This window comes from Hydrogenophaga sp. 5NK40-0174, assembly GCF_040372165.1.
Taxonomy (GTDB): Bacteria; Pseudomonadota; Gammaproteobacteria; order Burkholderiales; family Burkholderiaceae_C; genus Hydrogenophaga.
Genome location: NZ_BAABWG010000002.1, coordinates 235,516 through 293,186 on the forward strand (window position 1 = coordinate 235,516; position 57,671 = coordinate 293,186).

At 61.8% G+C, this 57,671-nt stretch carries 48 protein-coding genes and 1 tRNA gene (2 of these 49 only partly in view); 22 read left to right on the forward strand and 27 right to left on the reverse strand.

Annotated elements, in window-relative coordinates:
* Positions 1-147 carry the 5' end (the start) of a hypothetical protein gene (locus ABWV89_RS06735; protein WP_353395436.1) on the reverse strand. The gene continues 1,341 nt to the left of window position 1, outside the view, so only the first 147 of its 1,488 coding nucleotides appear in the window; its start codon is at positions 145-147; the stop codon falls past the left edge of the window.
* 80 nt (positions 148-227) lie between these two features.
* Entirely contained in the window at positions 228-1,022 is a 795-nt protein-coding gene (locus ABWV89_RS06740; RefSeq protein ID WP_353395437.1) for an enoyl-CoA hydratase, read from the reverse strand.
* Positions 1,023-1,218: 196 nt separating this feature from the next.
* Between ABWV89_RS06740 and ABWV89_RS06745 the strand changes: the two genes are divergently transcribed.
* Positions 1,219-2,052, forward strand: a complete 834-nt coding sequence (locus tag ABWV89_RS06745; RefSeq protein WP_353395438.1) for an enoyl-CoA hydratase-related protein — start codon at positions 1,219-1,221, stop codon at positions 2,050-2,052.
* Between the two features lie 29 nt (positions 2,053-2,081).
* Here the strand turns inward: ABWV89_RS06745 and ABWV89_RS06750 are convergent, their stop codons facing one another.
* From ABWV89_RS06750 to ABWV89_RS06760, 3 genes are all read right to left on the reverse strand, one after another.
* Positions 2,082-3,929 carry a M61 family metallopeptidase gene (locus tag ABWV89_RS06750; RefSeq protein ID WP_353395439.1) on the reverse strand — a complete coding sequence of 616 codons (1,848 nt, stop codon included), beginning with the start codon at positions 3,927-3,929 and terminating at the stop codon, positions 2,082-2,084.
* Positions 3,930-4,001: 72 nt separating this feature from the next.
* Positions 4,002-4,724, reverse strand: a complete 723-nt coding sequence (locus ABWV89_RS06755) for a DsbC family protein (protein ID WP_353395440.1) — start codon at positions 4,722-4,724, stop codon at positions 4,002-4,004.
* 61 nt (positions 4,725-4,785) lie between these two features.
* Positions 4,786-5,949, reverse strand: coding sequence for an FAD-dependent monooxygenase (locus tag ABWV89_RS06760; RefSeq protein ID WP_353395442.1), 1,164 nt, complete (start codon positions 5,947-5,949; stop codon positions 4,786-4,788).
* 77 nt (positions 5,950-6,026) lie between these two features.
* On the opposite strand from ABWV89_RS06760, the gene ABWV89_RS06765 reads away from it, so the two are divergent.
* Positions 6,027-6,947: an MOSC domain-containing protein gene (locus ABWV89_RS06765; protein WP_353395443.1), complete on the forward strand. Its 921-nt coding sequence runs from the start codon at positions 6,027-6,029 to the stop codon at positions 6,945-6,947.
* Between the two features lie 23 nt (positions 6,948-6,970).
* Here ABWV89_RS06765 and ABWV89_RS06770 read toward each other — a convergent pair whose 3' ends face one another.
* The 11 genes from ABWV89_RS06770 to ABWV89_RS06820 form a co-directional block, all read right to left on the reverse strand.
* Positions 6,971-7,972, reverse strand: a complete 1,002-nt coding sequence (locus ABWV89_RS06770) for an XdhC family protein (protein ID WP_353395444.1) — start codon at positions 7,970-7,972, stop codon at positions 6,971-6,973.
* Positions 7,969-8,889, reverse strand: a complete 921-nt coding sequence (locus ABWV89_RS06775; protein WP_353395445.1) for a hypothetical protein — start codon at positions 8,887-8,889, stop codon at positions 7,969-7,971. Before ABWV89_RS06775 ends, ABWV89_RS06770 begins: the two co-directional genes overlap by 4 nt.
* Positions 8,890-8,918: 29 nt before the next feature.
* Positions 8,919-9,602 (reverse strand): nucleotidyltransferase family protein, encoded by a 684-nt coding sequence (locus ABWV89_RS06780; protein ID WP_353395446.1) that lies wholly within the window; start codon positions 9,600-9,602, stop codon positions 8,919-8,921.
* 6 nt (positions 9,603-9,608) lie between these two features.
* On the reverse strand, positions 9,609-10,583 hold the full coding sequence (locus ABWV89_RS06785) for an XdhC family protein (RefSeq protein WP_353395447.1): 975 nt from the start codon (positions 10,581-10,583) through the stop codon (positions 9,609-9,611).
* 64 nt (positions 10,584-10,647) lie between these two features.
* Positions 10,648-11,856 carry a vWA domain-containing protein gene (locus ABWV89_RS06790; protein ID WP_353395448.1) on the reverse strand — a complete coding sequence of 403 codons (1,209 nt, stop codon included), beginning with the start codon at positions 11,854-11,856 and terminating at the stop codon, positions 10,648-10,650.
* Positions 11,853-12,800 (reverse strand): AAA family ATPase, encoded by a 948-nt coding sequence (locus ABWV89_RS06795; RefSeq protein WP_353395449.1) that lies wholly within the window; start codon positions 12,798-12,800, stop codon positions 11,853-11,855. The genes ABWV89_RS06790 and ABWV89_RS06795 overlap by 4 nt, the downstream gene beginning before the upstream one ends.
* A gap of 155 nt (positions 12,801-12,955) precedes the next feature.
* Positions 12,956-13,588 (reverse strand): SRPBCC family protein, encoded by a 633-nt coding sequence (locus ABWV89_RS06800; RefSeq protein ID WP_353395450.1) that lies wholly within the window; start codon positions 13,586-13,588, stop codon positions 12,956-12,958.
* 16 nt (positions 13,589-13,604) lie between these two features.
* Positions 13,605-16,016, reverse strand: a complete 2,412-nt coding sequence (locus ABWV89_RS06805) for an aerobic carbon-monoxide dehydrogenase large subunit (protein ID WP_353395451.1) — start codon at positions 16,014-16,016, stop codon at positions 13,605-13,607.
* 29 nt (positions 16,017-16,045) lie between these two features.
* Positions 16,046-16,537, reverse strand: a complete 492-nt coding sequence (locus ABWV89_RS06810; RefSeq protein ID WP_353395452.1) for a (2Fe-2S)-binding protein — start codon at positions 16,535-16,537, stop codon at positions 16,046-16,048.
* A 17-nt stretch (positions 16,538-16,554) separates the two neighbouring features.
* Positions 16,555-17,418, reverse strand: coding sequence for an FAD binding domain-containing protein (locus tag ABWV89_RS06815; RefSeq protein ID WP_353395453.1), 864 nt, complete (start codon positions 17,416-17,418; stop codon positions 16,555-16,557).
* A gap of 241 nt (positions 17,419-17,659) precedes the next feature.
* Complete coding sequence (locus ABWV89_RS06820; RefSeq protein WP_353395454.1) at positions 17,660-18,427, reverse strand: LytTR family transcriptional regulator; 768 nt, start codon at positions 18,425-18,427, stop codon at positions 17,660-17,662.
* 331 nt (positions 18,428-18,758) lie between these two features.
* Here ABWV89_RS06820 and ychF point away from each other — a divergent pair, with 331 nt between their 5' ends.
* On the forward strand, positions 18,759-19,853 hold the full coding sequence (gene ychF, locus ABWV89_RS06825; RefSeq protein ID WP_353395455.1) for a redox-regulated ATPase YchF: 1,095 nt from the start codon (positions 18,759-18,761) through the stop codon (positions 19,851-19,853).
* Between the two features lie 38 nt (positions 19,854-19,891).
* On the opposite strand, the gene ABWV89_RS06830 is transcribed toward ychF, so the two are convergent.
* Both ABWV89_RS06830 and ABWV89_RS06835 read right to left on the reverse strand, forming a co-directional pair.
* A complete protein-coding gene (locus ABWV89_RS06830; RefSeq protein ID WP_353395456.1) occupies positions 19,892-21,103 on the reverse strand; it encodes an MFS transporter in 1,212 nt (403 codons plus the stop codon).
* 78 nt (positions 21,104-21,181) lie between these two features.
* Entirely contained in the window at positions 21,182-21,664 is a 483-nt protein-coding gene (locus tag ABWV89_RS06835) for a YqaA family protein (protein WP_353395457.1), read from the reverse strand.
* Positions 21,665-21,838: 174 nt separating this feature from the next.
* On the opposite strand from ABWV89_RS06835, the gene dusB reads away from it, so the two are divergent.
* The 3 genes from dusB to purH all read left to right on the forward strand — a co-directional run bounded on the left by dusB (position 21,839) and on the right by purH (position 25,192).
* Entirely contained in the window at positions 21,839-22,897 is a 1,059-nt protein-coding gene (dusB, locus tag ABWV89_RS06840) for a tRNA dihydrouridine synthase DusB (protein WP_353395458.1), read from the forward strand.
* Complete coding sequence (locus ABWV89_RS06845) at positions 22,894-23,160, forward strand: helix-turn-helix domain-containing protein (protein WP_353395459.1); 267 nt, start codon at positions 22,894-22,896, stop codon at positions 23,158-23,160. The genes dusB and ABWV89_RS06845 overlap by 4 nt, the downstream gene beginning before the upstream one ends.
* A 433-nt stretch (positions 23,161-23,593) precedes the next feature.
* Entirely contained in the window at positions 23,594-25,192 is a 1,599-nt protein-coding gene (gene purH / locus ABWV89_RS06850) for a bifunctional phosphoribosylaminoimidazolecarboxamide formyltransferase/IMP cyclohydrolase (protein WP_353395460.1), read from the forward strand.
* Positions 25,193-25,387: 195 nt separating this feature from the next.
* Here the strand turns inward: purH and hemL are convergent, their stop codons facing one another.
* Both hemL and thiD read right to left on the reverse strand, forming a co-directional pair.
* Positions 25,388-26,686, reverse strand: a complete 1,299-nt coding sequence (hemL, locus tag ABWV89_RS06855; protein WP_353395461.1) for a glutamate-1-semialdehyde 2,1-aminomutase — start codon at positions 26,684-26,686, stop codon at positions 25,388-25,390.
* A 52-nt stretch (positions 26,687-26,738) separates the two neighbouring features.
* Positions 26,739-27,707 carry a bifunctional hydroxymethylpyrimidine kinase/phosphomethylpyrimidine kinase gene (gene thiD / locus ABWV89_RS06860; RefSeq protein WP_353395462.1) on the reverse strand — a complete coding sequence of 323 codons (969 nt, stop codon included), beginning with the start codon at positions 27,705-27,707 and terminating at the stop codon, positions 26,739-26,741.
* A gap of 151 nt (positions 27,708-27,858) precedes the next feature.
* Here thiD and ABWV89_RS06865 point away from each other — a divergent pair, with 151 nt between their 5' ends.
* From ABWV89_RS06865 to ABWV89_RS06890, 6 genes are all read left to right on the forward strand, one after another.
* Positions 27,859-28,032 carry a rubredoxin gene (locus tag ABWV89_RS06865; RefSeq protein WP_353395463.1) on the forward strand — a complete coding sequence of 58 codons (174 nt, stop codon included), beginning with the start codon at positions 27,859-27,861 and terminating at the stop codon, positions 28,030-28,032.
* 109 nt (positions 28,033-28,141) lie between these two features.
* The gene (locus tag ABWV89_RS06870; RefSeq protein ID WP_353395464.1) at positions 28,142-28,537 is read left to right on the forward strand and encodes a response regulator; all 396 of its coding nucleotides are present in this window, start codon (positions 28,142-28,144) and stop codon (positions 28,535-28,537) included.
* Positions 28,537-28,902: a response regulator transcription factor gene (locus ABWV89_RS06875; protein WP_353396053.1), complete on the forward strand. Its 366-nt coding sequence runs from the start codon at positions 28,537-28,539 to the stop codon at positions 28,900-28,902. The genes ABWV89_RS06870 and ABWV89_RS06875 overlap by 1 nt, the downstream gene beginning before the upstream one ends.
* Before the next feature lie 40 nt (positions 28,903-28,942).
* On the forward strand, positions 28,943-29,467 hold the full coding sequence (locus tag ABWV89_RS06880; protein WP_353395465.1) for a chemotaxis protein CheW: 525 nt from the start codon (positions 28,943-28,945) through the stop codon (positions 29,465-29,467).
* Between the two features lie 116 nt (positions 29,468-29,583).
* Complete coding sequence (locus ABWV89_RS06885) at positions 29,584-31,845, forward strand: methyl-accepting chemotaxis protein (protein WP_502903165.1); 2,262 nt, start codon at positions 29,584-29,586, stop codon at positions 31,843-31,845.
* Positions 31,846-31,886: 41 nt separating this feature from the next.
* Positions 31,887-38,189, forward strand: a complete 6,303-nt coding sequence (locus tag ABWV89_RS06890) for a hybrid sensor histidine kinase/response regulator (RefSeq protein ID WP_353395466.1) — start codon at positions 31,887-31,889, stop codon at positions 38,187-38,189.
* Positions 38,190-38,256: 67 nt separating this feature from the next.
* Here the strand turns inward: ABWV89_RS06890 and ABWV89_RS06895 are convergent, their stop codons facing one another.
* Positions 38,257-39,786 (reverse strand): cryptochrome/photolyase family protein, encoded by a 1,530-nt coding sequence (locus ABWV89_RS06895; RefSeq protein WP_353395467.1) that lies wholly within the window; start codon positions 39,784-39,786, stop codon positions 38,257-38,259.
* Positions 39,787-39,846: 60 nt separating this feature from the next.
* Here ABWV89_RS06895 and ABWV89_RS06900 point away from each other — a divergent pair, with 60 nt between their 5' ends.
* The 9 genes from ABWV89_RS06900 (at position 39,847) to ABWV89_RS06940 (ending at position 46,884) form a co-directional block, all read left to right on the forward strand.
* The gene (locus ABWV89_RS06900) at positions 39,847-40,449 is read left to right on the forward strand and encodes a YqgE/AlgH family protein (protein ID WP_353395468.1); all 603 of its coding nucleotides are present in this window, start codon (positions 39,847-39,849) and stop codon (positions 40,447-40,449) included.
* Positions 40,450-40,507: 58 nt separating this feature from the next.
* Positions 40,508-40,915, forward strand: a complete 408-nt coding sequence (gene ruvX, locus ABWV89_RS06905; RefSeq protein WP_353395469.1) for a Holliday junction resolvase RuvX — start codon at positions 40,508-40,510, stop codon at positions 40,913-40,915.
* Positions 40,912-41,430, forward strand: coding sequence for a bifunctional pyr operon transcriptional regulator/uracil phosphoribosyltransferase PyrR (pyrR, locus tag ABWV89_RS06910; RefSeq protein ID WP_353395470.1), 519 nt, complete (start codon positions 40,912-40,914; stop codon positions 41,428-41,430). The genes ruvX and pyrR overlap by 4 nt, the downstream gene beginning before the upstream one ends.
* On the forward strand, positions 41,427-42,389 hold the full coding sequence (locus ABWV89_RS06915; RefSeq protein WP_353396055.1) for an aspartate carbamoyltransferase catalytic subunit: 963 nt from the start codon (positions 41,427-41,429) through the stop codon (positions 42,387-42,389). Before pyrR ends, ABWV89_RS06915 begins: the two co-directional genes overlap by 4 nt.
* Positions 42,386-43,501, forward strand: a complete 1,116-nt coding sequence (gene hisC, locus ABWV89_RS06920) for a histidinol-phosphate transaminase (RefSeq protein WP_353395471.1) — start codon at positions 42,386-42,388, stop codon at positions 43,499-43,501. Before ABWV89_RS06915 ends, hisC begins: the two co-directional genes overlap by 4 nt.
* 7 nt (positions 43,502-43,508) lie before the next feature.
* Positions 43,509-44,837 carry a dihydroorotase gene (locus tag ABWV89_RS06925; RefSeq protein WP_353395472.1) on the forward strand — a complete coding sequence of 443 codons (1,329 nt, stop codon included), beginning with the start codon at positions 43,509-43,511 and terminating at the stop codon, positions 44,835-44,837.
* Positions 44,838-44,846: 9 nt separating this feature from the next.
* Entirely contained in the window at positions 44,847-45,608 is a 762-nt protein-coding gene (locus ABWV89_RS06930) for a lysophospholipid acyltransferase family protein (RefSeq protein ID WP_353395473.1), read from the forward strand.
* A gap of 37 nt (positions 45,609-45,645) precedes the next feature.
* Complete coding sequence (locus ABWV89_RS06935; protein WP_353395474.1) at positions 45,646-46,065, forward strand: DUF2946 family protein; 420 nt, start codon at positions 45,646-45,648, stop codon at positions 46,063-46,065.
* A 306-nt stretch (positions 46,066-46,371) separates the two neighbouring features.
* On the forward strand, positions 46,372-46,884 hold the full coding sequence (locus ABWV89_RS06940) for a copper chaperone PCu(A)C (protein ID WP_353395475.1): 513 nt from the start codon (positions 46,372-46,374) through the stop codon (positions 46,882-46,884).
* 111 nt (positions 46,885-46,995) lie between these two features.
* Here the strand turns inward: ABWV89_RS06940 and ABWV89_RS06945 are convergent, their stop codons facing one another.
* Complete coding sequence (locus ABWV89_RS06945) at positions 46,996-48,120, reverse strand: ABC transporter ATP-binding protein (RefSeq protein WP_353395476.1); 1,125 nt, start codon at positions 48,118-48,120, stop codon at positions 46,996-46,998.
* Between the two features lie 141 nt (positions 48,121-48,261).
* On the opposite strand from ABWV89_RS06945, the gene ABWV89_RS06950 reads away from it, so the two are divergent.
* Entirely contained in the window at positions 48,262-49,866 is a 1,605-nt protein-coding gene (locus ABWV89_RS06950) for an ABC transporter permease (RefSeq protein ID WP_353395477.1), read from the forward strand.
* A 9-nt stretch (positions 49,867-49,875) separates the two neighbouring features.
* Here the strand turns inward: ABWV89_RS06950 and ABWV89_RS06955 are convergent.
* From ABWV89_RS06955 to ABWV89_RS06975, 5 genes are all read right to left on the reverse strand, one after another.
* A tRNA-Arg gene (locus ABWV89_RS06955) sits at positions 49,876-49,950 on the reverse strand.
* 41 nt (positions 49,951-49,991) lie between these two features.
* Complete coding sequence (locus ABWV89_RS06960) at positions 49,992-54,005, reverse strand: translocation/assembly module TamB domain-containing protein (RefSeq protein WP_353395478.1); 4,014 nt, start codon at positions 54,003-54,005, stop codon at positions 49,992-49,994.
* 59 nt (positions 54,006-54,064) lie between these two features.
* Positions 54,065-56,074, reverse strand: coding sequence for an autotransporter assembly complex protein TamA (locus ABWV89_RS06965; RefSeq protein ID WP_353395480.1), 2,010 nt, complete (start codon positions 56,072-56,074; stop codon positions 54,065-54,067).
* A gap of 7 nt (positions 56,075-56,081) precedes the next feature.
* The gene (locus ABWV89_RS06970; RefSeq protein ID WP_353395481.1) at positions 56,082-57,269 is read right to left on the reverse strand and encodes a vWA domain-containing protein; all 1,188 of its coding nucleotides are present in this window, start codon (positions 57,267-57,269) and stop codon (positions 56,082-56,084) included.
* Between the two features lie 24 nt (positions 57,270-57,293).
* Positions 57,294-57,671: the 3' portion of a GNAT family N-acetyltransferase gene (locus ABWV89_RS06975; RefSeq protein WP_353395482.1), read on the reverse strand. The gene runs 261 nt beyond the window's last position; 378 of the gene's 639 nt are visible here — the last part of the coding sequence; its start codon lies off the right edge, out of view — the gene reads right to left on this strand; it ends in the stop codon at positions 57,294-57,296.

Consider the following 57,671-nt stretch of genomic DNA (forward strand, 5'->3'; position numbering starts at 1 on the left):
TTCGGGGGTGGCGATGAAATACAGGCGCTGCACGACCCATAGGCCGAAAACCAGCAAGACGGCCAGCACACTGTTGCGAATCCAGCGCAGCACGCGGCGCCAGCCTGAGCGTGGTGCAGGCAAGGTGGTGTCGATAGGGCTTGTCATTGTTGTGTGCTTCCTCCCGGTGGCGCGCAAAAAAAGCTGGCAGGCAACACCTGGCCTGCCAGCCCCCGTTTCCCCGTACTTTACGCGTTCTTGAATGTTGGCTTGCGCTTGTTCACGAATGCGTCCATGCCTTCTTTCTGGTCTTCGGTGGCGAACAGCGCGTGGAACAGGCGGCGCTCGAACATCATGCCATCGGACAACGGGCCCTCGAAGGCGCGGTTGACGCATTCCTTGGCGGCCATGACGCTGGGCAGGGAGAACTCGCAAATCATCAGCGCGGCGCCCAGGGTTTCTTCCATGAGCTTGTCCAGCGGCACCACGCGGCTGACCAGGCCGGCGCGTTCGGCTTCTTCGGCATCCATCATGCGGCCGGTGAGGGCCATGTCCATGGCTTTGGCCTTGCCCACAGCGCGCGGCAGGCGTTGCGTGCCACCGGCGCCGGGAATGATGCCCAGCTTGATTTCGGGCTGGCCGAACTTGGCATTGTCGGCGGCGATGATGAAGTCGCACATCATGGCCAGCTCGCAGCCACCGCCCAGAGCGAAGCCGCTCACCGCAGCGATCACGGGCTTGCGGATGCTGCGCAGGGTTTCCCAGTTGCGGGTGATGTAGTCGCCCTTGTAGACGTCAGTGAAACTGTACTTGGCCATGGCGCCAATGTCGGCGCCGGCGGCAAAGGCTTTCTCGCTGCCGGTGACGACCATGCAGCCGATGGCTTCGTCGTTGTCGAAGGTCTTGAGGGCGGTGCCCAGTTCGTCCATCAGCTGGTCGTTCAGGGCGTTGAGCTGTTTGGGCCGGTTGAGCGTGACGATGCCGACGCGGCCTTCGGTGCGCACGGTGATCAGCTCGGGGGTGGACGCGGTGGTGTCGCTCATGGTGTGGGTTTCCTCGGGTGGGTTTGAGGCGCGGTTTGGCGCATCATTGCTAATTGACGTAAACGTCAACTATAGCGGCTGGATATGACAAGTCCATGGGAAATTCCTTTTTTTCGACCGATCGGTCGGTCAATGCTAGAGTTGGCGCTTTCTTGGCCAAACATTGAGACGACTCGCCCACCGGAGACAAACTGACATGAGCCCAGCCGAAGCCACCATCGCTGCCGCAACGGACACCGTGCTGTACGAAGAGCGGGGCGACGTTGCCCTGATCACCCTGAATCGGCCGGAGGCGCTGAACAGCTTCACCCGCCAGATGCATGCTGACCTGTGGGCAGCGCTGGACAAGGCCGAAGCCAATCCGGTGATTCGTGCGGCTGTCATCACTGGCGCGGGCCGCGGCTTTTGCGCCGGTGCCGATTTGTCAGAGTTCGACTTCACGCCGGGCCCCAACCAGGTGGAGCGGGCCGACCCGGGGCCTGTGATCGAGCAAGCCTTCAACCCCACGGCGCGCAAGCTGCAGGCGTTGCAGATGCCTGTGATTGCAGCGGTCAACGGCGTGGCCGCCGGTGCAGGCGCGTCGCTGGCCATGTGCTGCGACATTGCGCTGGCCACGCCCAAGGCGAGTTTCATCCAGGCCTTCAGCAAGATCGGCCTGATTCCCGACGCGGGCGGGAGCTGGCTGCTGGTGGAGCGTCTGGGTCTGGCCCGCGCCATGGCGCTGGCCATGACAGGCGACAAACTCGGCGCTGCCCAGGCCAAGGAGTGGGGAATGATCTGGGACGTGGTGGAGGGCGAGCCGTCCGACTGTGTGGAAGCCGCACTGGCCATGGCCGGCAAGCTCGCCAAGATGCCCACCAAGGCACTGGTGAGCACCCGTCACCTGCTCAGGGCCGCAGGCACCCGCAGCTTTGATGCGCAGCTGGACGCGGAACGCGATGCTCAATCCGCACTGGGCAAGACGCACGACTACTTTGAGGGCGTGATGGCGTTTCTGGAGAAGCGGCCACCTGCTTTCAAAGGCGAATGATGTACTCGCCCTGAGACATCTTCAGGGCGTCAGCCGTTCAGCCAGGCTCTGACGGTGGCTTCCTGGTCCACTGCCAGGCGAACCACCTTGGCGGGTGCTGGCCATGACATGGGCAGGCGCAACAGCTGTTTGTCGCGGGAGACAAGCGCCGTCAATGAACTGCGCCCATGGAGGTACAGCTCCAGATCCTTGAGTTCATTCACCCGCCAGGCTTCAGAGGCTTGCCCACGCTTGGCCGGCGGCAATTCAACGCCCAGCCATTCGTCGCCAGCGGCCAGGCCGGCCTCGTCGGCCGCGCCACCGCGCAGTACGGTCTTCACCGTGACGATGCCGTTCTGTTCCTGAACGCGCAGACCCAGACGTTGAGCCAAGGGCGCTGGCGCAGTGCTGACCTTGACGCCCGATCCCTTCAGAAGCTCGTCGACGGGCAAGTCGTTGCGACCATGGATCCATTGGTCGAGCAGAGGGTTGAACGCCTTGCCGCCGCTGAGTTGCTGCAGGACAGCGCGAACGTCACTTTCCTTGAGGGGCCCATCGCCGCAACGAGCCCACAGTGCGCGCATGACTTCGTCCAGTGTGCTGCCGTGCTTTTGCCGCAAGGTCTGGTCAATGCACAAGGCCAGCAATGCGCCCTTGGTGTAGTAGCTGACGGTGGCATTGGGCGTGTTCTCGCCCACGCGGTAGTACTTCACCCAAGCATCGTAGCTCGCCTGCGCCAGACTCTGGATGTGCCGCCCCGGAGTCTGCAGTACCTGATTGAGCGATTTGGCGAAGAGCTTGAGGTAGGTGGCGTCGTCCACCAGGCCGGCGCGGCGCAGAAACAAATCGTCGTAGTAGCTGGTGAAGCCTTCAAAGAACCACAACAGCTCGGTGTAGTTCTCCCGTCCGTAGTCATAGCGGGCGAACTCGGCCGGCCGCAGGCGCTTGACGTTCCAGGTGTGGAAGTACTCATGGCTGATCAGGCCCAGCAGCGTGGTGTAGCCATCACCCACCTTGGGCTCTTTGGGCAGGGAAGGTTCGCCAGATGTCGGCTTGCGAGGCAGGTCGTTGCGCTGGCAGATGAGGGCGGTGCTGTAGCGGTGTTCGAGTCCGCCGTAGCCGGTGCCGCTGGCAAACAGCATGAACAGGTAGCGGTCAAACGGAGGCTTTCCGTCCGGGCCGTGCCAGAACGCCATCTGTGTTTCGACGATCTTCCGTGTGTCGGCCAGCAGGCGGTCGCCATCGAACCAGGCACCGGTGCCGCTGACGACGAAGCGATGGGGCACGCCGCGAACGGTAAATTCCCCGCTCCAGAAAACACCCAGCTCCACCGGAGAGTCGGCCAGTTCGTCATAGTGGCTGGCCAGGTAGCGGCCAAAGCCGTCCGCATCGCAGCGCTGGGGCTTGAGGGCTGTGGCGGCCTGCCAGCCATCGGGCGATGTGCCTCGCTCCAGCGTGAGTGTGCATGGCTCGTCTTCACGGCCATGCACTCGCAGACAGGTGGCGGTGGGGTTGAAGAATCCCCGCGTGACATCGAGATAGGCGGTGCGCACCGAGGCGTCAAACGCATAGACCTCGCAGCTCACCTTCAATGGCTTGCCGGGCTGGACGCCTTCTGCCATCCAGGTGTGCTTGTCCAACTGCTTGAGCCGTACCGCCTCGCGCCCCTGTGTCGCTCGAAGGTTCTGCAGGTGCTGCGAGAACTCGCGCACCAGGTAGCTGCCGGGAATCCAGACCGGCAGGCTCAGCTTCTGACGGGTGGCCGGCGCATCGACAACCAGCACCACCTCGAACAGGTGCGATGCTGGCCGTTTGACGCTGACCGTGTAGTGAATGCCCGCCTTGGGCCTTTTGCCGCGAGGGGTTGAGGCGGAGGGTTTGGTGGAAGCAGCAGGCATTGGCACGGTCATATGGGGCGCGAAGGCGCTGATGAAAGAAGTGGCCGGTGACGGAGCGTGCCGGCCAGGGGGTTACTGGCCGGGATGCTGCTTCTTGAGTTCTGCTTCGACCTTCTCCGCAGCGACGGCGCCCGGCACGCGCGTGCCGTCGGCAAAGAACAGGGTCGGCGTGCCGGTGACGCGAAGCTTGCGGCCCATTGCCACGTTGCGCGCAAGCGCATCGGCATCACAACTCGCTTCGGCGGGCGTCTTGTTGTTCAGCATCCAGTCATTCCAGGTCTGGCCCTTGTCTGCCGCGCACCAGATGTTGCGCGACTTGATGGCGGAGTCCTTGCCCAGGATCGGGTAGAGGAAGACGTGAACCGTGATGTTGTCGATCGTGCTCATGTCACGCTCGAAACGCTTGCAGTAGCCACAGTTCGGATCTTCAAAGATGGCCAGCTGGCGTTTGCCATTGCCGCGCACCAGCGTGAAGGCATCCTTGAAAGGCAAATCCTTGAAGTCAATGGCGGTGAGCTTGGCGATGCGCTCGTCGGTGAGGTCAACGCGCTTTTGCGTATCCACCAGCGAACCTTGAATCACGAAATCGCCTTTTGCGTCGGTGTAGAGGATTTCGCTGTCATTGATGCGCACCTCGTACAGACCCTTCATGGGTGTCTCACGAACCTCGTCGATCTTGGGCAGGTTGGGCAGGCGGGCGGGCAGGTTCTTGCGGATCAGTGCTTCCTGCGCCAGAGCGTTCATGGACAACGCGCCGAGCAGGCCCAGCAGCAAGGTGGATTTGAGGAGTTTCATGTCTTCCCGGTGAATTGGTATGGATAAACGTTGTCTTGGCTCAAGCGAAGGGCAGTTCGCGCTACAGGCCCATGGCCTGACGTGTCAGCCATTGCTTGACGGGCCCCAGGCGGTTCACACCGCTCAGCCCCCGGTTTCGCAGGGTCTGAAACGCTTCATGGCGATGCTCGAACAAGCCAAAGAGACCATCGGTCAGCAGGCTCATTGCACTCACATCGGCTTGCCGTGACCGCTCATAGCGGCGCAGCAGTTTGGGGTCGCCCACACTGCGCCAGTACTCGCGCTCACGCATGACCTTGGCCAAAGCCGCAACGTCACCGAGCCCGACATTGAGCCCCTGGCCAGCCAAGGGGTGCATGGCATGGGCGGCATCGCCAGCCAGTGCCACACCGCCCGTGGCAGTGCTCAGGGTCCATTGGCGTGCGCGTGACCGTTCCAGCGGCCAGGCCTGTGGCGCGTGTTCCAGCGTCATGTCGCCCAGCGCATGGTCGCAGCGCTCGCCAATGGCTTGTGTCAGGTCAGCAGCGTCTTTGCTCAGCCACTCGTCTGCTTCAGCCTTGTTCAGAGACCACACCAGCGCCACAGAGTTCCCCTCCGCGCCGCCAAGTGGCAGCAAAGCCATGATCTGGCCGTCGCGAAACCATTGTCGGGCGATGCCGCCGTGCTGTTTCTCACATTGCAAGCGAGCGGCGATGGCCTTGTGGGGGTAGGGGCGGGTGTCGAACTCAATACCCAATGCCTCGCGTGTCCGGGAGCGTTTGCCTTCGCAGATGACGGTCAGGGGCGCCGCAGCAGGTGCCTCTGAGAGGCAATCGATGCTGCCCTGGAATTCCACTGCATTGGCCAAACGTGCTTCCAGACCGGGCACATCCACAATCCAGGCCAGTGCGTCCACCTGCGCGTCGCCGGCCAGAAAATCGAGTTCGCCACCGGCGTCGCCGTGAACCTCCATCGCCATCACGGGGGTAGTTGCCGCGGGCTGCTGGCCATCGGATGGCCAGGCTCGCACCGACTCCAGCAAGGCTTTTGAGGCGGCATTGATGGCATAGGCCCGAACGTCCGGACGCTGCGCATGATCTGCAGGTCTGGCTGGCTCCACCAGGGCCACCTTCAGGCGTTCCTGGGCAAACAGCAAGGCAAGTGTGCGGCCGACGATGCCTGCGCCGCGCACGACGACGTCGTAGCGCTTGGCTGGCTGGGTCTTGGGAGAGCTGGGGTTGACCATGGGGACATTGTAGGAGGAGGGCAGAATGGGCGCTTGTCCCGGCTTTTTCGGGAAGTTTGAAGAGATTTGTGGGGTCCATGGCTATTTCCGACAGCAGCTCAGCCTTTTCGCCTGTTTCCGGGTGGGATGACCGGCCCAGAGGCCGTGTCTCCGGTTTGTGGATCTATCCGGTCAAATCGTGCGCGGGCGTGTCGATGGAGGCCGCACTGCTGACGCTGACGGGCCTGGCGCATGACCGCGAATGGATGGTGGTGGACGCCCAAGGTCGGTTTGTGACGCAGCGGGAACTGGCCGCCATGGCGCTCATCCGCCCCAGCCTCAATGAGGTGGCGCTGGTGCTCACCGATGCGGCAGGCCGGCAGGCGCCGCTGCACATCAGCCTGTCTCCAGATGGCGAGCGTCTGTGCCGGCGGGTTCAGGTCTGGCATGACCATTGCGACGCCTGGGACGAGGGCGAGGACGCCGCTCACTGGCTGCAAGGCGTGCTGGGGCAGGCCGGATTGCGGCTGGTGCGCTTTCCCGCTGGTCAGCGCCGTGTCTGCGGTATGGAATGGACTGCGGGAGTTGAGTACCCGGTGATGTTTGCCGATGGCTTTGGCATTCTGGTGGTGGGCCAGGCGTCAGTGGATCATCTTAATGAGCACCTGGAGCGGCAAGGGCAATCAGCTGTCTCCATTCGACGTTTCAGGCCCAACGTGGTGTTGTCCGGCATGGAAGCCCATGATGAAGATCGCATGGGTAACTGGCGGGTGATGCTGGGAGGCGGCGACGAGGCCGCGTTCGCTTGCGTCAAACCGTGTGCGCGCTGCCCGATTCCGGATGTGGATCCCGATACCGGTGAGCGCGGACACCATGTGGGCGATGCGATCCGCCGGTACAGGGCTGATCGCCGCCTGAATGGGGCCATCACCTTCGGCATGAATGTGGTGGTGAACAGCGGTGCAGGCCAGACACTGCGGGTGGGCGACGCCTTTGAAGGTGATTGGGTTTTTGACTGATCTTTTGCAGCGGTCCAGAGGACCTAGCAGGTGGTGCACACGGTCTTTGAGCCTGCCCAGTTGCTCAGCGGTCCGCTCAGATCCATGCCGCGTCGCTTGGCGGTCATCTCCGCCACGATGCTCATGGCGATCTCTGGCGGTGTGAGTGCGCCCAGGTTCAGCCCAACGGGGCCGTGCAAGGCTGAAGCTTCTGCTTCGCTGACGTCGAACTCCAGCAGGCGCTGACGTCGCTTGGCGTTGTTCTGCAATGAGCCGAGTGCGCCCACGTAGAAAGCGGGCGTTCGCAGGGCTTCCATGAGTGCCAGGTCGTCGAGCTTGGGGTCGTGTGTGAGGGCGACCACAGCGCTGTGGGCATCGAGATTCATGGCCAGCACCAGGTCGTCCGGCATTTCACGCGACAAGGTGACACTTTCCAGTCGCTCCCATCCCTCGTGGTATTCCTCGCGCGGCTCACACACCGTGACCTGGTAATCCAGCATCGTGGCCATGCTGGCCAGATAGCGCGAGAGCTGACCACCGCCGATGATGAGCAGGCGCAATCGCGGGCCGTGCACGGTCGCAAGCGTCTGGCCGTCGAACTGTACCCGGTCGCCATCGTCGGTCATTGTCAGTTGGGCCACGCCAGTGGTCATGTCCATGCGGCGCAGCACACGTTGGTGGTTTTCGATGGCGGCCAGGAGTTCGCGCAATCGGGAGGCTGGCGTCAGGGGCTCCAGCACCAGTTGCACAGTGCCGCCACAAGGCAGGCCGAAGCGCCGGGACTCTTCCGCCGATTCGCCGTAAGTGGTCGTCTCAGGCTTGCGCAGCGCGAGTTCGCCTTTTGCTACACGCGAAATCAAATCGTCTTCAATGCAGCCACCGGAGACAGAGCCGGCCACCTGCCCGTCGTCGCGGATCACCATCAGTGAGCCAGGCGGGCGAGGGGCTGAGCCCCAGGTGCGCACGACGGTGCCCATGACCACGCGGTGGCCGCGCGACTGCCAGTCGAGAGCGGTTCGGATAACGTCGATGTCCAGGCTGTTCATGAAGCGTCTCTCCAATGGGCGGCTCCGGCTGGCCGTGTGGGATGTTGGGGGTGTGTGGGATGTGAGGTGCTCATGGATGGGGTGCGTTGGAGCAGCGGAATCAGGCTGAACAGGGCCAGCGCGCACCATGCGGCCTGCAGCGCTTGCGGCCCCAGCGTGGGCGACCACCAGCCCACTGCGAGCAACAGCAGAGGGCCCGCCCAGAGCCGACCGGGAAACACGTGGACGGTGCCCGATGACGGTGCGACGGCCCAGGCTGCGACGACCAGAAAGGTTCCGCCCAAGTGCCACACAGGCTGGCTCGACCAGGCGAGCAAGGTGCATCCGGTTAACAGCACGAGGATCGATGCCATGGACAGCTGTTTCGGGTGAACGCGCGCATGTGCTCGGCCATGCCAGAACGCCAACAGCGGCGTCACGATCAGCGGCATGCCGGCCATCAGGGCCAGGTGCCACGCCACGATTTCCGTCAGTTGCCAGTTCGAGCCGCCAGCCGCACACCACTGGCCAGCCAGCCACATGCTTCCCATCATCAGGCCCATGGCTTGCCCGGACAAGGTCGGCAGCGGGCTTTCCTCTGGAGGGCGCAGGCTTGCGCTCCAGACGCCCCAACTGACAGCGCCCAGCATCAGGCAAGCGAGGGCGTGGCCGCTCGGACCCCGCCATGCCAAAGCCACAAGGATCAGCGTGGTGCAGGCCACCGCCATAGGCCGCAGGGGGTGCGCTTGGAGGCGGCCAGGCAGCGCCGTTGTCGGCACAACACTTCTGGTGGCCCACCACAGCACCACAGGCCACACGCCGCTGGCGAAGGACCAGCTCACCTCCTGCCCGAGCCATCCCAGCAGCAGCCAGGCCAGCCAGGCGTCTGCCTGGCGCCACGCCGCCACGGAAAGAAAAGCTTGTCGTTGCTGGGCCATGGATGGGCTTTTGTCGGACTCGAGCTTGCTCAGGCTTTGGCGGGTGTCAGTGCTGCAGGCCAGGTCAGCCGGTGACCGGTTCGCTCAGCGAGCGCATCGATGTCTTCAGGGGTGTCGACATCGATGCGGTAGCGTGTATTGGCTGTCTCCCACTGATGGACAGACTCGGGGTGGGCTTTTTGCCATTGCCTGCAACCCACGTCCGCGTCGCCCGCCAGAATCTGCTCGCGCACGTTCTGGCTGAACACCACAGGATTGCCACGCTGCCCCTCCACTGAGGGTTGCACCACCTCTGAGCCTTCGGGGCGCTTTTTGTAGGCGCCGATCACATCGTTGATGTCCTGTGCATTGATGAGCGGCTGATCGGCCAGCGCCACGAGTACGGCGTCGATCTTGCCGGTGAAGGCTTGCAGACCCACACGCAATGAAGACACCTGGCCAGCATCGGGGTCGGGGTTGTGCACGACGGTGACAGGGAAGTCCCGCACCACGGGTTCGATGAGGTCTGCGTGATGACCGAGCACCACCACCAATTCGTCAACCCCCGCGCCAGACAGCGCAATCAGCTGGCGCCGAATCAGGGGCACGCCACCCAGCTCCAGCAGGCATTTCGGACGGTTGCCCATGCGCGAAGCGGAACCGGCCGCCAGCAGGACCGAGCCCATCACCAGACGGCTGTACAGACCGCCGCCACCTTTGAGAATGCAGCCCATGTTTGTTCAAGCTCCCCCACAGCAGGATTTCACGGCAGTTGCGCCAACAGCCTTTGCTTCGGGCATTTCGGCTGGTGCCACTTCACGGGTTTTGCCCCCACAGCATCCCGATGCCTTGGGTGGCTGGCCAGCCAGCTTAGCGTCACTTTGTGATGACTCTGTCGCAGAGGTGCATGGGGTTTGCACTGAGTGTTTGCCCCGTCGGGCGGCGATCACCGTCGCCATGACCGCCAGTGCGATTTCTTCTGGCGTTTGTGCGCCGATTGGTTCGCCAGCGGGTGCCACGATGGCGGCCACCTGGTCAGCGTCTACACCAGCGGCGACAAGGCTCTGCTTCAAAACAGACGCCTTGCGTTCACTGGCCACCAGCCACATCACGCCGGGCTGTAGGGCGAGTGCAGTGCGAAGGGCCTGCAGGTCGCGCCGCCCCTGGGTGGCAACCACCACCATTGCACCCGCAGGGACAGCCTGGCTCACCTCACTGGCCTCGTCGGTGCCAAGGACTTTGGCGGCGTCGGGGTAGTCTTCTGCCGTGGCGCCGTCGGCCACCACCACAGACTGCATCCCCACGCGCGGGGCCAGCCCGCTCAGGGCCCGTGCCACCGGCGAAGACCCGAAGACAACCAATTGTGGTGCGGGCAGCACCGGGTCAATGAACAGCTCCAGCGTGCCACCCGAATGGCAGGCCATGCCGAACTCCAGCACGTCGCCCAGGGTCCGCTGTGCTGTCTCGTCCGTCGGGGCGATGCGGATGTTCTGTGGCTGCCCGGTTTCCAGCGCCATTCTCACGGTCTTGATGACGGCTGGTTGGGCGCAACCGCCGCCTATCCATCCGTGAATCTGTCCGTCTGCCGTGACCAGGGCTTTGTCGCCCGCTTTGGCCGATGTGGGGGCCTGCGCGCGGAGCACAGTGACCAGAGCGAAGGGCAGTTCCTGCTCCTGCAGACGAGCGGCTTGGGTGATCCATTGGTTGCGGTTCATGCGGCACTCCTTCGAGTGAGAGTGAGTTTGGCGGTGTCGAGAGATGAGAAGAGGAGGCGGCTTGTCATGACCACTTCCCGGTTGCTGAAGCAAGCCGTCGCAAATCGCTCAGGCTGGCCAGCGGATTGAACTGGCGAATGCAATGGCGTGCATTGGCGATGGCCGCAGAAGCAGGGGGCTGGTGGGTCGGGTGAAACCAGCTCACCCTCGCACCCCTGCCGCGCAGATGCGTCAGTGCTTGCGCCAGTTCTTCCGGCGCGTCGGTGTCGAAGCCATCGGACATGACCCAGACGTGAGCACCCCGGCGCAGTTGGGCACGAGCGTGCGAATGCGAGAACGTTTGCAGGCTTTGTGCGATGCGTGTGCCGGTGCCAAAGCCGGCGGTGACGGCATTGATCTTCTCTTGCACGGTGGCTGAGTCGCGCTGCATGAGTGCGGTGACTTCAGCCACCCGGGTATGAAAGACGAACACGCGTGCTTGCGACTCGGTGGCAAACGCGCGCGCCACCCGAAGAAACAGAGCCGCATGTGATTCCATGGACCGGCTCACGTCGACCAGAATGAACAGCCGTGGTGGCACCTCGCGACGCGACTGCCACAGCGGCTGCAAAGGCTCGCCTCCCCAGGCCACACTTTTGCGCAAGGTCTGCCGGAGGTTGAGTCGATGCCCCGTTGGCGAAGCCTGCCAGCGGCGGGTGGGCAAGGGCCTGAGCTTTGCCGTGATCTGCCGGGCAAGGCGCTGCAGTTCACCCAGCTCCTGGGGCAGCCACATCTGTCCATCTCTTTGCTGCATGGCTTCGGTGCGGCTCGCGCCGCCCAGGGCTTTGTGTGATGCATCACTTTCGTTGGCGTCCCCGGCACTGGGCGCGTTCGCAGCACTGTTCGGCGCGGTGCTGGAGCCTGGTATTGACTGCGTTTGGCCAGCCATCTGCTCTTGCATTTGCTGCACCACCTGCCGAAGGTCGCGCGATGGGCGCTTCTGCCCGCTCACCCGCACCTGAGCGCGTGTGCGCTCAGGACGCCAGTAGCGGTCGAACAGGTCGGGCCATTGGCGCCAGTCGCGCGCCGATTGGCAGGCAATGGCACGCCAGGCGCTGCTCAGCCGCTCTCCGTTCAAGGCGCCCAGGCCCACAGCCGCCTGCAGCATGTCGCGCTGCTCGGCCACACCGACCTTGAGTCCGTGATCGCGCAGCAACGCCGCGAAACCGGCGAGCGTTTCGCTGGGTACGCGTGCCGGCGCCAGGCTTGTGGCTGGTGATGTGGCGTCGCTCATGACGATGTGGCCTGCGTCTGGTTTTTCTCCGCCACACCCACCGTGCGACGGCCTTCCATCAACTGTCTTGCTCGGTCGGGCCCAATGGCGAAGCGGTCCTCACGCGTCTTCAGCAAACAACCGAGGGTGGTCAGCAGCACGGTCATGTCTTCGGGCAGCGTGTGGTGGTTCATGCGGTGCAAGGCCTTCACCCAGTCCAGGGTTTCGGCAATGCCTGGCACCTTGGACATGTCTTCCTTGCGCAGGCGTTGCACGAACTGCACCGACGCTTCCACCAGCTGCGAGTCAGCTTCGGGCAGCGTTGCCTTGACGATGGCGATCTCCCGGGCCAGGGAGGGGTAGTCGAGGTAGTGATACAGGCAGCGCCGACGCAACGCATCCGATAGTTCGCGCGTGCCGTTGCTGGTGAGAATCACGCGGGGCACCTGGCGGGCTCTCAACGTACCAATCTCGGGCACGGTGATCTGATAGTCGGCCAGCACTTCCAGCAGGAAGGCCTCGAAGGCTTCGTCGGCCCGATCAATCTCGTCAATGAGCAGCACGCCAGGTTTGTCCAGGCTGATGGCCTTGAGGAGGGGCCTCTCCAGCAGATACGCACGGCTGAACAGGTCCGACTCTTTCACAGCGCCGTCAGCCGATTCGCCGAGCCGAATCGCCATCAGCTGGCGACCGTAATTCCATTCATAGGCCGCTTGCGCGAGGTCCAGGCCTTCAAAGCACTGCAGCCGCACCAGCTCCGCCCCCTGTACCTGCGCCAAAGCCGCGGCCAGCGCCGTCTTGCCCACGCCCGCATCACCTTCGATCAGCAGGGGGCGCTCCAGTTCGCCCGCCAGCCACAAGGTCGTGGCCAAATCCTCATCGACCAGATAGCCCGAGCGATGCAATGCCTCGCGCAACTGCAGGTCGCTGTGACCGGATTGGGAGGTAGGTTTGGAAGTGTTCATACCGGAGACGTCCCATCAGCCTCAACACGCGCCGCGAGCACAAACCCGCCAACCCCCAGGGCACCGAAAATCCGGCTTGGCCGGTCCAACGGTGCCGCCCCCCTCCCGCCGAAGGCGAGAGAGGGGGAGAGACGCGAAGCGGAGCGGGGGGTGGTTCATGTCTTCCCGAACAGACCACGCCACCAGTTCTTGATCAAAGCCCAGGCGATGGCCAGGCCGTTGATCTCCTTGGGCACCGGTGGGGCAGACGAGGCTGCAGGTGCACTACCCGTGGATGCGGTGGTGTCGGCGGTCGCTCCTGCGGCCGTTCCCTGGCCTTCAGGCGCTGGCAGGGCGGCGGCGGCCTGACGAAAGTTCTCGACGAACTGCGCCAGGATCATGTCGGAGACCTGCACCATCATCCGTCCGCCGAACTGAGCGAACTTGCCATTGACGATGACCGCAGCGTCACCATGAAGCACGCTGGCCGCCGGGTTGGCCGGGTCGGCGTCGATGGTGGCGGCCAAGTCCATCGAGGCGGTCGAGCCGCCCTTGTCGGCACCTTTGCCCCGCAGCACCATTTTCCGAGCTGCGTCATCTTTTTCCAGCACGTCTACCTGGCCGCCGAACTGCGCCACAGCAGGTCCGACCTTGACTTTCACGCCACCCTTGTAAGAGGTGTCAGAGAGTTGTTCGGTGAGTTCGGCGCCGGGCATGCAGCCAGCGACGGCCTTGAGGTCGCTGAGGATGGCCCAGGCGCGGCCCGGGTCCACATCCAGCGGATAGTTTTTATCGAGTTTGACTTCCATCTTGCTTCTCTGGCCTTCAGAGGGCCAGCTTGTGTTCCTTCAGTGATTTCCAGATGCGGTACGAGGTGTGGGGCATGTCCAGGTGTGTCACGCCTACGTGCGAGAACGCATCCACCACGGCAGAAGTGAAGGTCGGGATGGAACCCACGTGCGGTGACTCGGCCACGCCCTTGGCGCCGATCGGGTGGTGCGGTGAAGGCGTCACGGTGTGGTCGGTCTCCCACTTCGGTGTTTCCACGGCCGTGGGCAGGAAGTAGTCCATCAACGTGTTGCCCAGCAGGTTGCCCTGCGCATCGAAGGGCATCTGCTGGCCCATGGCCACGGCAAAGCCTTCGGTCAGGCCGCCATGGATCTGGCCTTCGATGATCATCGGGTTGATGCGCGTTCCGCAGTCGTCCAGCGCATAGAAGCGGCGCACCTTGGATTCACCCGTGGCGCGGTCGATGTCGACCACGCACAGGTAAATGCCAAAGGGGAAAGTGAAGTTCGGCGGGTCGTAGTAATGCACTGCTTCCAGTCCCGGCTCCAGACCGGCCGGCGGCTGGTGGTAGGCCTGCCAGGCCACATCGGCCATGGTCTTGAATTTGCTGTCGTCGCCCTTGACCTTGAATCGGTCGATTTCCCAGTCGAGGTCGTTCTCATTGACTTCGAGCATGTGGGCTGCAATCTTGCGGGCCTTGGCGTGGATCTTCCGGGCGGCCAGCGCGATGGCCGCGCCCGCCACCGGTGTGGAGCGTGAACCGTAGGTGCCCAGGCCATAGGGGGCCGTCGACGTGTCGCCTTCTTCCACCTGAATCACTTCCGATGGAATGCCCAGTTCGGTCGCAATGATCTGCGCGTAGGTGGTCTGGTGTCCTTGGCCCTGCGTGATCGTGCCCATGCGGGCAATCGCACTGCCGGTGGGGTGGATGCGGATCTCGCACGAATCGAACATGCCCACGCCGAGGATGTCGCACATCTTGCTCGGGCCGGCGCCCACGATTTCGGTGAAGGTCACCAGGCCGATGCCCATCAGCGTCGGGCTGTTCGGGTCGGCCCGCTTGGCCGCCTGCTCGGCGCGCAGGGCCGGGTAGTCCACGGCATCCAGCACCTTCTTGAGGGCCGTGTGGTAGTCGCCCGAGTCGTACTCGAAGCCGAAGGCACTGGTGTACGGGAACTGTTCCTTCTTGATGAAGTTCTTCTCCCGGATTTCGGCCTTGTCCATGCCCAGCTTTTGCGCCAGTACATCCACCATGCGTTCGATCAGGTAGACGGCCTCGGTCACGCGGAAGCTGCAGCGGTAGGCCACGCCGCCCGGCGCCTTGTTGGTGTAGACCCCTTTGACCGAGCAGTGTGCGGCCGCAATGTCATACGAGCCCGAGCAGATGTGGAACAGGCCGGCCGGGAATTTGGTCGGGTCGGCGCAGGCGTCGAACGCACCATGGTCGGCCACCACGTCCACGCGCAGGCCCAGGATCTTTCCGTCAGCGGTGGCGGCCAGTTCGCCGTCCATGTGGTAGTCGCGGGCAAAGGCTGTGGTCGAGATGTTCTCGACCCGATCTTCCACCCATTTCACCGGGCGGCCCAGCACGATGGACGCCACGATGGCGCACACGTAACCCGGGTACACACCCACCTTGTTGCCAAAGCCGCCGCCAATGTCCGGGCTGACGATGCGCACCTTGGATTCCGGAATGCCCGACAGCATCGACACCACGGTCCGCACCACGTGCGGTGCCTGGCTGGTGATGTAGGTGGTGAGGTCGCCTTTGACCGGATCAAAGCTGGCCACGCAACCGCAAGTCTCCAGCGGGCAGGGGTGCACCCGCGGGTAGTACATGTGCTGGCTCACCTTCACCGGCGCGGCATCAAAGGCTGCGTCCGCTGCGGCCTTGTCACCAGCCGTCCAGGTGAAAATGTGGTTGTGGTGCTCGCGCGCGCCATGGGCGCCTTCGGTCTTGCCCGCCAGGTCTTCGCGCAGCACCGGCGCATCCGGCTTGAGCGCATCGATCGGGTCGATCACCACTGGCAGCTCTTCGTACTCCACTTCCACGGCTTCCACCGCATCGGCGGCGATGTAGCGGTCGTCGGCAATCACGATCGCCACTTCCTGCATCTGGAAGTGCACCTTCTCGTCGGCCAGCACAGCGGCGACGTCGCCGGCCAGTGTCGGCATCCAGTGCAGCTTGAGCGGCTTGAGGTCGTCGGCCGTCAGCACAGCGTGCACGCCAGGAATGGCGAGAGCGGCTTCCTTGTTGATTTTGACGATGCGGGCGTGGGCCAGGGGGCTGCGCACGATGTCCATGTGCAGCATGCCGGGCATCTTGATGTCGTCGACATAGTTGCCCTTGCCTTGAATGAAGCGGGCGTCTTCCTTGCGCAGGCGCGAGACGCCCATGCCGGCCAGTGCCAGTTCGCGGGCTTCGTTGTCTTGAAGCGGTGCATTCATGTTTGTGTCTCCGGTGTTGGTCTTCGCGTTCAGGCGGTGGCGGTGGCTTGTTCTTTGAGCAGCCGCGCGGCGTGTTGAACGGCCTTGACGATGTTCTGGTAGCCGGTGCAGCGGCACAGGTTGCCGCTCATGCCCATGCGGATCTCGGCTTCCGTCGGGTCGGGGTTCTCCTGCAGGAAGCGATACGCCCGCATCAGCATGCCGGGGGTGCAGAAGCCGCATTGCAGGCCATGCTCCTGGTAGAAGCCTTGTTGCACGGCGTGGAGCACGCCCTTGTCGGCCAGGCCCTCTACGGTGAGCACCTCAGAACCCTCACACTGCACAGCCAGGTGTGTGCAGCTCTTGACTGAGCGACCGTCGATGTCGACGGTGCAGGCGCCGCAGTGGCTGGTTTCGCAGCCAATGTGGGCGCCGGTGAGGTTCAGTTCTTCGCGCAGGAAGTGAATCAGCAGGGTGCGAGGTTCGACGGCGCGTTCTTCCGACTTGCCGTTCACGGAGACTTGGATCAGTTTCTTGCCCATGTGGGGACTCCTTGGCTTCAGGCGCAACGCGCCCAGGCAGCATTGAGGGCGCGCTTGACCATCTGGGCGGCCATGGCGGTTTTGTATTCGGCGTCGCCGCGCAAGTCTTCTGCAGGCTCGCAGATGGCGGCAGCGGCGTCAGCAGCGCCCTGCACGGTGGCAGGTGTGAAGCCGCCGTCGAGCAGCGCTTGTTCGGCGGCTTCTGCGCGCAGCGCCGTCGGGCCGACGTTCGTCAAGGCAATTCGAACATGGCCCACGCCGCTGCCGCCTTTGCGGATCACCACCGCGCAGCCGGCCGTGGCCCAGTCCCCCGTTTTGCGCTTGAGCTTTTCATAGGCCCAACCGGTGCCTTGCGCAAAAGCGGGCACGCGAATCTCGACCATGACCTCGTTCTCTTCGAGCAAGGTCATGTAGGTGCCCAGGAAGAAGCCATCCGCCGCCACCGTGCGCTGGCCATTCGGGCCTTCCAGCACAAACGATGCGTCCACTGCCAGTGAGATGGCCGGGTGGTCGTTGCCGGGGTCGCCGTGGGCAATGTCGCCGCCAATGGTGCCGCGGTTTCGAACCTGAGGGTCAGCAATCAGCTTGGCCGCTTCTGCCAGCAGCGGGACCTTCTGTTGCAGCACGGGCGAAGCAATCAGGTCGTTCTCCACCGTCATGGCGCCGATGACCACCGTGCTGCCGTCTTCGCGGATGCCGCGCAGCTCGGGAATCCGGTTGATGTCGATCAGGTGTTCGGGCTGCGCAAAGCGAAGCTTCATCATCGGCAGCAGGCTGTGGCCACCGGCCAGCAGCTTGGCATCCGAGCCGTACTGACCCAGCAGGGCCACGGCCTCTCCGACCGAGCGGGGGGCGTGATATTCGAACCGCGGAGGAATCATGGGGGCGTCTCCAGATTGAGTTTTGTCAATGACAAACCCAGTGTAGGAACGCCTCCAACCCGACGCGAATGTCGGGATTTAGAGCGGAGAAGGCATCAGATGCAGGATTTTCTGCACGAAATGTACGCCTGACTGCACGAAGTGCTCAGATCGTGCGGGCAGCGGCAAACAATCAGGGAAAGTCCCCATCCGCGTTACAGCTGGTAATTTCCCTTGGTTTGGCCACATACAGGCCACAGGATCAATGTCGGCTGAGTAGTCCCAGTGCCTCGCGAAGCCGCGTCACCTCACCTCGAGAAACCGGAATCAGATCCCGCTTGCCGCCCTTGAGCGCGATCAGCGTCTTGCTGCCCTCTCTCTCCAGGCTGGCCACAGCATGCAGGTTGACGATGTGACAGCGATGCACCCGCATGAACTGCTCCGGGTCCAGCCGCAGCTCCAGGTCCCCGATGCTCAGGTTGCAGAAATGAAAACCTTCGCGCGTGAGGATGCGGGTGTAGTGCGCCTGAGACTCCAGGCTGAGCACGTCTTTGGCATCCACAAACGCCACGCGATGGTTGGCCACCATGGGAATGCGCAGCAACCTGCGGTTGGGCGTGGCCGGCGCTTCATCGGCGTGGTCATCCTGAGAAACAACCTGGGTGACGTCATAGAACACCAGCACAAAGCCGGTGGTAGCGCCCTTCTGGTCGGCCAGGCGGGTCACCTTGATCAACAGCACCTGTTCAGGGATGTTGATGATCATCGTCATGGGAACAGCGTTGGCGACCGGGCAGGCTGACGCCTCGTCCAGCAGGAAGTTGACTTTCGGTTTGGAGCGTTCGGGGTGGAACGACAGCACCATCTTGTCAAACGGCTGCTTCTCGTCCACCGGCAAGACCTTGCGGGCAAAGTCGTTCATGGCCAGAACATGCCGTTCCTGGTCCAGATGAATGACGCCGCATTCGAACTTCTCGAACAGGTAGAGCGACGAACTCGGCGTGCCCGTTCCTGCCAGGGGAAAATCCATCAGCCTGTCTCCTGCAGCGGGTCTGCCGCCCACACGTCTGGCAGGGTACCGCAAATCGCCTTGTCCGTGGAGCCTGGAGGGATGAGCCGTATGCCCGATCTGCCGCCACACGGGATCAGCCCATGCCATGCAGGCCCGTACGGCCAGGGCGCTGGGTACAATGTCAGACTTTGCCGCCCGGCTCCAGCCCAAGGTCACCGTGATGTGTGCGCCTCGGCGCAATGAGCCCAGGAGCGGTTCCAAAGACCCTCGTGACCAGTACAGTCCGGCGCCCGATTTGCGCTGCGTGGCCCCTGCTGGTGGGCAGGGCACCCCCAATTGAGGAATCTCCATGTCTTTGAAGTGCGGAATCGTCGGCCTGCCCAACGTGGGCAAATCCACCTTGTTCAATGCCTTGACCAAGGCCGGTATCGCAGCCGAGAACTACCCTTTCTGCACCATCGAGCCCAATGTGGGCGTGGTTGAAGTGCCCGATCCACGCCTGGAAAAGCTGGCAGAGATCGTCAAACCCGAGCGCGTGGTCCCCTCCATCGTGGAGTTCGTGGACATTGCCGGTCTGGTGGCGGGTGCCAGCAAGGGCGAGGGTCTGGGCAACCAATTCCTGGCCCACATCCGCGAGACCGACGCCATCGTGAACGTGGTGCGCTGCTTTGAAGATCCGAACGTGATCCACGTGGCCGGGCAGGTTGACCCGATCGCCGACATCGAAGTCATCCAGACCGAGTTGTGCCTGGCCGACCTGGGCACCGTGGAAAAGAGCCTGCAGCGCTACACCAAGCAAGCCAAGAGCGGCAACGACAAAGAGGCTGCAGCCATGGTGAAGGTGCTGGCCAAGCTTGAGCCCGAGCTCAACGAAGGCAAGCCGGTTCGCACCATGGGCCTGAGCGATGACGAGATGGAACTGATCAAACCCTTGTGCCTGATCACCGCCAAGCGCGCCATGTTTGTGGGCAACGTCAGCGAAGACGGCTTTGAGAACAACCCCATGCTGCAGCGCCTGGAAGAGTACGCAACCAGCCAGGGAGCGCCGGTGGTGGCCATTTGCGCCAAGACGGAGGCAGAGCTGGCTGACATGGAAGACGAAGACCGCCTGATGTTCCTGCAGGAGATGGGACAGGAAGAACCTGGCCTGAACCGTTTGATCCGGGCGGGCTTCACACTCCTGGGCCTGCAAAGCTACTTCACGGCTGGCGTGAAGGAAGTGCGTGCCTGGACCATCCACATCGGCGACACGGCACCCAAAGCCGCCGGCGCCATCCACGGTGATTTCGAGCGTGGTTTCATCCGTGCCCAGACGATCGCTTTCGAGGACTACATCACCTACAAGGGTGAACAAGGCGCCAAGGATGCCGGCAAGATGCGGGCTGAAGGCAAGGACTACATCGTCCAGGACGGCGATGTCATGAACTTCCTCTTCAACGTCTGAGTTCCAGGCCAGTCAAGCGCAGTTCAGCCTGCAAGGCTTCACGCCTGCGGCGCCGGCTGCGTTTTGCGTTTCTGGATTTTGGCGGCCCAGATGCTGATGGCCAGGGAGACGGTCAGCAAGGCAAACGCCGGGTAGTTCAGCTGCGCCATGTGACCACTGGCGATGATGGCACCGCCCGCGGCGGCACCGATGGCCTGCCCAGCGTAGATGGCCGAAGAGTTCAATGAGATCGTGGCCGATGCCAGGCCGGGGTCGAGATGCACGAGGCGGGCTTGCTGTGCCGAATTCGACGCAAAAATGCTCGCCGCCCATGGCAGCATCACCACGGCCAGCAGCCCCAGGTGTGGAAGACCCAATGGGAACATCAGCAAGGACACGGCCATGGCCGCCAGGCAGATGGCGACAGCCCTGGATGGTCCCAAGCGGTCGATGCGGTGGGAGATCAGCATGTTGCCCACGACGCCAAAAGCGCCCAGCCAGAGGTACATCAGTGACAGCTCCGTAGGGCTGGCGCTCATCACCTCCTCCAGGTAGGGCGCAAAGTACGCGAACAGCGTGAACTGGCCCGAGCTGCTCACGAGCGTGACAGCCACCGTCAGCATGATGGCCGGAGAACCCAGTGCCTGCCCCCAGGCTTGCCGGGAAAGCGCCGGCGTGCGAAGCCCATTGGGCAGTTCTCGCCAGACCCACGCTGCGCAAAGAAGGGACATCACACCCGTCAGGCCGAAAGACCAGCGCCAGCCAAGCGTGCCGCCGATCCAGGCAGCCAGGGGGACGCCCAGCACCGAAGCCACCGACCACCCGAGAAAAGCGAAGGTGATCGCGCGTCCTCGCAGATGCTCGGGCACGAGCAATCCAACGGAAGCCGCCGCCTGTGGCGTGAAGATGGGAGGGGCCACTACCGTGATGATTCTCAACGCCAGCAGCCAGCCGTAGGATGGCGCAAATGCCGACGCACCCATGGTCAAACCGTACCAAAGCAGGCAAAGCGCCAGCAGTTTGCGTCGGTCCCAGCCGGCGACCAATGCCGCAAACAGAGGCGCTCCGGCGCCCATCAGAATCGCACCAGCAGTGATCAGCATGCCGGCCTGAGGGACCGAAACCGCCAGTGAGCGTGCGATTTCGTTGAGTGTGCCTGGCACCACCATCACGCCGGTGCCGATCACAAAGTTGCCGAGCATCAGGGCCCAGATGGACCGTGGCAGACGGTCCACTTTGGGGAGGGCTAAAGGCTTGATGGGGGCAGTCATGGAGAGAAGGGCTGGCTGGCGTGGCGGTGCGGGGCGCGAAAAAAAGCGTCCAGTATGAGGGCTAAGGCAGAAAAACCGTCAGCTGGTGAGTCCCGGAGGGAACACCCAGACCAGCGCAGCTGTCATCGTCACGTAGCGCAGAAACTTGCCCAGAGCCATGTAGCCGAGGCAAGGCCAGAAGGGCAGACGCAACCAGCCGGCCACAGCGCATAGGGGGTCGCCGATGATGGGCATGAAGGCAAACAGGCATGCCATGGGGCCCATGCGCTCCAGCCATCGCAGCGCATGCACATCTGTTCGACTGTGCCGCGCCTTGTCCACCACTTTGTGCGTGCCATAGCCCATGGCCCACGTGATCATGCCGCCAATCGTGTTGCCCGCCGTGGCCACCAGGATGGTGGGCCAGAAGAGCTCCGGATTGAGGGAAACAAGGCCGAAGACCGCCGGCTCTGAGCCGAGTGGCAACAAAGTCGCTGACACCAGGGACACGATGAACACCGTGCTCAGTCCGACCTCGGGCAAGGCCAGCCAGTTCAGCAGGGCGGTCATCCATTCGGGCATTGAGGGTATGGCTTCTCAGAGGGAAAGAAGGTAGTTGTTGAGTGGTGTCCGGATGAGCGCACATGCCGAGCCACTCGTCGGGATATCACCTGCTGAAAAAACAGGCAGTTAAAATGGCAGGCCCGGTACCATTCAGGCGCCCGGGCATCCTCCATCACCCATTCTCCCACCACCATGCAAATCGGGCCGTACCGGCTGCCCAATGCCCTTTTTGTTGCGCCGATGGCAGGCGTGACCGACCGGCCGTTTCGCAAACTGTGCAAACGGCTGGGGGCTGGATATGCCGTCAGCGAAATGGTGACATCCCGCCCGGATCTGCAGGACAGCCTGAAGACCTCTCGCCGTGCCAATCACGATGGAGAGCCTGCGCCGATTGCGGTGCAGATTGCGGGGACAGATGCGCAAATGATGGCCGATGCCGCCCGCTACAACATCGATCGTGGCGCGCAAATCATCGACATCAACATGGGCTGCCCGGCCAAGAAAGTCTGCAACAAATGGGCAGGCTCTGCCTTGATGCAGGACGAGGCACTCGCGATTGACATCGTCGAAACCGTGGTGGCTGCCTGCGCACCGCATGGTGTGCCCGTGACACTCAAGATGAGAACCGGCTGGTCCGCCGACGGGCGCAATGCGCCGGTGCTGGCCAAGGCGGCCGAGCTGGCAGGCGTACAAATGCTCACCGTGCACGGACGCACCCGCGAGCAAGGCTACAAGGGAATGGCAGAACACGACACCGTGGCACGCATCAAAGACATGGTGGGCATTCCGGTGGTCGCCAATGGCGACATCGATTCCCCCCAGAAAGCGCAAGCCGTGCTTCGCCACACCGGCGCCGACGCCATCATGGTGGGGCGGGCAGCCCAAGGGCGCCCGTGGATCTTTCAAGAGATTGCCCACTATCTGGAAACTGGGGAACTTGCACCTCCGCCCGCATGGAAGGACGTCAAAGCCTGGTTGCTGGATCACCTCGAAGACCACTACGACCTCTACGGCGAATACACGGGTGTACGCTCCGCGCGCAAGCATCTGGGCTGGTATGCGCAGTCCTTGCCCGTGTCGAGCCAGCAGGCCAAGGCCTTCCGCCTGCGCATCAATGCACTCACCAGCTGCCAGGCGCAACTGGACTGTGTGCGAGATGCCATCGACGAATGGGCCAGCGCCGAAGCGGCAGACCCTGGCTGCACCACCTCACAAGACAATTCGACTGACAACTGGAAGCTGGCGGCATGAGCAACAGCCAAAAAGAACAACAAGAACAAAGTGACGGGAATGTGTACGCCTGCGTGCGCACCAGCCTGGAACGCTATTTCAATGACCTCGACGGCACTGAGCCAGCCAATCTGCACGAGATGCTGGTCAAGGCTGTGGAGAGGCCGCTGCTCGAGGTTGTCATGGAGCAAACACACAACAACCAGTCGCGCGCGGCGCAGTGGCTTGGCCTGAACCGCAACACCCTGCGCAAGAAGCTGGTGGAGCACAAACTGATTGACTAGGGCCTGCCAATACCTATTTTCCGAGATGCGTTGCGAGTCAAGAACGTCATGCGCAAGGCGCGAAACGAAGGCGGGGTATGCCCCCGGCAAGGCTTCGCAACGCAGCGCATGGCGTTTTTGGCCGCAACCCGGAGGGAAGGTGTTGAATACAACCCCACTCATCGTTGCACTCCTAGGCCAGACGCCCAGTCTGGCCGGCGTCGAGCGCCTCGATTGGAGCTGTATTCAGCACCTTCGCACTCGGAAAATAGGTGTTGGCAGGCCCTGGCCCCCAGCGGCGCTACGCGCCACCCCCTCAAGGGGGCGGCACCTGGCGGACCGGCAAAGCCGGATCCTCGGTGCCCTCGTCCAATGAATTGGTCATCGGTACGAGACTTCCTTCCTGACTGATTTTTGACTTCAATTTCTCTCTCGAACCTTTCCAAGAATGACCATGCGAGCACTTCTTTCCGTCTCTGACAAAACCGGTATCGTCGAATTCGCCCAGGCCCTGCACGACCTGGGTGTGAAGCTCATCTCCACTGGCGGTACTGCCAAACTGCTGGCGGATAAAGGCCTGCCTGTGACAGAAGTGGCCGAGGTCACGAATTTCCCGGAGATGCTCGACGGTCGCGTGAAGACCTTGCATCCCAAGGTGCACGGTGGTCTGTTGGCGCGTCGCGAGCTGCCCGAGCACATGGCAGCACTCAAAGAGCACGACATCGACACCATCGACCTGTTGGTGGTCAACCTCTACCCCTTTGAAGCTACCGTGGCCAAAGAAGGTTGCACGCTGGCCGACGCGATTGAGAACATCGACATCGGTGGTCCGGCCATGGTGCGCAGTGCTGCCAAGAACTGGAAAGATGTGGGCGTGGTGACCGACGCCGGTCAGTACGAAGCCGTGATCGCCGAACTGAAGACCGCTGGGAAACTGTCTGACAAACTGCGTTTTGCCCTGTCGGTGGCAGCCTTCAACCGTATTGCTCAGTACGATGGCGCCATCAGTGACTACCTCTCATCCGTGACGTTCGAAGAAGAGAAACTCTCCGAGACCTATGTGCCGGCTCGGAGCCTGTTCCCGGGCCAGTCCAACGGACAGTTCCTCAAGGTGCAGGACCTGCGCTACGGCGAAAACAGCCATCAGCAGGCCGCGTTGTACCGGGATCTCTATCCGGCCCCAGGTGCATTGGTCACAGGTGTGCAGCTGCAGGGCAAAGAGCTCTCTTACAACAACATCGCTGATGCCGATGCCGCCTGGGAATGCGTCAAGAGCTTCGACGCACCTGCTTGCGTGATCGTCAAGCACGCCAATCCCTGCGGAGTGGCTGTGGGCAAAGACGCCCATGAATCCTATGCCAAGGCCTTCCAGACTGACCCTACCAGCGCATTTGGCGGCATCATTGCCTTCAACCGGACGGTCGACAAAGCCGCTGCCGAAGCCGTGGTCAAGCAGTTCGTCGAGGTGCTGATGGCTCCTGACTTCACCGCCGAAGCCCTCGAGATCTTCAAGCCCAAGGTCAACGTTCGTCTGATGAAGATCGAAATGCCGAAAGGTGGTGCCAGCGCCTGGGAGCAAGGCCGCAATGCCATGGATGCCAAGCGCGTCGGTTCCGGCCTGCTGCTGCAGACTGCCGACAACCACGAGCTGGCGCTGGCTGACCTGAAGGTGGTCACCGTCAAGCAGCCAACCCAGGAAGAACTGCAAGACCTGCTCTTCGCCTGGAAAGTGGCCAAATACGTCAAGTCCAATGCCATCGTTTTCTGCAAGAACGGCATGACCATGGGCGTGGGCGCCGGTCAGATGAGTCGTCTCGACTCAGCCCGGATTGCCAGCATCAAGGCCGAAGCCGCCAAGCTCAGCCTGGAAGGCACCGTGGTCGCCAGCGACGCATTCTTCCCGTTCCGTGATGGTCTGGACGTGGTGGTTGATGCCGGCGCAACCTGTGTGGCGCAGCCCGGTGGCTCCATGCGAGATCAGGAAGTCATCGATGCAGCCAACGAGCGTGGTGTGGCCATGGTGTTCACGGGAGTGCGCCACTTCCGGCATTGATTAGCCCACCCCCGCGCCGCACCTGCGGTGCGTCACCCCCTCAAGGGGGCGTCATCTGTGGGCCGGCGGAGCCGGACCCACGCTGACCTCGTAGGGTGGTGTGGTGTGCGAGCTTGGAGGGCGTTCTCCAAAGCAAAAGGCCGGACATATCCGGCCTTTTGCTTTGTTCGGGGAGGAGTCTCTCTTTGGTGTGGTTTACGCCAGCTTCTTGAACACGTCCTTGGCGGCTGCCACGGTGGCGGCGATGTCGTCGTCGGTGTGCGCGCCGCTCACAAAGCCTGCTTCATACAGGGCGGGTGCAATGTATACCCCGCGGTCAAGCAGGCCGTGGAACAAGGTGTTGAACCTGGCGTTGTCTGTGGTCATGACTTTGGCGTAGTTCTGTGGGAGCTCAGGCATCAGGAAGAAGCCGAACATGCCGCCTTCGCAGTCGGCACTGAAAGGAATGCCTGCTTCGTTGGCGGCGGCGGTCAGTCCATCGACCAATGAACGGGTCTTGCGTGTGAGTTCTTCGAAGAAGCCCGGCTTCTGGATCTCGCGCAAGGTGGTCAGGCCGCAAGCGGTGGCCACGGGGTTGCCGCTGAGTGTGCCTGCCTGGTAGACCGGGCCCAAAGGTGCGAGCTGTTCCATCACTTCGCGCTTGGCACCAAAGGCCGCCAGCGGCATGCCGCCGCCAATGACTTTGCCCATCACGGTCATGTCGGGTTCGAAGCCGGGAATCAGCTTGGCGTACACGCCCTGTGCGCTGCCCAGGCCCACGCGGAAGCCGGTCATGACTTCGTCAAAGGCCAGCAAAGCGCCATGCTCGGTGCACAACTCCCGGCAGCGCTTCATGAAAGGCACGCTGGCACGGACGAAGTTCATGTTGCCCGCAATCGGCTCGATGATCAGGCAGGCCACGTCCTTGCCGTGCTGCGCGAATGCTGCCTCGAGTTGTTCGACGTTGTTGTACTCGAGCACGAGGGTGTGCTGCACCACTTCCGGCGGCACGCCTGCGCTGGTAGGGTTGCCGAAGGTGGCCAGGCCGGAGCCGGCCTTGACCAGCAGCGCATCGGCATGCCCGTGGTAGCAGCCTTCGAACTTGATGATGGTTTTGCGCCCGGTGGCACCGCGCGCCAGGCGGATGGTGCTCATGCCCGCTTCGGTGCCGGAGCTGACCAGACGAACCATGTCGATGCTGGGGACTGCCGCGACGATGGCTTCGGCCAGCTCGATCTCCCGCTCGGTCGGTGCGCCGAAAGAGAATCCCTCGATGGCAGCCTTTTGCACCGCTTCCAGCACAGCAGGGTGGCCATGGCCCAGAATCATTGGTCCCCATGAATTGATGTAGTCGATGTAGCGCTGGCCGTTGGCGTCCCAGAAGTAGGCGCCTTCGGCGCGCTCGATAAAACGAGGTGTGCCACCCACTGCCTTGAATGCGCGGACGGGCGAATTGACGCCACCGGGAATCAGGGCTTTGGCGCGTTCGAAGAGTGCTTGGTTGCGGTCGGTCATGGTGTCGTCTTGTGTCAGTGAGGCGCCGGGCTTGGCTGCCGGCCTTCGAAATTCAGGAAGTGCCGCGGGTCTTGTCTTGCGCTGGCGTGTCAATGCCGGCCATGTCGTCAGGTGCATTGGCCAGCTCGGCCTCGGCCGCCTTGAGCGCTTCGGCAGCCAGCTCGACCACCTTTTCATCGTCATGGGCCCAGAACAGCCGGTCTGGCACGGCGTGGCCCATACCTGGCTGGAAGCCGGCGTCAAGGCACTGGTCGAGGTAGGTCAGGGCTTCTGCACTGGCGTTCTGCAAGTCCGTCCCGCCTGCGATCAGTGCTGCCAGTGCGCCAGACAGGGTGTCGCCTGCGCCGTTGAACGTGGCCTCAAACCGTTCATAGCGGGCGCTGGCCAGCAGTGTCTCGGGGGATGACAAGTGGCTTTCCAGGAACTGGTCAGGCGCATTGAAGCCCGTGACCAGCGTGTAGGGCACCCCGTGCACGGCGGCCGCCTGGGCGATATCGCGAGGGCTGGGCGGCTGATCGCTGTCCCAGTCCGGCAGCAGCCAGCGGCTGAGCGTGCTGTGGTTGCCCACCAGCACAGTGGTTTGAGGCAGCAGCAACTCGGCGAAAGCGTCCAGGTACTGGTCGATTTCTACTTCCTCCCACCAGGAGAGGTCCGGCATGTAGGCGACGACGGGCAGTTCCGCGTAGTCGGACGTGATTTCGGCGATGGCGCTGAGATTTTCCGCGTTGCCGGCAAATCCCACCTTGAAGGCCTGCACATGGATGTCTTCCAGGGCGCAGCGCGCCTGGTCCGAGACCGACTCTTCGTCCAGCACGATGAAGTCGTGGACCTTGGTGGTATCCCTGATGTAGCAACCAGTTGTGACCGCCAGCACATGGGCCGAGGCGCTGGCCATTGCCGTGAGGTCGGCACTAAGTCCGCCCGCACCGCTTGGGTCATTGGCGTTGAAGGTCATGACGCACGGCAGTGAAATCTCCTGCTCACTGGCGTCAGCGTCGGTGGGTGTGTTGGGTGCGTCCATTGAGTCGTACTAGCGCAACGAAGTTGTGTGAGCGATACGTTGGTCGATGCGGAAAGCGCCGATAGTGAGAAAAATGTGTGGTTATGGCGCGAATTGATGTGTTGGACGCTCGATACAATGGTTGCATTCTATGTCAATGCCCCCTATAACCATGAGCGAAACGAAGACTTGGATGTGCCTCATTTGTGGCTGGATTTATGACGAAGCCGCAGGTGCGCCGGACGACGGTATTGCGCCTGGAACCCGCTGGGAAGATGTCCCGATGAACTGGACCTGTCCCGAATGCGGCGCGCGCAAGGAAGACTTCGAAATGGTGCAGATTTGACGGATTCAACGACCTCAACCCCGATTGCCGTGACGGCAGGAATGTCTGGCGGTGAGTGTTTGCGTCTGACAGGTCGGCAGTCGCCCAACATGTCAGGAGATTGTCTGCTGTGAGCAACTCAAGTGCACTCAAGGTTCTGGTCGTCGATGACAGCAACACCATTCGACGCAGTGCCGAGATCTTTCTCAAACAGGGTGGGCACGAAGTCATGCTGGCCGAAGACGGGTTTGATGCCCTGGCCAAGATCAACGACTACCAGCCCGACCTGGTTTTTTGCGACATTCTGATGCCACGACTCGATGGCTATCAGACGTGCGCCATCATCAAGCGCAACGATCGCTTCGCAGAACTCCCCGTGGTCATGCTTTCGTCCAAGGACGGTGTCTTTGACAAGGCGCGTGGCCGCATGGTGGGCTCAGAAGAATATTTGACCAAACCTTTCACCAAAGACCAGCTGCTGCAAGCCGTGCAGCAGTTTGGTACGCAAGCATCAGGAGCAGCATGATGGCCATCAAGAACGTATTGATCGTCGACGATTCGAAGACAGAGTTGATGAATTTGTCGGATCTGCTGGGGAAAAATGGCTACAGCGTGCGCACCGCCGAGAATGCGGAAGAGGCCTTTCGTCGGCTCGCAGAGCAAAAGCCGGATTTGATCCTCATGGACGTTGTGATGCCCGGTCAGAATGGATTTCAGCTGACCCGCGCCATCACCAGGGATCCGCTCTATTCGGATATTCCGGTCGTGATTTGCACAAGCAAAAATCAGGAAACCGACAGGGTCTGGGGGATGCGACAAGGCGCTCGTGACTATGTCACCAAGCCTGTCAACGCGGAAGAGCTGATTACCAAGATCCGGGCACTCGGCTGATTCACAGGCACCGACCGGCGTAGCAACCAAATCACCCAGTATGGCAAAACGACAGTCTCTGAAAGAACTACAAGAGCGTCTTGCTCAGCGCCTGACGGCTGCCAAGTCGGAAGCGTCAGCCGCATCCTGGCTGGCGGTTGAAGCCGGAGGTCAGCGTTTTCTTCTGCCGCTGGTGCAGGCGGGTGAGATTTTCCCCTGGTCTGCACTCCAGCGCGTTCCCTATACCAAGCCCTGGTATGCGGGCGTTGCCAATTTGCGCGGCGGGCTTCACGGCGTGGTGGACCTGGCCGGCATGGTTGGCCGCGGTGGCCGATCCACCGAAAGAGTGACTTCCGAAACCCGCCTGGTGAGCCTTCATGCGGCACTGGGCGTGAATGCTGTTTTATGGATTGACAGACTGCTGGGTCTGCGCAACCCCTCCAATTTCTCAAGTCTGGGAGAGCTGCCTGAAGGGGCGCCCTCCTATGTTTCCCGCAACCTGCTTGATGCCGAAGGCGGCAGCTGGCTCGAGCTCAACCTGCAGCTGCTGGTTGACGAGCCGGGCTTTCTGGCGATCGCTGCATGAAGCCGGTTGCACACTCCAAAAACCACTGTCAGGACGTTTGCGCTCTCTGGACGTTGGTGCCCCTCGCGGGCAGCAATGTTTGATTGACGCCGCTATATTTGTTGGAAGGTTAGATCATGGCCACGATTGAACAGAACACGGAAGCCGAAACAAACGATGGCGTAGACGTCAATATTGGTGACAACATTGATTTGAATGCTGCATCCGACGAAGTCACGGAGATGGCAGCGGACAGCCTGGCTCCTCAGGATGCGGGTGCCGACTTCCAGGAAAGCCGGAGCATGATGAACGAGGCCGAACTCGACAGTGCCGAGCTTGGCATGGTGAGTGTGCCTCTGATGGGTCGCAACACCACCCAGAAGCATCAGCGGAACCTGTTCGTTCTGCTGATTGTGGCCCTGGCGATTCTGGCTGCCGTGACGGCCTACGTGTTCAACCAGGTGGAAGCGACCAGTGGTCAGATTGCGGCAACCGGTGACGCGCAGACCCAGTCGCAACGCTTGGCCAAGAGCGTTTCGCAGGCATTGGTGGGTGATGAGGCTGCCTTCAACGACGTGCAGCAATCTGCTGACCTTCTGCTGCGCCAGGCGTCTGCCCTGAAGGATGGCAGCGACACCATTACCGCTCTGGGTGCCAACAACGGAGTGTCGATCAAGGGCATTCACGACATGGCCGCCGACATGCACGAAGAGGCACAGGTAGTGCTGGGCCAGAAGCAGGTGCTGACCAAGGTCGGTACGGCGCTTCGGACCATCAACCGCCAGTCTGCAGACCTGCTGGAAATTGCAGAGACCATCTCTTCCCTGAAGCTGCAGCAAAACGCCCCAGCCTCCGAGATTTCTGCTGCTGGTCAGCTGGTGATGTTGACGCAGCGTATCGGTAAGTCGGCCAACGAATTCCTGACCATGGAAGGCGTGAGCCCCGAGGCCGTGTTCTTGCTGGGCAAGGATTTGAATACCTTCAAGGAAGTTTCAGAAGGCATGCTCGAGGGCAGCGAAGATCTGCGCCTGGCGCCCGCTCGCAATGAGCAGGTCAGAGAGCGTCTGGAAGCCTTGATGAAGCTCTATGAGCAGACGCGTGCCCAGGCCGGCTCCATTCTGGGCAACCTGCAGGGTCTGGTCTCCGCCCGTGAAGCCCAGTCCGACATCGTCGGTGACAGTGAACCGCTGCGCCTGCAGCTGGTCGAGCTTCAGAAGAACCTGACGGACAGCTCCGGCCTCTCCCTGGTCGAAGCACTGGCACTGGCAGCGGCCTCCATTCTGGTGCTGCTCGCCGGTATCGGTCTGGGTTACGTTCAGCTCCAGGATTCGAAAGCTCGCGCACTGGTGGCTGAGCGAGAGCGAAAGTCTGCCGAGGAACAGCAGCAGGAAGCCAAGCGCGTCAACGACGCCAACCAGGCCGCCATTTTGCGACTGATGAACGAATTGCAGTCGGTTGCTGAAGGTGACCTGACGCAAGAAGCAACGGTGACGGAAGACATCACGGGCGCTATCGCTGACTCGGTGAACTACACGGTGGAGGAGCTTCGCTCTCTGGTGGGTAACGTTCAGTCGACGGCTACCAAGGTGGCGCAGACGACGGCAGCGGTGGAAAACACCTCTACCGAACTGCTGGCGGCATCTACCGAGCAGCTGCGAGAGATTCGCGAAACCGGTCAGTCTGTGCTGGACATGGCGCAGCGAATCAACCAGGTGTCCGGACAAGCTGAAGAGTCCGCCCAGGTGGCCCGTCAGTCGCTGCAGGCAGCCGAGTCCGGTCTGCAAGCTGTGCAGAACGCCATCGGCGGTATGAACTCCATTCGCGACCAGATTCAGGAAACCTCGAAGCGAATCAAGCGTCTGGGTGAATCGTCCCAGGAGATTGGTGAGATTACCGAGCTGATTTCCGACATTACGGAACAGACGAACGTGCTGGCTCTGAACGCTGCCATTCAGGCGGCGTCAGCCGGTGAGGCAGGCCGAGGCTTCTCGGTGGTTGCGGAAGAGGTGCAGCGTCTGGCTGAACGTTCAGCCGACGCAACGCGACAGATTGCGGCACTCGTGAAAACCATTCAGACCGACACGCAGGATGCGGTGGCCGCTATGGAGCGTTCCACGCAAGGTGTGGTTGAAGGAGCAAAGCTGTCAGACAACGCAGGTACTGCCCTGACCGAGATTGACCAGGTGTCGCGCCGACTCGCTGACCTGATTGAGCAGATTTCGTCTTCTGCTTCCAAAGAAGCTGAATCCGCCAACGAGGTGGCTGGCAACATCCAGCACATTTTTGCGGTGACGGAACAAACAGGTGAAGGTACCCGCTCCACGGCGCAGCAGGTGCGTGAGCTGTCCGCCATGGCTGAGGAGCTGCGTCAATCGGTCTCCCGATTCCGTATTGCTTGAAACCAGGGAACGCCAACATCGCCAACCAACAGGCAAACACCATGCTTGACACCACTCCGGGCAGTCTGCAAGCGGATATGCCTCATGCCGATCTCGGGCCTCTGGCCTGGGTGTTCGAAGAGCTTCGCAAATCGCTGGAGTCGGCGAACAAGGCCATCAAACGGTTTGTTCGGGAGTCCGAGGCATCCCGCCAGAGCGAAGACGTCGAGGCCGTCGATCCTTCATCCCTGCGCATGGCGCGCCAGCAGCTGCACCAGTCCGTGGGTGCACTGGAGATGGTCGGCCTGGGCGCCCCCGCGCAAGTCGTCAGGGCCATGGAGTCCGCCGTTGGGCGCTTCGTGCAAAAGCCCCAGACATGCGACGATGCTGCAGCAGAGAAAGTCGAGAAGGCCAGCTTTGCCCTGATCGAGTACCTCGAAGCCACACTCAACAACAAAAAGGTCCATCCTGCCGCTTTGTTCACCCAGTACAGGGATGTGCAGGAAGTAGCCGGGGCTGAACGTGTTCACCCCGCAGACCTCTGGCCATTTGAGCAGCGCAATCTGGAAGTGGCAGCGCCCGAGAGCCAGTCCCCACTGAAGCCGGAAGCCAAGCTCCGCTCCCTGTTCGACAGGCTGGTCCTGCTGGTCATCAAGACGGCAAGTCCCGCTGGTGCGCAGCAGCTGGTCCGTGTCTCGGCCAACCTGTCTGCCGGAGCCCCAACGCCCCGGGCCGCCTCGTTCTGGCGTGTAGCCGCCGGATATTTCGAGGCACTGGGCGCAGGCCTGTTGCCGGCAGATGTGTATGTCAAGCGAGCGGCTTCACGCATCCTGCTGCAGTTTGCTTCATTTGTGCAAGGCCAGAATCAGGTCTCCGAGACCTTGATGCATGACTTGCTGTTTTTCTGTTCGCTGGCCACGCCCAAAGACGACAGCACGCCGCATCTTTCTGCCGTGCGCGAAGCCTATGGCCTCAAGTCCGATTCAGTCGACTACACCAAGGCGACGCTGGGCCGGTACGATCCCGCAGTTCTGGCGCAGGCACGCAAACGCATCAACGCAGCCAAGGAGTCTTGGTCGCTCTTCTCCGGTGGAGACAAGACCCGGTCACGCCAAGTGCTTGACCAGTTTGGCCTGATTGGCGAATCGCTGCTCAAGCTGCACCCCGCCAGCTCCAGACTGTCGCAGTCCCTGGTCAAGGCCGTGGACCAGTCCGTCAAGAGTGACACCGGCGTGAGCCCGGAACTGTCGATGGAAGTGGCCACCACAACGCTCTACCTGGAAGCGGCATTCGAAGATTTCGATCCCAACGATACCGAGCTGGCGTTGCGCACGAATGGTTTGGCCGAACGCCTCGAAGCCGTGATGGCCGGGCAGGCTGCCAAGCCGCTCGAGCCATGGATGGAGGAGTTGTACCGCCGCGTGAGCGACCGTCAGACGATGGGCAGCGTGGTGGCAGAGCTCAAGGTGTCGATGGCAGAGGCCGAGAAGTCACTCGACCAGTTCTTCCGCGCTCCGGTGGAGAAGGCTGGGCTTCACGTTGCCATCTCGCAGCTGCAGCAGATGAAGGGCGTTCTGTCCGTGCTCGGACTCGATCATGCCGTTCATGCTGTCGGGCACATGCGCCAGGTGGTCGAATCCATCATGGCCGACGAAAGCGACGAGCAGCTCGCCGCACGTACCGAGCAGCTCGGCGGCAACCTCAGCGCATTGAGCTTCCTGGTGGACATGCTGAGCTATCAGCCAGCGTTGGCCAAGAAGCTGTTCACATTTGACGAATCGACGGGCGAGCTCAAGGCCTTGATGGGCCGGGTCAGCTCCAGCGGTTCGCCGCGGCAACTGGCTGACGCAGATGCCAAAGCCATCAGCGACGGCGTGAAGAAGGTTGTCAGCGATGTCGAAGAAGGGTCCGACCTTGGCTTTGTCAGCTCCCAGCTGGACTCTTTGGCCGAGCAGGCAAGTCTCGCCGAGCAGCCGGCCGTTGCCAAGGCTGCCCGCGATGCATCGGAAGCGCTGGTCAGCAAGGATGCAAGCGCTGGTGCCGCTGCGCTGGTCGGACTGTCGCAGGCCTCAGAGTCGAAAGCGCCCGCTGCGGCAGCCGCACCTGCGGCGGACGATGATGATGACGATGACCTGCTGGACATCTTCCTTGAAGAAGCCAGGGAGGTGGTGGTCAGTGGCAAGGAAGCCATCAGCTCATTGCGAGACCAGCTCGACGATCTCGACAACATGACCACGCTGCGCCGGTCCTTCCATACGCTCAAGGGCAGTTCACGCATGGTGGGCCTGGAAGAGTTCGGCGAAGCTGCATGGGCGCTGGAGCAGGTGCTCAACGAGGCATTGGCCGAGCAGAAGCCTGCGCATGTGGGCATGCTCGATCTGTCCGAAGACGCCATGACCGCCTTTGGGCAATGGGTGGAAGATGTGGCCGCCAAGCAGGCCGATGGATGGCGTTCGAAGCCATTCAAGGACAGCGCGAAAGCCTGGCGTGAGAATGCTGAGGTGGTGCCTCTCAACTTTGGGGACAGCATCAATTCCCGCTTGTCGGAACTGGCCGAGCTGCCTTCCGAGCCTGCGCCGCTTGTCACGGACATCGACCTCGGCGCGCTCGCCGAAGTGTCTGAGACCGTGCAGACTGCCCCCACGGGTGAAGCGGATGCACCGGAGCCCATCGCTCCTTCCATTTTCGACGACATCTCTCTGGACCTTGATCTTCCCGATGCTGGCGCGCCTGCGGCAGAAGCGCCCGCACAGGATGAAGGAGGTACACCGGCCTCGCAGTTTGGCGTGATGCCCGACATTGACCTGTCGCAACCTGCACCTCTGAGTGAAGAGAGCGACAGTGGCCTGGGCATTGACCTGGATCTGGACGCTCTGCCCAACCTGCCGGAAGTCAAGGGTTTTGAGGCGACCCGACCGTTCGAAGATGCTGCCAAGTCGCTCGATGAACTGCCCCAGGAAGATCTCCTGCCAACCCTGGATGCCGGGGAAGTGATCGATCTTGGCGCGGCCGAGCCGGCTGCAGAAGAAGAGACACCCCAAGACGAAACTCCGGCAGACGATGCGCCGGCAGCGGACGCGCCGATCATCGTGGACAACGACTTGTCGGATGACCAGGTCAAGGTGATCGGCCCGCTGCGAGTGGGGATCAAGCTCTACAACGTCTATCTGAATGAGGCAGACGAGTGGTCGCGCAAGTTGAACGACCGGCTGACCGAATGGGGGCTTGAGCGGCACGAACCACTGCCTTCACAGGCGGAGGCACTGGCCCATTCGCTGGCTGGCAGTTCTGCCACCGTCGGTTTTCAGCCTCTTTCCGATATCTCCAGGGCTTTGGAGCACGCGCTCGAGGCCGTCAAGCTGCATCAGGAAGAAGGCAATCAGGTCACTGAGGCGCAAGCGGCGACTTTCGTCGAAGCTTCGGAAGAGATTCGCAGGCTGCTGCATCAGTTTGCCGCCGGCTTCTACAAGGACTTCTCCCCAGAGTTGATGGAGAAGCTTCAGGCCATTGTCCATTCACCAGCAGGTGAGACTCTGGACAGCGACTCGGCGCAAGAGCAAGACGCTGGTGTGGATGCCGTGGTGATCTCCAGCACGGATGAGAAGGCCGAGGTGGAAGCGGTTGAGGCCGGCCTGCCGGAGCTGCCTGAATCCACGGAGGAAGTGGAGCTCACGGCCGAGCCAGAGGCGCAGGCCGAAGAGTCTGCAGACATGTCTGCGCAGGACGATGCGCGGGCCGCTGCCGGTTCTGACTCTGCGGCCGACGACGAGAACGAGCCGGAAGCAGAAACAGAAACAGAAACAGAAACAGAAACAGAAACAGAAACAGAAACTCCAGAGCCCGCTCTACCGGAAGGCGTTGTGGCGGCGTCGGCTCTTGGTGCTGTATCGCCTGTGCTGGCCTCGCTGCCATCGGCAGAAGGTGCCAGCGCTGCGCAGGATGTCGATGACGACATCGACGAAGTCGATATGGTCGATGCCGACCTGTTCCCGATTTTCGAGGAAGAGGCGCTGGAGCTGTTGCCTCAGCTGGGTGCTGCCTTGCGCCAGTGGCGCAGCAGACCTGAAGACGCGAGTGCACGTTCCGAAGTGCTGCGTCACCTTCACACGCTCAAGGGCAGTGCTCGTCTTGCCGGTGCCCTGCGTCTGGGCGAGATGGTTCACCGCATGGAAACCGATGCGGAGCGGCTGGGCTCAGACGTCCAGGATGGCAACCTCATCGAGCCACTGCAGACCTCGTTTGATGCGATCGAAATGCGCTTTGAGGCCTTGCGCAATCCTGGCGAGCAAGCCGATGGCATGGTTCAGGTCGCGCCGGAGCAAGGCACGACGGAATCCGCCACGGTCTCTGTGGACACCGATGCGGAGATCTCTGCAGAGAGTGCTGTGGAGGAAACGCCTGCTGCCGAATCTTCCGTCCCGGCGCCTGCAGCCAGCACTGGCGGCCTTCAGGGACTTGAGCTTCCGAAGGCCCCGACGCAGGCGCAGGTCAAGTCCAGCGCTGCGGTGCGCGTCCGTCCCGATTTGCTTGATCGCATGATGATGCAAACGGGTGAGGTCATGATCAGCCGTTCGCGCATGGAAGGCGAACTCGTTACTCTGCGAGGCTCGCTCAAGGACCTGACAGGCAACCTGGACAGACTTCGCCAGCAGTTGCGTGATGTGGAGCTGCAGGCCGAGACCCAGATGCAGTCACGTCTGGCCCAGGCCAAGGATGCGAACCTCGCGTTTGACCCGCTGGAGTTTGACCGTTTCACTCGCGTGCAGGAACTGACACGCATGATGGCCGAGTCGGTCAACGACGTGGCCACTGTGCAGCGAAACCTCCAGCGAGCGGTGGAATCCACTGAAGACAACCTGGTGGCCCAGGCCCGTCAGACCCGCGAGCTGCAAGGTGACCTGCTGCGTACGCGAATGGTGGAGTTCGAAGGCATTTCGGAACGCCTGTACCGCGTCGTCCGGCAGGCATCCAAAGAAACAGGCAAGCTGGTTCGCCTGGATATCACCGGCGGTAACATCGAAATGGACCGCGGTGTCCTGGACCGTATGACCGCGGCGTTCGAGCACCTGCTGCGCAATTGCGTGGTCCACGGAATCGAGATGCCTGAGGCCCGCAAGGCGGCAGGCAAGGCCCCCGAAGGACAGATCAACATTCGGCTGCATCAGGAGCTCAACGATGTGTCCGTGGTCTTCGAAGACGATGGCGCAGGCATCAACCTGGCACGACTCAAGGCCAAGGCCATCGAGCAAGGGCTGATCGATGCTTCTGCCAGACTGTCCGACGACGAAGCCACGCAGCTCATGTACCAGTCCGGCATGAGTACGGCAGACGAAGTCTCCGCGCTGGCCGGTCGTGGTGTGGGCATGGATGTGGTCCGTAACGACGTGATTGCACTGGGTGGCCGAATCGAAACCCACACGCAGCGGGACAAGGGAACCAGCTTCAAGCTCGTGCTGCCGCTGACCACTGCGGTGACGCAGGTGGTGATGGTGCGTGCGGGCAACCTCACGTTTGGTGTTCCTTCCAACCTGGTTCAGGTGGTCCGCCGTGTCACGGCAGACGATCTTGCCGCGGCCTATCGCAGTGGAACCATGGACGTCGACGGCAATGAAGTGCCGTTCCACTGGGCGGGAGCATTGCTGCAGTCGTCGGCACAGTCTCAGGAAATGGCGGGCAAAACGTTGCCGGTGATCATCTTCCGAAGTGCTGCACAACGCGCATCGGTTCACGTGGACGAAGTTCTGGGCAACCAGGAAGTGGTGGTCAAGAACCTTGGCCCACAGCTCTCACGTCTGCCGGGTCTGGCGGGCATGACCATTCTGGCCTCGGGTGCCGTTGCACTGATCTACAACCCTGTGGCGCTGGCCACGGTGTATGGTGAACAGGCTCGCGAGTGGGTGCAGGAAACGCTGGCATCTGCGGAGCAACTGGCAGCCCAGACCGGTGGTGGCGAACAAGCCGTTTTGCCGGACGTCACGGTGCCCAGCGTGCCGCTGGTACTGGTGGTGGACGACTCGATCACTGTGCGTCGTGTTACACAGCGCCTGCTCAAGCGCGAAGGCTATCGGGTGTCGCTGGCTGCCGACGGTCTCCAGGCGCTGGAGCGCTTGCAGGAAGAGCGGCCCACGGTTGTGCTGTCCGACATCGAGATGCCTCGCATGGATGGCTTCGATCTGGTTCGCAACATCCGCTCCGATGCGGCCATTGCGAATCTGCCGGTGATCATGATCACTTCCCGCATCGCAGAGAAGCACCGCGAGCACGCTCGTGAACTGGGTGTTGATCATTACCTTGGCAAGCCGTATTCCGAAGACGAACTGCTGAGCCTGATTGCACACTACGCCAAGGAAAGCGCCGAATCCTGAGGGACTTTCAGGTGCTGACTAAGAAGGAAGGGGGCATGCGTTGCCCCCTTTTTCTTTGATGCAGCCATCAAGGCGTCTTTCCGGGATTCTTGACAACAGCGTACCGGCGCAGTGTCTTCTCGCGTGCCTCGGTGTGGTCGACCATGGGTTTGGGGTAGTCACGGCCCAGAGTTACACCCGCCGCCTCCAGTTCGATTTCGCTGGCTTTCCAAGGGGCATGGATCAGGTTGTCAGGCAATGAGGCCAGCGCTGGCAGGTAACGCCTGATGAACTTCCCGTGGGGATCGAACTTTTCACTCTGGCTGACAGGGTTGAAAATCCGGAAGTAGGGCTGGGCGTCGCATCCGCTTGAACTCGCCCATTGCCAGCCACCATTGTTGGAAGCCAGATCGAAATCGATCAGGTGGTCGGCAAAGTACTGTTCACCCCATCGCCAGTGCAACCCAAGGTCCTTGACCAGAAAGCTGGCGACGACCATTCGCAAACGGTTGTGCATGTAGCCGGTCTGGTTGATCTGGGCCATGGCAGCGTCGACCAGCGGATAACCGGTCCTGCCCTGCCGCCAGGCATCGAAAAGTGCAGTGGCGTGCTTGCCATGTTCGAAGCGGATGTGGTCGTATTCGGGCTTGAAGGCCTTCGTCACCACATGCGGGTAATTGGCCAGGATCTGGTGATAGAAGTCGCGCCAGATGAGCTCCGACAACCAGGTGCTGGCGCCCTCGAACCCTTGCAGGTGCAGTGGATAGGCAGCCGCCACTGCCTGCCTGACCGAGAGGGTGCCAAAGCGCAAATGAACACCCAGATAGCTCGGGCCCTTGATGGCAGGGTAGTCTCGCGCCTCATGGTAGTGCTCGATGCGGTCCATGAAGCTGGACAGCAGCGCTGTTGCGCCGTCGGCACCGGGCTGGACCTTGAGGCTTGCCAGCCCGCTGTCAGTGAAGTCAAGGTCCGAGAGACGAGGCACCGCGCCAAGCCAGGCGCCGTCCACCCGCTCGGGCAAAGCAGCCAGGGACGCCCCGTAACGCTTGCACGGATAGGCTTTGAACTGATACTCAGTCAGCCCATTCAGCCAGGCCTTCTTGTACGGCGTGAAAACGCCATAGGGGTGCCCAGCCTGCGTCAGCACTTCCCGGCGCTCGAAGATCACATGGTCTTTGTAGCCCTTGAGCAGTATGCCTGCATGGGCCAGCTCGCCCAGCGCCCGGGCATCCCTGGATTTGGCAGCCGGGTCGTCGTCGTGATTGCAGAAAACAGCCTGAACACCCAGCCGGGTCGCCACCTTGGTGATTGAGGCTACAGCCTCGCCGTGCAGGACAATCAGTCCCACGCCGGGACGACCGGCATCCTCGCCCCACTGGGCCAGGGTCTGGTTCAGGTGTACCAGAGACTCCCGGATGAACTCGACCCGTCTGTCCGCTTCCAGCCCGCGGTCCAGCAGCGGATCCAGAATATCGGTGTCAAACACGAAGACGCACCAAACCTTCTTGCAGGCTTTGAGCGCCTGGTAGAGCGCCGCGTTGTCATGGCAGCGCAAATCCCGGCGAAACCACATCAGGCCGGCATCATAGACAACGTTGGATTCAGCTCGATCTGGCATAAGGCAGGGTTTCGGGCTTGCCGCATCGGAAGGTCACTGCAAGCCGCTTAGAATTGGAACATGTCTGATGATTTTGCCCCGACCAACCTGACCAATCACTTCCTGATTGCGATGCCCGGTCTGAGCGACGAGCTTTTTGCCAAAAGTGTCGTGTTCCTTTGCGAGCACAGCGAGAGAGGAGCCTTGGGCCTCATCATCAACAAGCCCAGCACGCTCCTCCTGCCCGACCTGTTCGAGAAGATCGACCTGGAGCTCGGCCGCGAGGATCTGGCTGATCTGCCGGTTTACCAGGGTGGGCCGGTCCAGACAGAGCGCGGATTTGTGCTTCATGAGGCCATCAAGAGCCCGGATGCCGAGGCTGAGGATGAGTCGGTCTATTCATCAACGCTCGAAGTCCCTGACGGCCTGGAGCTGACCACATCCAAGGACATCCTGGAATCCATGGCCACCGGCGGCGGGCCGCAGCAGGTCTTTGTCACCTTGGGGTATTCGTCCTGGGGCAAAGGGCAGCTGGAGTCTGAAATCACGGAGAACAGCTGGCTGACAGTGCCGGCAGACAGGGCCATCATTTTTGATACGCCTGTCGAGGAACGCTACAACAAGGCTCTGGGCCTCCTGGGACTGCAGCCCTGGATGATTGCTCCTGACGCGGGGCACGCATGAGCCAGGTGTTCCTGGAGTTCCTCCGCAAGCCTGTCCGCGCAGGTGCCCGGAGGGCGATGTGAAAGGCCGTCCGGTCCCAGACGGGGCACAGACCTTCCTGGCGTTTGATTTCGGGCTCAAACGCACCGGTGTGGCCAGTGGAAATCGGCTCACGCGCACGGCTACCCCCATGAAAACCCTGCAGGCAGAAGGCAAACTTCGCATGGAGAAGGCGACAGCGCTGATCCGTGAATGGGAGCCCGACGCCGTGGTGGTGGGGGTGCCGTTGCATCCGGACGGTGCTCCGCACGAAAATACCCGCAGGGCGCAGAAATTTGCCCGGCAGCTGGAGGCAGCCTGCGGCAAGACCGTCTACCAGGTGGACGAACGCTATACGACCACCGAAGCGATCAGTGGTGGTGCTGCCGACGCTGATGCAGCGGCAGCCTGCATCATTCTTGAACAGTTTCTCAGGAGTTTGTCTTGACCGAACCGAAGGCCGCGCCGGATGCCAAGGCGCTTTACCAGACGCTCAAGCAGCAATTGGCGGAGCACATGCAAGCTGTTGCAGAGCCGGTCCGCCTGGTTGGCATCGCCAGTGGTGGTGCCTGGCTGGCCGATCGACTGCAAAAGGATCTGGGGCTGGAGGGAGAGGCTGGCGTGATTTCATCGTCCATGCATCGAGATGACTTCGCCAAGCGTGGCCTGGCCAGCAGCTCGCAAACCCGTCTGCCGTTCGATGTCAATGGTGCCCACGTGATGTTGATCGATGATGTGCTCTACACCGGACGGACCATCCGCGCCGTCCTCAATGAGCTGTTCGACTTTGGCCGGCCGTCGAGTGTTCAACTGGCCGTGCTGGTCTCTCGTGAAGGCCGGCAATTGCCGGTGGAAGCGAATCTGGCGGCGTTGCGCGACTCGTTCCCTTCGGCTCGGTCTCTGGAACTCAAACAGACCGATAGCGGAGATCTGGAATTCGTGCTGGAAAACAAGGAATCCTGACCGTGGCCTACAACCCTCAACTGAACAAGAATGGCGAGCTGATTCACTTGCTTTCGACGGAAGGCCTGAGTCGCAGCATCCTCACCCATATCCTGGACACGGCCACCAACTTCGTCAGTGTCAATGACCGGGAGGTCAAGAAAGTCCCCCTGCTCAGAGGCAAGAGCGTGTTCAACCTGTTCTTCGAGAACAGCACGCGCACGCGCACCACATTTGACATTGCCGCTACCCGCCTGTCTGCCGACGTCTACACGCTCGACATTGCGAGAAGTTCTACCGCCAAGGGCGAATCGCTGCTGGACACGATTGCCAACCTCTCGGCGATGGCTGCCGACATCTTTGTCGTGCGCCACGGCGAGAGCGGCGCGCCTTACCTGATCGCACAGAATGTCGCGCCCCACGTTCACGTGGTCAATGCGGGGGATGGTCGGCATGCCCACCCGACCCAAGGCCTGCTGGACATGTACACCATCCGGCACTACAAGAAGGACTTCACCAATCTCTCGGTGGCCATCGTCGGCGATGTGGTGCACTCTCGGGTTGCCCGTTCGGACATTCATGCCCTGACCACGCTGGGTTGCCCGGATGTGCGCGTGGTGGGCCCCAGGACACTGGTGCCTTCCGACCTGTCGCACATGGGCGTGCGGGTCTGCAACACGCTGGAAGAGGGTATCAAGGATTGTGATGTCGTCATCACGCTTCGCCTGCAGAACGAACGCATGAGTGGTGCGTTGTTGCCATCGAGCGAAGAGTACTTCAAGAACTTCGGAATCACCGAGGAGCGCATGCAATGGGCCAAGCCCGACGCCATTCTCATGCATCCCGGTCCCATCAACCGAGGGGTTGAAATCGATTCCGATGTGGCCGATGGAAAGCAGAGTGTGATCCTCTCGCAAGTGACCTTTGGCATTGCGGTTCGCATGGCGGTGCTGAGCATCGTGGCCGGTAACGAAGCATGAACCCGAACGAGTCCGGTGACCGTCTTTCTCGCTTGTGCAGCCCTGCCGTGCGCAAGCTGCACGGCTATGTGCCGGGCGAGCAACCGCAGGGAAGCGGTTGGGTCAAACTCAATACCAACGAGTGCCCCTACCCGCCATCCGATGCAGTGCTCGATGCGATCAAAGGTGCTGCAGATGAAGGGCTGAGGCGCTACCCTGACCCTGAAGCGACAGCGCTGAGAGCGTCCATCGCCACCGCACACGACCTGACCCAGGATCATGTGTTTGTGGGCAATGGCTCGGACGAAGTGCTGGCCTTGGCCTTCATGGCCTTTCTGCGGCAGGACAAGCCCATCCTTTTTCCTGATGTCACCTACAGCTTCTACCCGGTCTATTGCGACTTGTTCGGAGTGGCGCATGAGACAGTGCCGCTGGACGATGCTTTTGGCCTGCGGGTGAGCGACTACGCAAGGCCCAACGGAGGCATTGTGTTCCCGAACCCGAACGCACCAACCGGCCGCGCGCTGTCATTGGCGGATGTACGGCGCTTGCTCGAAAGCAACCGTTCGTCGGTTGTCATCGTTGACGAAGCCTATGTCGAGTTTGGTGCGGATTCGGCTGCCAGCCTGATTGGCGAGTTCGAGCAACTGCTGGTCGTGCGGACGCTTTCCAAGTCACATGCGCTCGCGGGATTGCGTGTTGGCTTTGCCATGGGGCAGCCTTCGCTGATTGAAGCTTTGCGCCTGGTCAAGGACAGCTTCAACTCCTATCCGCTGGACCGTCTGGCGCAGGCTGGTGCGATGGCAGCGATAGAGGACAAAGCCTACTTTGCCGACGTATGCCGCAAGGTGATGGAAAGTCGCTCCTGGCTGGTGGCTGCGCTGAACTCGCTGGGTTTCGATTGCGTGCCGTCGATGGCCAATTTCATTCTCGCCAGTCATGCCAAACGGCCGGCAGCTGCCTTGCTGGCAGACCTGCGCGACCGACGAATCCTGGTTCGCCACCTGTCTCACCCCAGAGTGAGCAACCATCTGCGCATTTCTGTGGGCACCCAGGCCGAGTGCGAGCAATTGGTCAATGCCTTGAACGACATCCTTCAGAAAGAACAAGCTGGCATGAAGGCCGGCAGGTAATCAAGCCATGAAGATTCTGATTCAAAACGGTCGGGTGATGGATCCGGCAAGCGGACGTGACGAGATGGCTGATGTGGCCATCGCAGCTGGGCGCATCATCGCCATCGGAGGCGTGAACGACGACTTCCAGCCCAACCGGACCATTGATGCCAGCGGTTTGGTCGTGGCGCCAGGCCTGGTGGATCTGGCTGTGCGCCTGCGCGAGCCAGGCGAGGAGCATGCCGGCATGCTCGAGTCCGAAATGGCGGCTGCGGTGGCCGGTGGCGTCACCTCACTGGTCTGTCCGCCTGATACCGACCCCGTTCTGGACGAGCCGGGACTGGTGGACATGCTCAAGTTCCGCGCTGAAAAGCTGCACCAGTCCCGGGTGTTCCCGCTGGGTGCGCTCACCCGTGGCCTCAAAGGAGAAGTGCTCACCGAGATGGCCGAACTCACCGAGTCGGGCTGCATTGGATTCGGGCAGGCCGAAGTGCCGGTGCTGAACATTCAGGTGCTGCAACGGGCCATGCAGTACGCCGCCACCTATGGCTACACGATCTGGCTGCGCCCGCAGGACTACTGGCTGGGCCAGGGGGTGGCGGCCAGCGGCGCGCTGGCCACCCGTCTGGGTCTTTCGGGCGTTCCGGTGGCCGCTGAGACCATTGCGCTCTACACGATCTTCGCCTTGCTCCGGTCGGTCCACCGCACCGGGGCAGAGCGGTCTGCCAAGATCCACCTGTGCAGGATCAGCAGTGCGGCAGGCCTTGAGATGGTTCGCCAGGCCAAGGCAGAAGGACTGCCCGTGACCTGCGATGTGAGCATGCACAACCTGCACCTGACCGATGTGGACATCGGCTTCTATGACAGTCGCATGCGCCTGCAGCCACCGGTGCGCCAGCAAGCCGATCGCACGGCGTTGCGTGCCGGCCTGGCCGACGGCACCATTGATGCGCTGGTCTCAGACCACTTCCCTGTAGAGGCCGAAGCCAAAACGCGCCCGTTTGCCGAGGCCGAGCCAGGCGCCACGGGGCTCGAGTTGCTCCTGGGGCAGGCCTGCAAGTGGGCGCAGCAAGATGGCCTTGGCCTCATGCAGGCGCTGACCGTACTCACGGCAGGCCCTCAGTCGGTGTTGGGCGACAGTCTGGGCACGCTTCAGCACAGCGTGGGCGCGCTCACCGTGGGCGGTCAGGCGGACATTTGTGTGTTCGATCCGAACGGCAGCTGGCGTGTCGAGCCCGCTGCATTGCGAAGTCAGGGTGTACACACACCGTTTGAAGGTCACGAGATGCCTGCCAGTGTCAAGGCAACACTGGTGGCAGGCCAGATGGCCTTCGAAGCCTCCGGCACCGGTCGTTGAGGCTTTCACGTGCGTGGACCCTCCATTCCGGGCGCCCTGTGGCGTGCCTTGCGGGCTGTCGGGCACGTGATCCGAGGTCTCTGGATCATCTGGCGCCAGTTTGACCACATCACTGCGCAGGCCCGGGTTGAGCATGTGCGCCGTTGGTCGCAACAGATGCTGGCCATTCTGGGTGTCCAGCTGGTGGTCAAGGGGAACGTCCCTGCCAAAGGTCCATGTCTGGTGGTGTCCAACCACATCTCCTGGCTCGATATCCTGGTACTCAATGCGGCACAGCCTTTGCGGTTTGTCTCAAAGGCAGATGTGCGGCACTGGCCCGTCCTGGGGGCCTTGGTGACAGGCGCAGGTACGCTTTATATCGAGCGAGAGCGGAGACGTGACGCCATGCGGGTGGTGCATCACATGGCAGAGGGCTTGAAGAACGGTGACTTGATCGCCGTCTTTCCCGAAGGCACCACGGGCGACGGTCGCGAGCTTCTCCCCTTTCATGGCAACCTGATTCAAGCGGCCATTGCCGTGCACGCGCCGATTCTGCCTGTCTCACTGAGTTTCATGGATGGGCGCACCGGCGGACACAGCGACGCACCGGCTTATGTGGGCGATGATCATCTGGTGGGGTCGGTCTGGAGAACGCTGCGGGATGGTGCTGTTCAAGCGGTTGTGCATTTCGGGACGGCTGAGTACGCAGACGGCAGAGACCGTCGCGTCTGGGCTCATGACTTGCGCGAAGTGGTGGCCAGCTTGCGTGAGCCACGGGCGGCCAAAAGCTGAACCGGGTTGCTTCAGTATTTGCTGATACACTGAAAACATGCACTCGTTTCGCTCCCATCGACGCCTTGGCGGCTGGCTGGTACTCCTGGCCATGCTCTGGGGCGTGCTGTCGCCGTTGCTGGCGCAGGCTGCGGTGGACAGCGATCGCAGTGCAGGCCTGGACCGCATAGAGATCTGCACGGCCACCGGCATGACCTGGATTCAACTGACCGTTGCGGACACTGCACCGGGCGCTGCATCCGAAGAGTCATCGGGTGGTCAGGTCGCCAGCAGCATGGGGTCCTGCGTCTGGTGCCTGATCCATGGCGGGGCAGCAGCGCTGCCTGCGGCCACCGGTGCTTCAGCCCATTTGGGAGTGGCTGAAGTCATCCAGCATGACGCCTTCCTGGTTTTGCCCATTCGCCAGCAGGCATGGGCACGGTTGCCGTCTCGCGCACCACCCACCGCCTCATTCTGAGGCTCGTGTCCTGCACGCCTTGAACGCAAACGCTCATTGAGCGTGCGGTATCGAGGCGCTTCTCCTCCCTCATTCCGAACGGCACTGCCTCGCACTGTCCTGCTGACGCCGGATACAGAGGCATGGTGCGATGTGGCCTGCATCCGGATCTCACAGTGGCAATGCGAGACCTTCCCCAACAGCTTGTTGCTTGGGTTGCCAGCTTTGCATTCAAACCTGTTTTCCATTGGGCCTTTTCAATGGCCTGTCTTTCCTCTCTTTCCTCTCTTTCCTCATTCACTTCAAGCATATCCAAAGGAAATCACCATGAAGAAGACGTCTCAACTGTTCAAACATTCGCTGGCTGCCTCCTTGCTGGCACTCACTGCATCCGCATGGGCGCAGGGCAGTGTCGAGATCAGTGACCCGTGGGTTCGAGCCACTGTTCCGCAGCAGATGGCTACCGGCGCATTCATGCAGATCACCAGCCCTGCGGGTGGCAAATTGATCAAAGCATCCTCGCCAGTCGCTGGTGTGGTGGAGGTTCATGAAATGTCCATGGACAACGGCGTCATGAAGATGCGTGCGCTCGCTGACGGACTGGAACTGCCCGCTGGAAAGGCGGTCGAGCTCAAGCCTGGTGGCTATCACGTGATGCTGATGGATCTCAAGCAGCAAGTGAAAGTGGGCGACGAAGTTCCCCTGACGCTGACCTTCGAGGGCCCTGACGGCAAGACCACCGAGCAAAACCTCCAGGCACCCGTTCGTGCGATGAATGCCGGAGGCAAGCAGATGAAGAAGCACGACATGAAGCAGCACATGCACCACGGCAGCAACTGATCGCAACCGCGGTACGAGAAATTTGCTTGCCGGTTTGAGGTGCGTGCCGCGCTACCTCTCCGTGCACCGTCGGCATGCCGGCGGCCCTGACCACGGAGAGGGGCTTGTGATTCAGGTCTGGACGACTTGATCTGATCGGCGGCTCGCGGGGGCTGGCGCCGCATTGGCCGAGCTGCCGCGCTCGAATGTGACGATGTGGCTCACATCCGGACGAATGCCGATCCAGCTGCCCAGGGTTGGGTCATCGTGCGAGGGCAGCTGGGCCAGCAGCACCTCGCCGCTGGACAGGCGCAAGCTGCACAGGAAGAACGAGCCACGAAAGGCTTTGCGGACCACTTGCGCCTTGATGGCGGCGTGTGGCTCGTAGACGATGTCGTCAGCGCGCAGCAGGACGTCGCAAAGCCCGTCAGGGAATGCGTCGGGCAGGGGGCACTCCTCGTGGCCATGCAGCTCGCCCAATGGCGTGAGAATGGCCACCGCACCTTCCTTTTGCACAATCTGGGCCGGCGCAAAAACGCCGTGCCCTATGAACTCGGCCACAAACCGGGTGGCAGGGCGGTGGTAGAGGGTGTAGGCGTCATCCCACTGGTGCATCCTGCCCGCATGCATGACGCCGATGCGATCACCTATGGCAAATGCCTCTGCCTGATCATGTGTCACGAACAGGGCCGTGGCGCCGGCTGCCTTGAGAATGCCGCGCAATTCGTGCGCCAGGCGCTCACGCAGGTCCACGTCCAGGTTGGAAAACGGCTCGTCCAGCAAAAGCAATGCGGGCGCCGGCGCCAATGCCCTGGCCAGTGCCACACGTTGCTGCTGTCCGCCAGAGAGTTCGTGCGGGTAGCGGTCCTGCATGCCAGAGAGGCCGACGAGGTCAAGCATCTCGGCCACGCGTCTGGACTGCTCCGTCCGGCTCTTCCCGTGAATGCCAAATGCCACGTTGCGGCCAACACTCAGGTGAGGAAACAGGGCGTAGTCCTGAAACACCATGCCGATGCGCCGCTTTTCTGCAGGTACGTGGTCCTGGTCGCCGCTGACCACCTGCCCCTTGAGGGAAATGCTGCCAGCGCTGGCTCGCTCCAGACCTGCCACAGCACGCAGCAAGGTCGTTTTGCCACAGCCTGATGGACCGATGAGAACACCGATCTCGCCGTCTTGCAGACCAAGCGATACGCCATCCACGGCAGCTTTGGTCTGGCCGGGATAGTACACGCTGAGCTGGGCAACCTGGAGAAACATGATGACGTCAATTGTAGATGACTACAATTCTCATTTGTGTTGAGTGCCACTGCTGTCCCCGTGTATCCATACTGATACGGGTTGGGGTCAATGGAACTCGCGGTCTTCTGTCTCCTTTTCTTGCGCCTGCCCCCGTCCCACATGTTCCGCCGCATTTTTCCAGCTTCGCTTGTGTTGGTGACGGCGCTATTGGTGCTGCCGGTGCTGACGCTGGCCGGTGCTTGGGTGAATGTCGACCCGGAGACGCAGGCCGTGGTGGCGGAGATGGCCAGGTCCGTGTTGCCTTCGTACGCACTCACAACAGTCTTGCTTTGCGTTTCAGTGGCGGTCGGCGTGGCTGTCGTCGGCATGGCGACTGCCTGTGCCGTGACGCTGTTCGATTTTCCCGGACGCAGGGTGTTCGAATGGGCGCTGCTGTTGCCATTGGCCATGCCTGCGTATGTGGTGGCGTATGCCTACACGGACTTTCTTCAGTTTGGAGGTCCACTCCAGACCTGGTTGCGGGAGGTCTTTGGCTTGCAGGGACGCGTGTTTCCCGAGATCAGGAACACGCCAGGGGCAGCCTGGGTGTTTGTTTTCACTCTGTACCCTTACGTCTACCTTCTGGCGCGAACTGCGCTGACCGAACGCGCGACCCAGCTGATGGAGGCGGCGCGCCTGCTGGGTGCCCCTTTGACCCGGCGCGTTCGCGAAGTGGCCTTGCCACTGGCCAGACCGGCAGTGGCGGCAGGGGTGGCACTGGCGCTGATGGAGACACTGGCGGATTTTGGCGTGTCGAGCTATTTTGGCGTGCAGACCTTTGTGGCGGGCATCTACAAGGCCTGGCTGGCCATGGACAACCGGATCGCGGCAGCGCAGCTGGCCACCGTGTTGCTGGCCACCGTGGCTGCATTGCTCTGGGTTGAACATCGGGCGCAGAATCGCATGCGATTTGCCGCGCTCAAAGGCCAGCGGTCAGGCAGTGACGAGGCGCAGCCCACCCGGTTGACCGGAGCGCGTGCGTGGTGGGCCATTGGCGTGTGTGCGGCCCCTGTCCTTTTTGGGTTTTTGCTGCCAGTGGTGTTCATGTTGCGGCCACTGGCCGGCGGCTGGGATTCACTTCCTTGGCAGAACTTCTGGCAATGGTCGCAAAACAGCATCTGGCTGGCCGGACTGTCTGCCGTACTGGCCACCGTTCTCGCACTGCTACTGGCCTTTGCACTGCGCACGCGAGCAGATGCCTCGAGCAGGATTGCCGTGCGCCTCGTCAGCCTGGGTTATGCGATTCCAGGGGCTGTGATCGTGGTGGGTATTTTGCTCCCGGTGGGGTGGATCCAGGCAGTGCACCCTGAGAGCACCTTGGGCTACTGGGTGACAGCGACTGCCTTCGGCATTGTGTGGGCATACATGGTGCGCTTCACAGCTGTGGCCTTGCAGTCTGTCCAGAGCGGGTACAGCCGTATGCCTTCCTCGCTGGATGATTCCGCTCGCATGCTGGGCACCACTGGTCTGAACCTGGCCAGACGTGTGCACTGGCCTTTGCTCAAGCGCTCGCTTGCCGCAGCCATGCTGCTGGTCTTTGTCGACGTCATGAAGGAGCTGCCTGCCACACTGGTGCTGCGCCCTTTCAACAGCGACACACTGGCCGTGGTGGCGTACCAGCTGGCGCGCGATGAGCGACTGGGAGAAGCTGCATTGCCTGCACTGACCCTGGTGCTCGTTGGCCTGGCACCGGTTGTCTTGCTCTCTCGCACCTTGCGCAAGTGACTATCGGTTTGGTACCACCAGCAGGAATCGAACCTGCATCTAACGCTTAGGAGGCGTTCGTTCTATCCGTTGAACTATGGCGGCCCTTGGGATTCAGGCCTCTATTGTAGAGGGGTGGATCAAGGCTACTCGTATTGGTGGGTAAAGATGACGTCGACTGCGTTCTCCGTGCCCGCGCGAGCGCGCAACGTGAGGCTTCTGGACAGGTCGTACAGGATGGAGACGGTGCTCATGGCACCTGCCAGGCTTTGCTCATAGCTCAGGTACAGCCTGTTTGACAAGCGCTTGCCGAACATCACGGCGGCTTCACCCGCCGTACCCTCCGTACTGCTTTCGGAGGTGCCAAATGTGATCTCGTCGATGCCAAGTGTTTTGGCCAGTTCATTGTCCATGGGTTGGCCGCCCCTCGTGAGCAGCTTGCGGGCCGCCTGTTGCAGCACAAAGGCCTGCGCGCCTGCTGAGGATGCTGGCCTGCCCAGTACAAGCCAGGCCAGCTTGTCGCCGACAGGCAGGTCTGGCTCGGAGAAAAGGTCCACACGGGGTGACTGCGCATTGCCGGTGATATGGACACCTACGCGTTGCTCCGTGTTTTCCGGAAGCTTGCGCACGGCAATGATGTCCAGTGCTGGATCGTCGTACGGGCCGGTGAATCTCAAGACGCCCGTTTCGATGTTGAGTTGCTGACCATAGGCGCGGTAGGTTCCGCTGGCTGTCCGTACCTCGCCATGGGCTCTGGGCGTAGGTGCAGATGGAGTGGCACGGACTGAGACAGTGCCTTCCAGTAGTGTCTCGACACCTCTTCCACGCACGTTGAAGTCGTTCCCGAGATCAAGCTTCATGTCCACATCGGGTTTGACGGTTTGTGCGCCTGCTGTGTTGATTGGCGCAGAACCGGTGATGCGGATCACGACGTCCTTGCTCAGGCTGGGCGCGGATTCGTCAGGCAAAACAAAAGTGGCCGTGTCTGCCTTGATTTGTCCGCGCAACTTCAGGATGGCCTGCTCCAGCTGCGCTGTCATGTCGCCGGAGATGACCAGACGTCTGTCCACACGTGTGGACACTCGCAGGCGCCGGGCGCTGGCCTGAAGCGAGATATGGGCTTGTCGTTCCCCGGTCTCGGGTGCCGCCCGCCATTCGGCCACTCCGGATGCCTCCAGCGTGCCGCCCTGGGAAGCGCCGCCCGGGCCTTGCAGGGTGAAACGGGTCACTTCGATCCGGTCGCCCGCGATATTGGCGAGCAGCTCGCCATTGGTGAACGCGAACCCGTCCACGACCGATCGCAAGGAGAGGTCTTTTGCCTGGATGTTGCCGCGCCAGGAGGGCCTTGCGCGGGTGCCGCTCAACGTCGCATCTGCACTGAGCGAGCCACGCACCCTCCATCCAGGGGGCGCCAGCATGGACCATACGCCGATCTGAGGCAATTGGGCATTGGCGTAGCCCTGGATCGGCGTGCTGGCGGGCCACCAGCGATCGAGCAGGCTTTCGTCGGAAGAGGCCACGCCGGAAACCGGGTTCAGCCTTGTTTCGAAAGATGCCTTGGCCGTGCCAAGGCGCTCCGTGTCCCAGGTCAGATTGGCGCTCAGCAGTTTGTCCCGAAGCGTCAGAGAGAGTCGGCCATCTTTTACGCCGGCTACCACGGGTGCGCTGCTGTTGGCCGTGCCTGCCGGGTGTGCGCCACCTGTCCAGCGCAAATCACCGCTGCGTCTTTGCAAGCTGGCAGACAAGCGCATCGGCACCTGCGTATCGGTGGGGATTCGAACGTCCCATTCGCCGTCGAAGATCAGATCGCCACTGATGGTGGCGTGCTCGCCAGGCTGTGTCGGGGCTGTTTGTCCATCAAGGGACGCCAGGTGTTCAATCCACTGGTACGACAAGCCTTCCAGCCGGCCTTTCGTCTCCAGCGCATCGCCTGCCCAGATCAGGCTTTGCCATGACAGGTGCAGAGGCTCGCTGAGACCAGGTGCACTGCGTCCGGTTGGCGAAAATGTGAATTGGCCAGCACCTGCGTCGATCGATGGCTTGCCTTGCGCACTTTGCCGCCAAGTCACCTCCAGTGGCTGTGCGCTGGCGAGTTGCCACTGCTGGTCGTGTCGGCGCCCGTCCGGCTCACCTGCCGGCTGCGTCAGTTCCAGGGAGAGCGTCCTGGCCCGAAGTCTGCCTTCGCCCGGGCCTGTTGGTGCCAGCTGGATGGTGCCGCCGGTTTCCAGTTTCGTGCGCCAGGTGGCGTTGGCCGCTGCCCCCTGGATGTCGAACGTCAGGTTGTTCAGCGGCCCCCTGGCCTGTACGCGCAACGCCTCCAGCTTGCTCGAGCCAGCTGCGCCGGCTGCCTTGGATTGGATCACCAGTTTTGGCACCTCCAGGCTGCCATTCAAGGTAGGCCAGGCCGGTGCAGGGGTGTTTTCGGCAGGCGCAGGAAATCCCAGCGCGCCCAGGCCACCCTGCCACGCCCATTGGCTGCTCAGGCTGCCTTCCAGCTCGACGTCTTCCTGGCCGGAGAGAGCAGTGGCGACCGAGCTGCCAATGACAGGCAACTTTTGCAGACCTTTGAGCCAGATCATCCATCGCCGCGCATCGTTGACTTTCCAGGCCATGTTTCCCTTGCCACTGCCGTGGCTGAACAGTCCGTCGAGGCGCAGGTTGCTGCCCGGCGTGGCCAGCTTTGCATTGACCTGGTATCGAGCCAGATCTACGCTCATGACGCCGTCAGCCTCAAGCACAGCGCCAGCCGCGTCGAGGCGCGCCTTCTTGATCTCCCACGAGGCGGCTCCGGGTGCCCAACGCGCGTCCAGGCTCAACTGTTTGAGCTGAAAGCCACCGAGTTCACTGCCTTCGGGCTGTCGGGACGCCGGCAGGATGCTTGCCTTGACAGCGATGGCGTCGGGGGCATCTGGCCCAGGGGCGGCCTGTGCCGTCAGTTGGCCGTTGAGAGCACCTTTGGCCAGGGGGCTCCAGATCTCGGACGGCTTGATTTGCAGGGCTTTGATGTTGCCCTGCCATGCTTCGATGGTGGTCGTCCCCTCAACGTTGCGGGTGGACAAGTGCCCCTGGCCCTCAATGCTGCCGCCGGCAGCTTGCGCTTCAAGGCTCTGCACCGTCCAGCCGGACGCGTCCTGCATCACCTCGGCCAGAACCGATTGCACGGGTATGGCGTTCTGGTCAAGTGGCCCGGCCCGGCGGTTGTCCACGTCGAGTGACAGCCTCCATGCCTCGGCCAACGACTGTACTTTCAGTTGCCCATAAAGGTCCGTGGCTGGGGCATCTGCGCGGTACGCAGACAGGTCCACCGCCTTGAGTTGCACGTTCGCCTCGGCGATGGGCTGTGGTGCCCACGGCCGGATCACGGCAGTGCCTGTGAACTCGCTTGCCTCTGCCTCAGGCGAGCGGGCAGTTCCATTTCCCTGGAACTGCAGCTCCAGCGTTGCGTCGTCACCGGCCAGCGTGCCGTTGGCACTTGCCGACAAGGTGACTGCCACCGGCGCTCCGTCTGGTACGACGGTGGAAATCCGGGCTTGCAGCTCGGCAGTGAGCGGCATGGGGGCATTGCCGCCCAGTGTGAGCAATGCCTGGTATGAGCCTTCGGCAAATTCGACTTGATCGACCTGGAGTCTGTGCGTCAAAGGGCTCGCACCGGCGCCTGTTGGCGTCCCGAATGCATACCGTCCCCGGATGCCAGCGAATTCGAGCTGCCGCTGGCCCGTGTAGCTCAGTTCTTCAAGGTCGAAGACTACCCCCACTGGCATCGGCAGGGTCAGGCTTTGTAGTGGACGTGCAGGCTCGTCTGACGGGGGCCTGCCATCGTGGATGAGCAAGGATCTGGCCTTCAGCTCGGCCACATGAACCCCCTGGCCCGTCAGCAATTCCCACCAGATGCTTCGGTTCCACGTCAGGGTAACGCCTTCTGCGCGAACGTCCATGCCCTGCCCGGACCAATGCAAGGAAGCGATGTTGCCGCCGCTCAGCAAGCTGCCTTGCACACCCTCTGCGCTGAGTTGTCCCATGCCGGCGTCGGGTGGCTGCTGGTTCAGCCATTGCTGTGCCCAGCCGATGGTTCTGGGCAGGGCGTCCTGTGTCCCTGCCCAGATCCACAGCGCCACAAAGGCGACCATCACAAGGGCAAGGAGGCCGGCCACTGTGCGCATCAGCAGCGCCGCCAACCTCCTTGTCGGCGATGGTCTGGGGGCTGTTTCAGGTGACGTCATCAGAAACGGAACCCCACGTTGAGGTGTACTCTGAATCGTTTGGCATCCAGACCGTAGGCCAGGTCCAGTTGCAGAGGGCCAACCGGGCTGTTGTAGCGCACGCCAACGCCGGTGCCGATTCTGGGTTTGAAGTCCACCGGGTCATTGGCCACTGCACCGGCGTCCACAAAGACGACCGTTTCCCAGTCGGTGCGCTCGCCCTGGCTTCGAATGGGCCGTTGCCATTCCGCGCTCGCCACCGCCATGTAGCGTCCCGGGGCAATGGTTCCGTCAGTCAGCTCGACACCTATGTCGCGCAGGCCATAGCCGCGCACCGTGTTGTCGCCACCCGTCATGTACAGCAAAGTGTCGGGAATTCTGGCTGCGTTGTCTGCTTTCAGGGCACCGGCCTGAACTCGAAGTGCGATGCGTCCGTCGCGACTGCGTGTGTCGACCGGACGGTCTCCACCGGACTGTATGCCCGCGAGCAGGTCTTCCGCGGCAAAATCACCGAGGGGCCAGAATCCCAGCCAGCGAACCTGCGTATTGAAGAACGGCTTGCTGTCACTGCCCAGCGTGCTGCCAGCGCCAAGCGTGACGCCCAGCCCATACCCTCGGTCCGGGAAGGGCTCATTGTCAAAGCGCCGCCATATCCAGCCATAGTTGGCCGACAGGGCAGACTCGAAACCGTTGGATGAGGCCAGGGCCGAGGACGCATTGGAGGTGCGGGATCGGTCGTATTGCACGAAGTAGCGCCGGTCAACGTCGTCGGTCTCGACGGATTTTCCTGCGTTGAGCCGCAAGCTGGTGGTAGTGGTTTCGTCGTCGAGCTGCTTGGCCATCTTGATGCCAGTCAGCCAGTGCCAGCCATCTTCTTCGATGGGGGCGTTCCAGTCAGACTGCAACACACTGTCGTTGTCCTCAAGTTGCAACTTGCTGTGGACGCGCCAGCCAATGCCCGGAAATCTCAGATGGTTGTGCTCCAGGGAGAAGCGTGGACCGTTGTTGGTGCTGCCGCCAACACCTACAGTCACCTTTTGCGGTTTGCTCTCCTTGACTTGCACGATGACAGGAGCAGGCTGGTGGGGGTCTGCACCTTCCTTGTCCAGATGGTCCAGATCCACGTAGGCGAACACTGAACTGTAGTAGCCGCTGTCGGCGATCTTCTGCTGGGCATCCTGCAGCTGGGTCAGGCTGTAGTCCGCGCCAGGCTTGAGGCCGGACAGCCTGACCAGGCGCTCTGCAGTGGTCGTGGCGTATCGCTCTGCACCTTGCACACGCACGTCGCCAATTCGAACGCGTGGACCGGAATCCAGCTCGATGTACCAATTGGCCTGCTGCTGCTGTGTGTCGATGTCACTCAGACTGTTGCGTATCTGTCCGCGCGGAAACCGCTCAGCGGTGAGCTCGCGAAGGGCGTCGGACTTGAGCGCATCCCAGCGCGCCTGGGTGAAACGCTCTCCTGCATCTTTGGTCGCACGCCGCTCAATGGTCTCGCGCTGCTGCCTGGCCGCTTCCGTACTTTCAATCTCGCCAGTGAAAAAAACACTGGGGGTGGCTACCCGCGTGATCGGACCCGTCTCCACAAGGACGCGAACCCGGCCCAAGGGTGGCAGGTCGCCCAACTCGCCTGGCGGGATTGCCTCTCGCGAAACCTTGACAGTGGGGGAGAAATAACCCTGGGTGCCCAGCAGCTCACTCACGTTGTCAGGGGCGGCAAGAATCAGCCGGTCGAGCTCGTTGCCGTCCAGGTCTTCGAGGTATCGGAATCGCTGCAACTCGAGGTGCTTTTCGAGAATGGACTTCAGATCTTCCGGGGCTTGCACTGCCAGGTCGAAACGCGGCTTGTTCGAGGTCTCGCCCGCCTCTTCGCTCCCGCTTGCAGACACAGCTTGTTGCGTGTTGTTTCCGCTGTCACCAGGCGAGGAAGAGCCAGCCTGTGCCCACGCCTGAAAGGGCAGGAGGCAGGTCAGAAAGCAAAAAAGCCGTGTGGTGGCAGCCACACGGCCCGAGAGCAGGGAAGGGCGCATGCAGGGCTTATTTAGAGAGCATTCGCATTGTGTCCTCCAGACCCTTGAGGTTCAGCGGAAACATGCGCTGACCAATCAATTGCTGGATGATGCTGATACTTTGTCGATACTGCCACACCCCTTGAGGTTCCGGGTTGATCCATGCGTGCTTCGGAAAAGCGTGTGTCAGACGCTGAATCCACTCCGCTCCGGCCTCTTCGTTGTTGTACTCCACGCTGCCGCCTGGCTGCAAAATCTCGTAGGGACTCATGGTCGCGTCGCCGACAAAGATCAGCTTGTAGTCCTTGTTGTACTTGCGGATGATGTCCCAAGTCGGGAATTTCTCGGCAAAGCGACGGCGGTTGTTTTTCCACATGAAGTCGTAGACGCAGTTGTGGAAGTAATAGAACTCCAGGTGCTTGAATTCGCTCTTGACCGCGCTGAACAGCTCTTCCACCCGGTGTATGTGCTCGTCCATGGTGCCGCCAACATCCATGAGCAGCAGTACTTTGACGTTGTTGTGGCGCTCCGGAATCATCTTGATGTCCAGATAGCCCGCGTTGGCTGCTGTGCTGCGGATGGTGTCGGGCAGGTCCAGCTCCAGCTCGTTGCCTTCGCGGGCAAACTTGCGCAGACGGCGCAGCGCGACCTTGATGTTTCGCGTGCCCAGCTCTTGCGTGTCGTCGTAGTCGCGGTAGGCGCGCTGCTCCCACACTTTCACGGCGCTCTTGTTGCCACCTTTGCCACCGATTCGGATGCCGCGCGGGTTCTTGCCGCCGTGGCCAAACGGTGAGGTGCCGCCGGTGCCGATCCATTTGTTGCCGCCTTCGTGCCGTTCCTTTTGCTCTTCCAGGCGCTTCTTGAGCGTCTCCATGAGCTCATCCCAGTCCATCTTGGGTGCGTTGGCAATCTGCTCTTCGGAAAGGATCTTCTCCATCTCCTTGCGCAGCCAGTCGGCCGGGATTTCCTTGGTGAAGTCGGCGATCAGCTCCACGCCTTTGAAGTAGGCAGCAAAAGCTTTGTCGAACTTGTCAAAGTGCTTCTCATCCTTGACCAGCGCCGTGCGGGCCAGGTAGTAGAAGTCGTCCATGGTGCAGGCGTCCGGGTTGGTCGGCCCCACCACGTCCTGTTTGAGCGCCTCGAGCAGCGTCAGGTACTCCTTGACGGAGACGGGTACCTTGGCGGCCCGGAGGGTGTAGAAAAAGTCGATCAGCATGATCAGTGCCTCCTCGTTCGGGGCTCAGATGGCACGAGGCTTGGACAGTTGATGCGCCAAATGCGCCTCCACCATCGGCCATTCGTGCGCCAGGATGCTGTAGACGCAGGTGTCGCGAAGCGAACCCACGGCATCAGGGTGACGGTTGATCTGATGACTACGCAAGATGCCGTCCAGTTTGGCACCAAGGCGCTCAATGCCACGCCGGCTCTGGTGGTTCATGAAATGGGTGCGAAACTCCACCGCAATACAGTTGAGTGCCTCAAACGCGTGTCGCAGCAAGGCCAGCTTGCATTCACTGTTGAGTCCCGTTCGCTGTACAGCCTTGCGATACCAGGTCGACCCGATCTCCACGCGTCGATTGGCCGCGTCGATGTTCATGTACGTTGTCATGCCCACCGC

Coding starts and splice junctions, on each gene's coding strand:
- ABWV89_RS06740 (WP_353395437.1), bottom strand. CDS start 1,022: ATGAGCGACACCACCGCGTCCACCCCCGAGCTGATCACCGTGCGCACC.
- ABWV89_RS06745 (WP_353395438.1), top strand. CDS start 1,219: ATGAGCCCAGCCGAAGCCACCATCGCTGCCGCAACGGACACCGTGCTG.
- ABWV89_RS06750 (WP_353395439.1), bottom strand. CDS start 3,929: ATGCCTGCTGCTTCCACCAAACCCTCCGCCTCAACCCCTCGCGGCAAA.
- ABWV89_RS06755 (WP_353395440.1), bottom strand. CDS start 4,724: ATGAAACTCCTCAAATCCACCTTGCTGCTGGGCCTGCTCGGCGCGTTG.
- ABWV89_RS06760 (WP_353395442.1), bottom strand. CDS start 5,949: ATGGTCAACCCCAGCTCTCCCAAGACCCAGCCAGCCAAGCGCTACGAC.
- ABWV89_RS06765 (WP_353395443.1), top strand. CDS start 6,027: ATGGCTATTTCCGACAGCAGCTCAGCCTTTTCGCCTGTTTCCGGGTGG.
- ABWV89_RS06770 (WP_353395444.1), bottom strand. CDS start 7,972: ATGAACAGCCTGGACATCGACGTTATCCGAACCGCTCTCGACTGGCAG.
- ABWV89_RS06775 (WP_353395445.1), bottom strand. CDS start 8,889: ATGGCCCAGCAACGACAAGCTTTTCTTTCCGTGGCGGCGTGGCGCCAG.
- ABWV89_RS06780 (WP_353395446.1), bottom strand. CDS start 9,602: ATGGGCTGCATTCTCAAAGGTGGCGGCGGTCTGTACAGCCGTCTGGTG.
- ABWV89_RS06785 (WP_353395447.1), bottom strand. CDS start 10,583: ATGAACCGCAACCAATGGATCACCCAAGCCGCTCGTCTGCAGGAGCAG.
- ABWV89_RS06790 (WP_353395448.1), bottom strand. CDS start 11,856: ATGAGCGACGCCACATCACCAGCCACAAGCCTGGCGCCGGCACGCGTA.
- ABWV89_RS06795 (WP_353395449.1), bottom strand. CDS start 12,800: ATGAACACTTCCAAACCTACCTCCCAATCCGGTCACAGCGACCTGCAG.
- ABWV89_RS06800 (WP_353395450.1), bottom strand. CDS start 13,588: ATGGAAGTCAAACTCGATAAAAACTATCCGCTGGATGTGGACCCGGGC.
- ABWV89_RS06805 (WP_353395451.1), bottom strand. CDS start 16,016: ATGAATGCACCGCTTCAAGACAACGAAGCCCGCGAACTGGCACTGGCC.
- ABWV89_RS06810 (WP_353395452.1), bottom strand. CDS start 16,537: ATGGGCAAGAAACTGATCCAAGTCTCCGTGAACGGCAAGTCGGAAGAA.
- ABWV89_RS06815 (WP_353395453.1), bottom strand. CDS start 17,418: ATGATTCCTCCGCGGTTCGAATATCACGCCCCCCGCTCGGTCGGAGAG.
- ABWV89_RS06820 (WP_353395454.1), bottom strand. CDS start 18,427: ATGGATTTTCCCCTGGCAGGAACGGGCACGCCGAGTTCGTCGCTCTAC.
- ychF (WP_353395455.1), top strand. CDS start 18,759: ATGTCTTTGAAGTGCGGAATCGTCGGCCTGCCCAACGTGGGCAAATCC.
- ABWV89_RS06830 (WP_353395456.1), bottom strand. CDS start 21,103: ATGACTGCCCCCATCAAGCCTTTAGCCCTCCCCAAAGTGGACCGTCTG.
- ABWV89_RS06835 (WP_353395457.1), bottom strand. CDS start 21,664: ATGCCCGAATGGATGACCGCCCTGCTGAACTGGCTGGCCTTGCCCGAG.
- dusB (WP_353395458.1), top strand. CDS start 21,839: ATGCAAATCGGGCCGTACCGGCTGCCCAATGCCCTTTTTGTTGCGCCG.
- ABWV89_RS06845 (WP_353395459.1), top strand. CDS start 22,894: ATGAGCAACAGCCAAAAAGAACAACAAGAACAAAGTGACGGGAATGTG.
- purH (WP_353395460.1), top strand. CDS start 23,594: ATGCGAGCACTTCTTTCCGTCTCTGACAAAACCGGTATCGTCGAATTC.
- hemL (WP_353395461.1), bottom strand. CDS start 26,686: ATGACCGACCGCAACCAAGCACTCTTCGAACGCGCCAAAGCCCTGATT.
- thiD (WP_353395462.1), bottom strand. CDS start 27,707: ATGGACGCACCCAACACACCCACCGACGCTGACGCCAGTGAGCAGGAG.
- ABWV89_RS06865 (WP_353395463.1), top strand. CDS start 27,859: ATGAGCGAAACGAAGACTTGGATGTGCCTCATTTGTGGCTGGATTTAT.
- ABWV89_RS06875 (WP_353396053.1), top strand. CDS start 28,537: ATGGCCATCAAGAACGTATTGATCGTCGACGATTCGAAGACAGAGTTG.
- ABWV89_RS06880 (WP_353395465.1), top strand. CDS start 28,943: ATGGCAAAACGACAGTCTCTGAAAGAACTACAAGAGCGTCTTGCTCAG.
- ABWV89_RS06885 (WP_502903165.1), top strand. CDS start 29,584: ATGGCCACGATTGAACAGAACACGGAAGCCGAAACAAACGATGGCGTA.
- ABWV89_RS06890 (WP_353395466.1), top strand. CDS start 31,887: ATGCTTGACACCACTCCGGGCAGTCTGCAAGCGGATATGCCTCATGCC.
- ABWV89_RS06895 (WP_353395467.1), bottom strand. CDS start 39,786: ATGCCAGATCGAGCTGAATCCAACGTTGTCTATGATGCCGGCCTGATG.
- ABWV89_RS06900 (WP_353395468.1), top strand. CDS start 39,847: ATGTCTGATGATTTTGCCCCGACCAACCTGACCAATCACTTCCTGATT.
- hisC (WP_353395471.1), top strand. CDS start 42,386: ATGAACCCGAACGAGTCCGGTGACCGTCTTTCTCGCTTGTGCAGCCCT.
- ABWV89_RS06925 (WP_353395472.1), top strand. CDS start 43,509: ATGAAGATTCTGATTCAAAACGGTCGGGTGATGGATCCGGCAAGCGGA.
- ABWV89_RS06935 (WP_353395474.1), top strand. CDS start 45,646: ATGCACTCGTTTCGCTCCCATCGACGCCTTGGCGGCTGGCTGGTACTC.
- ABWV89_RS06940 (WP_353395475.1), top strand. CDS start 46,372: ATGAAGAAGACGTCTCAACTGTTCAAACATTCGCTGGCTGCCTCCTTG.
- ABWV89_RS06945 (WP_353395476.1), bottom strand. CDS start 48,120: ATGTTTCTCCAGGTTGCCCAGCTCAGCGTGTACTATCCCGGCCAGACC.
- ABWV89_RS06950 (WP_353395477.1), top strand. CDS start 48,262: ATGTTCCGCCGCATTTTTCCAGCTTCGCTTGTGTTGGTGACGGCGCTA.
- ABWV89_RS06960 (WP_353395478.1), bottom strand. CDS start 54,005: ATGCGCACAGTGGCCGGCCTCCTTGCCCTTGTGATGGTCGCCTTTGTG.
- ABWV89_RS06965 (WP_353395480.1), bottom strand. CDS start 56,074: ATGCGCCCTTCCCTGCTCTCGGGCCGTGTGGCTGCCACCACACGGCTT.
- ABWV89_RS06970 (WP_353395481.1), bottom strand. CDS start 57,269: ATGCTGATCGACTTTTTCTACACCCTCCGGGCCGCCAAGGTACCCGTC.